The organism is Thiohalobacter sp. (assembly GCF_027000115.1).
Classification (GTDB): domain Bacteria; phylum Pseudomonadota; class Gammaproteobacteria; order Thiohalobacterales; family Thiohalobacteraceae; genus JALTON01.
Map to the genome: position 1 here is coordinate 1 of NZ_JALTON010000038.1, position 48,553 is coordinate 48,553.

Consider the following 48,553-nt stretch of genomic DNA (forward strand, 5'->3'; position numbering starts at 1 on the left):
GCCGCAAGCACCAGCATGGTCGCCCCCGCCCCTGGCGGCTGGCGACCATGCTGGTGCTTGCGGCGGTGCTGGCCGGTGGCCTGGGCTGGGTCCTGGGCCGGCACCAGGCACAGCCGGCGCCGGCACTGGCCCACCTGGTGGCCCCGGCGGCCTTCGCCCACCGGGTCTACGCCACCGATCCCAGGCATCCGGTGGAATTCGACGCCAGCCGCGCGGCGCAGCTCGCGGCCTGGGTGTCCGAACGCATGCACAGCGCCCTGTCGCCGCCGGACCTCACCGCAGCCGGCTTCCGGCTGGTGGGCGGCCGCCTGCTCCCCTCCACCAATCGCATGGCCGCCCAGTTTCTCTACGAGGACAATGCGGGGCGGCGGGTCAGCCTCTATGTGCGCCGTGCCGACTGGCAGGCCGCGAGCGACGCATTCCACTATCGCGAGCTGGACGGGCTGGGGGTGTTCTACTGGACCCGCGGGGAGATGGCCCATGCCCTGGCCGGGCGTCTGCCGCGCGCAAAGCTGATCGAGCTGGCCGCGCGGGTACAGGCGGCCGATGCAGGCTGAGGCGGCGGTTCTGTGATTCGGGTCACGGTTCCGAGGCCCCGAAAGGCGTCAGATAGGACCCCCGCGGCCGGACAACGGGACGCGGCGAACATTCCAGATCAACTGTTACGGAGGACAGACTCATGGCGACCCTTCGCATTCTGTTTGCATCCCTCGCGCTGGCCCTGGCCGGTACCGCTCACGCCGGCCCGCAAGGCCCGATGATGGATTTCAACACCCTGGACGCCGATCAGGACGGCCATATCTCGCGCACCGAGGCCGAAGGCCATCGCAGCCTCACCGAGCAGTGGCAAAAGCTCGACGTCGACGGCAACGACCGGATCGAGCCGGCGGAATTCAGCGCCTTCGAACCCATGCCCATGCACGACGGCAGCGGCATGGGCATGAAGCAGGGCACGCCCGAAAAATAGCGCCGGCGTCAGGAACCGGGTCGTCCGGGTGTGCCTTCCGGTGCGCCCGCGGCGACCCGCTCGCCGCCGCAGTGGCTGAGCACCAGCTCCGGCGGCTCGAAGGAAAAGATGAAGGGGCCGGCCGCGCGCAGGGCGTTGAGCCCGAGGATCTGCCGGGTGCGTCCCGGAAACACCGCCGCCTCCAGTTCACCGATCCGGCACCGCTCGCCGATGGCCAACCCCGAAAGGCGGTACACCGGCACGCTGAGGATGTCGCCGTTGGCCAGCCGGCCCCGCAGTTCACGCACGAAGGTCGCCGCATTGCGGGCGTGCAGCGCCTCGAGGGTGACCTCGTTGATGGTGGTCAGGCCGGCGCCGGTGTCGACCAGGAAGGGGGCGGGATCGAGCCCGCCCACCGCCGCCGGGACATAGTAGGTGGCCGGTCCCTGCCGGCTCATGGCGATGCGGGTGTCAAACTCCTGTCCCATGGCCATCCCCGACAGCCCCAGGGCCAGGATGGCCGAGATTCGCACCCCATCCTTTCCGTTCAATCGCTTGTCCCGCGTGCGCATGCCCGTCCCGCCGCTGCTCCGGTCTCTGCAGCAAGGGGGCTGCAAGGAGCGCGCCAGCCTCGATCCGCGCTGGCGGGTCAGTCGGTGCCGGTGGCCTCGGCGACGGCCGCCGGATCGTAGCCCAGGTTGGGTGCCAGCCAGCGTTCGGCCTCGGCCAGGGACATGCCCTTGCGGCGGGCGTAGTCCACGACCTGATCCCGGTTGATCCTGCCGACGCCGAAATAGCGTGCCTCGGGGTGGGCGAAATACCAGCCGGAGACGGAGGCGGCCGGGATCATGGCGAAGCTGTCGGTCAGCGCGATGCCGGCGTGGCCGACCGGGTCGATCATGCGCCACAGCAGGGCCTTCTCGGTGTGGTCGGGGCAGGCGGGATAGCCGGGCGCCGGGCGGATGCCGCGATAGCGCTCGCGGATCAGGTCCTCGTTGTCCAGTCGTTCGTCGGGCGCATAGCCCCAGATCTCGCGCCGCACCCGGGCATGGAGCTGCTCGGCGAAGGCCTCGGCGAGGCGGTCGGCCAGTGCCTTGAGCATGATGGCATGATAGTCGTCGTGCTCCGCCTCGAAGCGGGCGACGTGGGCGTCGATGCCCAGCCCCGCGGTAACCGCAAAGGCACCGATCCAGTCCGCCAGCCCGGTATCGCGCGGGGCGATGAAATCCGCCAGGCACTGGTTGGGGCGACCGGGCGGCTTGCGGTTCTGCTGCCGCAGGTGGTGCAGCGTCACCCAGACGCCATCGCGATCGCTGTCGGTATAGACCTCGATGTCGTCGTCGCCCACCTGGTTGGCGGGGAACAGGCCGACCACGCCGCGCGCCTGCAGCCAGTTCTCCTCGATGATACGATCCAGCATGGCCTCGGCATCGGCCAGCAGCTGGCGCGCCTGCTCGCCGACCACCGCGTCCTGAAGGATCTTCGGATGGCTGCCAGCCAGTTCCCAGGTCTTGAAGAAGGGCGTCCAGTCGATGTAGTCGCGGAGTGCGGCCAGCGGCATGTCGTCGATGACAGTGATGCCCGGGTTTGCGGGGGTGGGCGGTTCGTACCCCGACCAGTCGATGGGCGTGCGGTTGGCGCGCGCCTCGGCCAGCGTCAGCCAGTCGGTCTTGCGCTGCTTGCCGGCGTGCATCTCGCGCACCTGCGCGTACTCCGCCTTGATCTCGCGCACATAGTCTTCCTTGAGCTCGTCGCTGAGCAGGCTCTGGGCCACGCCGACGGCGCGCGAGGCGTCCTTCACGTACACCGTGGTGCCGTGGTAGTTGGGCTCGATCTTCACCGCCGTGTGCACGCGCGAGGTGGTGGCCCCGCCAATGAGCAGCGGGATCTCGAAGCCCTCGCGTTCCATTTCCTTGGCGATGTGCGCCATTTCCTCCAGCGAAGGCGTGATCAGGCCCGACAGGCCGATGATGTCGACCTGTTCCTCGCGCGCCTTGTCCAGGATCTGGCGCGCCGGCACCATCACACCCAGGTCGATCACCTCGAAGTTGTTGCACTGCAGGACCACGCCCACGATGTTCTTGCCGATGTCGTGCACATCGCCCTTCACCGTCGCCATCAGGATGCGGCCCTTGGTCTTGTCCTCGGCGGACTTCTCGGCCTCGATGTAGGGAATCAGGTAGGCGACCGCCTTCTTCATCACCCGCGCCGACTTGACCACCTGGGGCAGGAACATCTTGCCGGCGCCGAACAGGTCGCCGACCGTGTTCATGCCGTCCATCAGCGGACCCTCGATCACCTGGATGGGGCGCTCGAACTGCTGTCGTGCCTCTTCGGTGTCTTCCTCGACGAAGCTGTCGATGCCCTTGACCAGCGCGTGCTCCAGCCGCCTGGCGACCGGCCATTCCCGCCAGGCCAGGTCTTCCTTGCGCTCGGCACCGCTGCCGTCGCCCTTGTAGCGGTCGGCGATCTCCAGCAGCCGCTCGGTGGCATCGGGCCGGCGGTTGAGCACCACGTCCTCGACCCGTTCGCGCAGTTCCTCCGGGATCTCCTCGTAGATGGCGAGCTGGCCGGCATTGACGATGCCCATGTCCATGCCGGCCTGGATGGCGTGATAGAGAAACACGGCATGGATGGCCTCGCGCACCGGGTTGTTGCCGCGGAAGGAGAAGGACACGTTCGATACGCCGCCCGAGACCCGGGCATGGGGCAGGTGATGCTTGACCCAGCGCGTGGCCTCGATGAAGTCCACGGCATAGTTGTCGTGTTCCTCGATGCCGGTGGCGATGGCGAAGATGTTGGGGTCGAAGATGATGTCCTCGGCCGGAAAACCTGCCTGCTCCACCAGCAGGCGATAGGCGCGTTCGCAGATCTCGATCTTGCGCTCGAAGGTATCGGCCTGGCCCTGTTCGTCGAAGGCCATGACCACGGCAGCGGCGCCGTAGCGCCGGCACAGCCGGGCCTGCTCGAGAAACTTCTCCTCGCCTTCCTTGAGCGAAATGGAATTGACGATGCCCTTGCCCTGGATGCACTTGAGGCCGGCCTCGATGATCTCCCACTTGGAGGAATCGATCATGATGGGCACGCGGGCGATGTCCGGCTCCGAGGCGATCAGGTTGAGAAAGGTGGTCATGGCCTCGACGCCGTCGAGCATGGCCTCGTCCATGTTGATGTCGATGATCTGGGCGCCGTTCTCCACCTGCTGCCGGGCCACTTCCAGCGCCTCGTCGTACTGGCCTTCGAGGATCAGGCGCTTGAAGCGCGCGCTCCCGGTGACGTTGGTGCGCTCGCCGACGTTCACGAACAGCGAGTCCTCGCCGATATTGCAGGGTTCCAGTCCGGACAGGCGCAGGGTGTAGTCATGGTCGGGGATGCGGCGCGGCGCGCAGTCGGCCACGGCCTCGGCGATGGCGCGGATGTGCTGCGGCGTGGTCCCGCAGCAGCCGCCGATGACATTGAGGAAACCGGATGCGGCCCATTCCCCGATTTCGGCGGCCATGGCCTCGGGCGATTCGTCGTATTCGCCGAACTCGTTGGGCAGGCCGGCGTTGGGGTGGGCGTTGACGCCGCAGTCGGCGATACCGGCCAGTTCCTCGATGTGCTGGCGCAGCTCGCGCGCGCCCAGTGCGCAGTTGAAGCCGATGGACACCGGCTCGACATGGCGCAGCGAGTTGTAGAAGGCCTCCGCGGTCTGGCCGGAGAGGGTGCGTCCCGAGGCATCGGTGATGGTGCCGGAGATCATGACCGGCCAGCGCTGGCCGAGATCCTCGAATGCCTGCATCACCGCGAAGGCCGCGGCCTTGGCATTGAGGGTATCGAAGATGGTCTCGATCAGGATCAGGTCGGCGCCGCCTTCGAGCAGGGCGCGGGTGGCGTCGTAATAGGTCGCGCGCAGCGCCTCGAAACTGACATTGCGAAAACCCGGATTGTTCACGTCCGGCGAGATCGAGGCGGTGCGGTTGGTCGGTCCCAGCACGCCGGCGACGAAGCGCGGGCGATCGGGCGTGGCCACGGCATCGCAAGCCTCGCGGGCGAGGCGGGCCGCGGCCAGGTTCAGTTCATGGACCAGGTCCTCCTGCCGGTAGTCGGCGAGCGATATGGCGGTCGAGTTGAAGGTGTTGGTCTCGACGATGTCCGCGCCCGCCTCGAGATAGGCGCGGTGGATGTCGCGGATGATATCGGGCCGGGTCAGCGACAGCAGGTCATTGTTGCCCTTGAGATCGACCGGCCAGTCGCGAAAGCGCTCGCCGCGGTAGTCCGCTTCCTCCAGGCCGTAGCTCTGGATCATGGTGCCCATGGCACCATCGAGGACAAGAATGCGCTCGCGCAGCAGCCGGCTGAAGTCGTTCATGGGGAAATCCGTGCCAGGAGAGGAAACCTGAGGAATCTCGGAGTTTAGCACGGTTCCCGGCGGGCTTGCCGCCGGCGCCGGACCTCAGCGGTCTGGACCGGCCGGGGACGCATCGGTGACGGGCACCACCCGCAACAGGGTGCCATCCACGCCCACCACGCGCACCCGCGCTCCCGCCGCGCAGTCCGGTCCCTCCGCGCGCCAGGTACTGTCGTCGACACGGATCTTGCCGACACCGTTGACAATGGGCTGTTCCAGGGTGAATACCCGGCCCACATACTGTTCGCCACGCCGGTTGAGGGTCGGCTGGTCCGTTTCCAGGGGGTGGCGCCGGCGCCACAGCCTCCACAATGCGATGCTGGCGACCGACACCACGGCAAAGATCAGCAGCTGGTATTCCCACCCCAGGCCGGGCAGGACGAGCACCACCACGCCGACCACGCCGGCGGCCACCCCCATCCACAGCAGGAAGGCACCGGGCGCGAAGATCTCCAGGGTCACCAGCACCGCGCCCAGGATCCACCAGTGCCAGTAGGTGACGGTTGCCAGTTCGTTCATGACGTGCGCCCTGCCTTGGCGAATGCCTCGCGGGCCAGTTCACTGATGCCGCCCAGCGAGCCAATCACGCTGGATGCCTCCAGCGGCATGAACACCAGCTTCTCGTTGGGCGAGGTGGCGATGGCCTGCAGCGACTCGACATACTTGGTGGCGACGAAATAGTTGATGGCGTTGATGTCGCCCTCGGCGATGGCGCGCGACACCATTTCCGTGGCCCTGGCCTCGGCTTCCGCCAGGCGTTCACGGGCCTCGGCCTCGAGAAAGGCCGCCTGGCGCTTTCCTTCGGCCTCGAGGATGGCGGCCTGCTTCTCGCCGTCCGCCTGCAGGATCTCCGACTGCTTGATGCCTTCGGCCTCGAGGATACGGGCGCGCTTGTCGCGTTCCGCCTTCATTTGCCGGGCCATGGCGTCGACCAGGTCACGTGGCGGCGTGATGTCCTTTATCTCGATGCGGGTGACCTTCACGCCCCAGGGCGTGGTCGCCTCGTCCACCACGGCCAGCAACTGGGCATTGATGGTGTCGCGCTGGGACAGCAGCTCGTCCAGGTCCATCGAGCCCATCACGGTGCGGATGTTGGTCATGGTGAGATTGAGTATGGCCAGCTCCAGCCGGTTTACCTCGTACGCGGCCTTGGCGGCATCCAGCACCTGGAAGAAGACCACGCCGTCGACCGCCACCATGGCGTTGTCGCGGGTGATGACTTCCTGGGTGGGTACGTCCAGCACACGTTCCATCATGTTGATCTTGCGGCCGACGCGATCCACGATCGGAACGATCAGGTTGAGTCCGGGCCGCAGCGTGCGGGTGTAGCGGCCAAAGCGCTCGACCGTGTATTCCATGCCCTGCGGAACGGACTTGACGCCGGCGAACACCAACGCCACGGCCAGCACTGCCAGCAGAATGACGAATTCCTGAAAGCCGAACATGGTTTCCCTCCAGTCGCGTTTCCCCAGCCATTAGGCGGGAAAAGGCAGGGCCACGCAAGTCTGCATATCGCCTGCTTGCCGAACGAAACGCGGTTGCCGGCGCGGTTCAACCGGTCTGGCGGGTTTCCAGTTCCGACCAGCGCCGGAAGCAGTGCTCCAGTTCGCGTTCGATGGCCGCCAGGCGCTCGCGCAGTTCCGCGACCCTCTCGGCCTGCTCGCGATAGAGCGCAGGATCGGCCAGCCGCGCATGCAGCTCGCCCTGTTCGGTTTCCAGCGCCTCGATGCGTTCCGGCAGTTCGGCGAGTTCACGCTGTTCGCGGTAGGAGAGCTTGCGATCGGGCCGGCGGCGAGGTGCGGGCGTGGTGTCGGCTGTGGGTCGCGCCTTTGCTGGCTCGGACTGCGGCGGCGCGGGGCGCTGGCGCAGCCAGTCGCTGTAGCCGCCGACGTATTCACGGACCTCGCCATTGCCCTCGAATGCCAGCGTGCTGGTCACCACCCGGTCGAGGAATTCGCGGTCGTGGCTGACCAGCAGCAGGGTGCCATCGAATTCGAGCAGGCGTTCCTCCAGCAGCTCCAGGGTCTCCATGTCCAGATCGTTGGTCGGTTCGTCGAGGACCAGCAGGTTGCAGGGGCGTGCGAACAGGCGCGCCAGCAGCAGCCGGTTGCGCTCGCCGCCCGACAGGGCTCGCACCGGCTGGCGGGCGCGCTCGGGCTCGAACAGGAAGTCGCGGAGCCAGGACATGACATGGCGGGTGCCGCCCTGGATTTCGATGCGGTCCCGACCTTCGGCGACATTGTCGAGCACGCTGGCATCGGGATCGAGGGTCTCGCGCTGCTGATCGAAGTAGGCCACCTCCAGTCCGGTCCCGCGCCGCAGCCGGCCCGAGTCGGGCGCCAGTTCGCCCAGCAGCAGGCGGATCAGGCTGGACTTGCCCACACCGTTGGGGCCGATGATGCCGACCCGGTCGCCGCGCAGGATGCGGGTGCTCAGCCCATGGATCAGGGTGCGGTTGCCCAGGGTCAGCGACACCGCCTCGGCCTCGAACACCAGGCGTCCGCTGCGCTCGGCCTCCTGCAGCCGGATGCGGGCCTGGCCCGGGCAGCTGCGGCGCGCACGGCGTGCCTCGCGCAGGCGTTCCAGCGCACGCACCCGACCCTCGTTGCGGGTCCGCCGGGCCTTGATGCCCTGGCGGATCCAGGCCTCCTCCTCGGCCAGGCGGCGATCCTGGCGCGCGTTCTCGGCGGCCTCGGCGGCCAGTGCTTCCTCGCGGCGTTCCAGGAAACGGTCATAGTCCCCGGGCCAGCTCCGCAGCCGGCCGCGGTCCAGCTCGACGATGCGCGTGGCGAGCCGGCGCAGGAAGGCGCGGTCGTGGGTAATGAACAGGAGTGCCCCGCGGAACTCGACCAGAAAGTCCTCAAGCCAGCGGATGGCCTCGATGTCGAGATGGTTGGTGGGCTCGTCCAGCAGCAGCAGGTCGGGCTCGGTGACCAGCGCGCGTGCCAGCAGCACACGGCGTTTCAGGCCGCCGGAGAGCTGCGCGACCTCGGCATCGGGATCGAGCCGCAGGCGAGACAGCACCGCCTCGATGCGGTGGGCGTGGTTCCAGCCTCCGCCCGCCTCGAGCCGGTGCTGGATGCGCGCCAGGTGCGCCAGCGCGTCATCCGAACCGCTCTCGGCAACCCGCCGGCTGGTGGCATGCCAGTCGCGCAGGTCCGCGGCCAGCTCGCCCAGGGCATCCGCGACCCGGTCGTACACCCGGCCCGTGAGGTCTTCGGGCACCGCCTGCGCCAGGCGGGCGATGCGCACGCCGTCCCCGACCCGGCGTTCGCCGCTGTCGGGCGCCAGTTCACCGGCGATGATGCGCAGCAGCGTGCTCTTGCCGGCACCGTTGCGACCGACCAGGCACACCCGCTCGCCCTTTTCCAGATTCAGGTCCGCGCCGTCCAGCAGCGGCGGGCCGCCGAGGGCGAGCGAAACATTGCGAAGGGTGAGCAGGCTCATGAGCGGTTCGGGCGCCGTTGAGGGATGCGGGACATGATACGCCGGCTGCCGGAAAGGCAGGTGTCGGTTGGCGGCATTTTCTGCTCCAGTTCCTCAGGGATATCGTTTAACCCCTTGCTGTTACGGGGTAATCCGGGGTTGTCCACAAAAACTGTGGATAACCTTGTGCATGAATTCCGGATGACGCCGCTTCCAGGCCATGAATATGGCGCTTTCGTTAAACTGGTCAATTTTTGACCACTGGATAGAGATGGCGAAAAATCAGATGGTTGAGTGTGCCCGCCGGGCCGCATTCGGTGACTGGTGCGCGACCGGACCGGGTGACGGTTTTTTGTCGCCAGGCTGTGTATAACCGTTTTCTGCAGGCCGGGCACGCGCCTCGGCGTCGGTGTGGTGGGCCCGCCAGGACTCGAACCTGGGACCAAGGGATTATGAGTCCCCTGCTCTAACCAACTGAGCTACAGGCCCGCGATGGGCGAAGGGGATGATACGTCCTGAAGTCCCCGGCGGGAATACCCGCTTTGGCGGGCGTGCATGAAAAGGGCCCCGGAGGGCCCTTTCCGGCTGACCGCGCGGGTCAGCTGTTCTCGATCTCTAGGAAGGAGCGCAGTTGCTCGGAGCGGCTGGGGTGACGCAGCTTGCGCAGGGCCTTGGCCTCGATCTGGCGGATGCGCTCGCGGGTGACGTCGAACTGCTTGCCGACCTCCTCGAGGGTGTGGTCGGTGTTCATGTCGATGCCGAAGCGCATGCGCAGCACCTTGGCCTCCCGCGGGGTGAGGCCGGAGAGCACGTCCTGGGTGGCCTCGCGCAGACCCTCCATGGCGGCGGCGTCCACCGGGGACAGGATGCTGGTGTCCTCGATGAAGTCGCCCAGGTGCGAATCCTCGTCGTCGCCGATGGGCGTCTCCATGGAGATCGGCTCCTTGGCGATCTTGAGCACCTTGCGCACCTTGTCCTCGGGCATGGCCATGCGCTCGGCCAGCTCCTCGGGGGTGGGTTCCCGGCCCATCTCCTGCAGCATCTGCCGCGAGATGCGGTTGAGCTTGTTGATGGTCTCGATCATGTGTACCGGGATGCGGATGGTGCGGGCCTGGTCCGCGATGGAGCGGGTGATGGCCTGCCGGATCCACCAGGTGGCATAGGTCGAGAACTTGTAGCCGCGACGGTATTCGAACTTGTCGACCGCCTTCATCAGGCCGATGTTGCCCTCCTGGATCAGGTCCAGGAACTGCAGGCCGCGGTTGGTGTACTTCTTGGCGATGGAGATCACCAGGCGCAGGTTGGCCTCGACCATCTCCTTCTTGGCGCGCCGGGCCTTGGCCTCGCCGATGGACATGCGGCGGTTGATGTCCTTGATCTCGCTGATGCTCAGGCCGGCTTCCTTCTCGATGGCCAGCAGCTTGGTCTGGGCGCGGCGTATTTCATCACGGTGCGCCTCCAGCCCCTTGGCGAACTTCTGGCCGCTCTTGATCTGCTCGTCGACCCAGTCGAGATTGGTTTCGTTGTCCGGGAAGCTGGCGATGAAGGTCTTGCGCGGCATCTGGGCGCGGTTGACGCAAATGTCCAGGATGGCGCGCTCGTGGCCACGGATGCGGTCGACCACATCGCGCAGCTGTCCCGTGAGCGCGTCCACCACTCGCGGCACCAGCTTGAGTTCCATGAAACGTTCGGACAGGTCCTTGCGCAGTCTGGCAATGGACTTCTCCGACTTCGCTGCCAGCAGCTTCTTGTGCAGCTTGCGCAGTTCCTCGAAGCGGGCCTTTGCCTCCTCGGGATCGGGGCCGGTGTCGACCACGGTCTCGCTGTCGTCGTCATCCTCGTCGTCGCTGGCGGCCTGGGCCGGCTGCGGCGGCGTGGGAATGCTGTCGTCATCGAGTTCGCTGGGATCGATGAAGCCGACAATGAGGTCGGACAGGCGCATGTCGCCGGCCTCGACCTTGGCATATTCTTCGAGCAGGGTGGCAATGGAGCCGGGGTAGACGGAGATCGCCGACAGCACCTGGCGCAGGCCGTCCTCGATGCGCTTGGCGATCTCGATCTCGCCCTCGCGGGTAAGCAGCTCCACGGTGCCCATCTCGCGCATGTACATGCGCACCGGATCGGTGGTGCGGCCGAACTCGCTGTCGACGCTGGCCAACGCGGCGGCGGCCTCCTCGGCGGCATCCTCGTCGGGGACACCGGAACCGCTCAGCAGCAGCGTGTCCGCGTCGGGCGTCTCCTCGTGCACGGAGATACCCATGTCGTTGATCATGTTGATGATATCTTCGATCTGTTCGGGATCGACGATGTCATCGGGCAGGTGATCGTTGACCTCGGCATAGGTCAGGAAACCCTGTTCCTTGCCCTTGGCGATCAGGAGTTTGAGCTGTGACTGCTGGTCCTGGTTCATAGATGTCGGTTCTGTCGGCGCTTCGCGCAAATGGGTTCGTCCGAAATGGAACGGGCCGAGGCACTGGGCCTCGGCCGGGTCAGCAAAATCAAACGTTCAGTGTAGCTGAACCCGGTTCCGTTTTCCAGCCTGGTCAGGGTTGCGGCGGGGCGCCCGACTGGTGGGGGCGCCTGCCCATGAGTTCTTTCCATTCAACAAGTTCGTCGTCGGTCAGGCGGCCATCCCGGGCCAGTTTGTCCTGGAGCAGGTGCCAGCGCGCATCCTGCCACGCCGTCACCATGAGACGGAGCAGGCCGCGCAGTTCTTCCCTGAGATCAACCCCGGCCGGCGTCTCCGGCGGGCGGCTGGCAAGCTTCCACAGGGCCGCTTCGGCCGGGTGTCCGCGGAAGTGCTCCATCAGGCTGCCGACGTTCCTTAGATGCGGCTCGCGGCGCAGAAGTTCAAGCAGTTCCCGCAGCAGCGGCACCCCCGGCAGTTCGATCGCGGACAGTTCCGGCGGCGGCTCGATCCCGCCGGCCAGCTCCGGGTGGTGCAGCAGCAGGTGGATGGCACTGCGCACCGGGCGCCGCGAGCCTTCGGCGGGGCGTCGCGGTCGCCGCGATGCCGGTGCGGTATTGTCCGCGGCTGGCTCGCGCTGCAGCAGTCGCGTCAGGTGTCCGACCTCCATGTCCACCTGCTCGGCCAGGCGCTGCACCATCAGGTCGTGGAATACGCCCTCGGGCAGCCGGGCGAGCAGGGGCCGCGCGCGCTCCACCAGCCGCGCCTGACCCTCGCTGGTACGGATATCGGCCTCTTCCCGCAAATGTTCATAGAAATATTCGGAAAAGGGGGTCGCCGCCTCGGTGCGGGCGAGAAAGGCGTCACTTCCCTCGCGGCGCACCAGGCTGTCCGGGTCCTCGCCCTCGGGCAGAAACAGGAAGCGGGCCTGGCGGCCGTCGCGCATGACCGGCAGGGCGTTCTCCAGCGCGCGCCAGGCGGCGGCGCGGCCGGCGCGGTCGCCGTCGAAGCAGAAGATGACGTCCGGCACCACCCGGAACAGTTGTTCCAGATGTTCGCGGGTCGCGGCGGTGCCCAGCGTCGCCACGGCATGGCTGATGCCGAACTGGGCCAGCGCCACCACGTCCATGTAGCCCTCGACCACCAGCAGCGATTCCAGCTTGCGGGTGCGGCGGCGCGCCTCGAACAGGCCGTACAGCTCGCGGCCCTTGTGGAACACGGGGGATTCGGGCGAGTTGAGGTATTTCGGCTTCTCGTCACCCAGCACCCGGCCGCCGAAGCCGATCACGCGGCCGCGGCGGTCGTGGATGGGAAACAGGATGCGGTCGCGGAAGCGGTCGTAGAGGCTGCCGTCGTCGCGGCGGATGGCCAGGCCGCTGTCGGCCAGCAGTCGGCGCGCGGCCTCCGTGGTGCCCAGCGCCGCGACCAGGTTCTCCCAGCCCGGCGGCGCATAGCCCAGCCCGAAGTCGCGGGCGATCTCGCCGGACAGGCCGCGCCGGCGCAGGTAGTCCACCGCACGTTCCCGTTGCGGGTGCTCGCGGAGCTGGCGCTGGAACCAGCGCGCGGCCTCGGCCTGGATCTCGTACAGGCCGCCATGGGCCTCGGGCGCCGCCGCCAGTGCCTCGCGCGGGACCTCGACCCCGGCCAGCCGTGCCAGTTCCTCCACCGCCTCGACGAAGGCGAGGTGGTCGTATTCCATCAGGAAACCGATGGCGTTGCCATGCGCGCCGCAGCCGAAGCAGTGATAGAACTGCTTGGTCGGGCTGACGGTGAAGGAGGGGGTCTTTTCGTTGTGAAAGGGGCAGCAGGCGCTGAATTCGCGGCCGCTTTTCTTCAGCGGCACCCGCGCCTCGATGACCTCGACGATGTCGACGCGCCCGAGAAGGTCGTCGATGAACTGCTGCGGAATACGGCCGGCCATGGGGTGCAGTCTAGCCTAAACGAATGGCCACGGAATCCACTGAATCCACGGCAACGCCAATCGCTGCGCACGCGTCCTGCGCGACACCAGGGAGGGCCGCCATTGCAGTGGGTTCAGTGGATTCCGTGGCTATTCCGAGAGTCGGGCCTTGACCTGGCCGCTGACCTTGCCCATGTCGGCGCGGCCGGCGAGCTTCGGCTTGAGCTGGCCCATGACCTTGCCCATGTCCTTGATGCTGGAGGCGCCCGTTGCCGCAATGGCTTCGTCGATCAGGGCGTTGATTTCGGACTCGCTGAGCGGTTCCGGGAGATAGGTCCGGATGACCTCGATCTCGGCCTGTTCCTTTTCCGCCAGTTCTTCGCGCCCGGCCTTGCGGTACTGGTCGATGGACTCGCGGCGCTGCTTGACCATCCTGTCCAGGGTGGCCACCACTTGCGCGTCGTCGAGCTCGATGCGCTCGTCGACCTCGCGTTGCTTGATGGCGGCGATGATCAGCCGGATGGTGCCCAGGCGCACCTTGTCGCCGGCGCGCATGGCGGCCTTCATATCCTCCTGGATACGGGCCTTGAGTGTCATGAGGAGAGCAGGTTCAGTAGGGGCGCTGACGACGGGCAGCCTCGCGCGACACCTTCTTCATGTGACGCTTGATGGCCGCGGCGCGCTTGCGCTTGCGTTCCTGGGTGGGCTTTTCGTAGTACTCGCGGCGGCGGACCTCGGAGAGGATGCCGGCCTTTTCGCAGGAGCGCTTGAAGCGGCGCAGGGCGACTTCGAAGGGCTCGTTTTCCTTGACGCGTACGCTGGGCATGAACTCTTTCACCTCACGGCAATGACAGAAGCCGGACCGGCCGTGGCGGGCCCGAAAGGGCGCACATTCTAAACATTCGCCGCCGGGAACGCAAAACGGCCGCTTGCGGCCCGGTGCCGGGGCCCGGACAATGGCGCGCCATGCGGGTCCTCGGCATCGAAAGCTCCTGTGACGAAACCGGGCTGGCGCTCTACGACAGCGAGCGCGGCCTGCTGGCGCACGCCCTGCACAGCCAGATCGCGGTTCACGCCGAGTTCGGCGGCGTGGTGCCCGAGCTGGCGTCGCGTGACCATGTCCGAAAACTGCTTCCACTGATGCGGCAGGTCATTGATGAAGCAGGGGTTTCCGTCCGGGAGCTGGACGGCGTCGGCTATACCGCCGGGCCGGGCCTGATCGGTGCGCTGCTGGTCGGGGCCGCGGTGGGGCGCTCGCTGGCCTGGAGTCTGGGCGTGCCCGCGGTCGGCGTGCACCATATGGAAGGCCACCTGCTGGCGCCGATGCTGGAGGCCGATCCGCCGGCCTTCCCCTTCGTGGCGCTGCTGGTCTCGGGCGGGCACACGCTGCTGGTCGAGGTCGCGGGCGTCGGGCGCTACCGGGTGCTGGGGGAGTCGCTGGACGACGCCGTGGGCGAGGCCTTCGACAAGACCGCCAAGCTGCTGGGCCTGCCCTATCCCGGCGGACCGGCCCTGGCCCGGCTGGCCGAGGCCGGCGATCCCGGACGTTTTCGTTTCCCGCGCCCCATGACCGACCGCCCCGGACTGGATTTCAGCTTCTCCGGTCTCAAGACCTTTGCCCTCAATACCTGGCAGGGCTGCGCGCAGACCGACGCCGACCGTGCCGACATCGCCCGCGCCTTCGAGGAGGCCGTGGTCGACACCCTGGCCATCAAGTGCCGCCGCGCCCTGGAGCAGACCGGCCTGTCGGCGCTGGTGGTCGCCGGCGGCGTCGGTGCCAACCGACGGCTGCGCGAGCGGCTGGCACGGCTCGCTGCGGAGCGGGGCGCGCGGCTGCACTTTCCGCGGCCCGAGTTCTGCACCGACAACGGCGCCATGATCGCCTTTGCCGCCAGCTGCCGGCTGGCCGCGGGCGAGACGGCGCCGCTGGCCGTCGAGGCACAGGCGCGCTGGTCGCTGGAATCGCTGGCGGCGGTTCCTTGACCTGCCGTTGGCCAGCCTTTCCAATACGCCCATGTCGCAACTGATCCCCTGGCTCGTCGTCGTCGCCGGTTATCTGCTCGGCTCCATCGCCACCGCCATCCTGGTCGGCCGCCTGCTGGGTGTGGGCGATCCGCGCGCCCGCGGGTCCGGCAACCCCGGCGCCACCAACATGCTGCGTCTCGGCGGCCGCAAGGCCGGGGCGTTGACCCTGATCGGCGATATGCTCAAGGGCCTGCTCGCGGTGCTGCTGGCGCGCCTGCTGGAGCAGCCCGTCCCGGTGCAGGCGGCGGCCGGTTTCGCCGCCTTCATCGGCCACCTGTATCCGGTCTATTTCGGCTTCAGGGGCGGCAAGGGCGTGGCCACCGCGCTGGGGGTGCTGCTGGGACTGAACTGGCTGGTCGGCCTGGCCACCATCGGCACCTGGCTGGCGGTGGCCTTCGTCAGCCGCATCTCCTCGCTCTCGGCCCTGGTGGCCAGTGCGCTGGCGCCCTTCTATCTGTGGTGGCTGGCGCCGGAGCCGGTGGCGGTGAGCCTGGTCGCCGTCATGACGGTGCTGCTGTACTGGCGGCATCGTTCCAACATCCGCAATCTCGTCAACGGTACGGAAGGAAAGATCGGCGCGCGGAACTGAGTACCCGGCGCCAGCACAGCCATGGATACCATTTTCATACGTGACCTGCGCGTCGACACCGTGATCGGCATCTTCGACTGGGAACGCCGCATCCGCCAGACCATCAGCTTGGATCTGGAAATGGCCACCGACATCCGCAAGGCGGCGGCCAGCGACCGCATCGAGGACACGCTCAACTACAAGGCCGTGGCCAAGCGTCTGATCGCCTTCGTCGAGGCCAGCGAGTTCCAGCTGGTGGAAACGCTGGCCGAGCGCTGCGCCGAGATCGTGCGCGAGGAGTTCGGCGTGCCCTGGCTGCGGCTCACCGTGAACAAGACCGGCGCGGTGCGCGGTGCGCGCGACGTGGGCGTCATCATCGAGCGCGGCAGCCGCGAGGGAGGTTGAGTGGCGCGGGTGCATGTCAGCATCGGCAGCAACATCGACCGCGAGCGTTCGGTGCGCCAGGGCGTGGCCGGACTGCGCGAGGCCTTCGGTCCCCTGACCCTGTCGCCAGTCTATGAAACGGCCGCGGTCGGTTTCGAGGGCGACGACTTCTACAACCTGGTGGCCGGCTTCGACACCGATCTCTCCCCGCAGCAGGTCGCACAGCGGCTGCGCGCCATCGAGGACGCCGCCGGGCGCGACCGCAGCCAGCCGCGCTTCTCGCCGCGCACCCTGGACCTCGACCTGCTGCTCTACGATGACGCCGTGCTGCAGGCGGATGGCGTGCACATCCCGCGCGACGAGATCCTCAAGTACGCCTTCGTGCTCAAGCCGCTGGCCGACATCGCCGGCAGCCTCCGTCATCCCGAGTGCGGCGAAACCTACGCGGCGCTGTGGGCGCGCTTCCAGGGCGACCGTGATCTTCGGCCCGTCGCGCTCGAACTCGGCGACTGAGGCGTGGGCCGCCCCTGGGACATCCCGCCGGACTGGCCGCCGCCTCCGCCGGAGGCCCTGGCCGTCAGCGAGCGGCTGGTGGACGCCTTGCGCGCCGAGATGGCCGAGGCGGGCGGCGACATCCCCTTTTCGCGTTTCATGGAGCGTGCCCTGTATGCGCCGGGGCTCGGTTACTACAGCGCCGGCAGTCGCAAGTTCGGCGCCGAGGGCGACTTCGTTACCGCTCCCGAGGTGTCCGACCTGTTCTCCCTGTGTCTTGCCCGCACGGTGGCCGACCTGCTCGATGCGCTCGATGGCGGCGATGTCATCGAACTGGGCGCCGGCAGCGGGCGCATGGCCGCCGTGCTGCTGCGCGCACTGGAACGCGCCGGCCGCCTGCCGGCCCGCTATCGCATCCTCGAACCCAGCGCCGCGCTGTGCGAGCGCCAGCGCCAGGCACTGGCGCTGGAGGTGCCCGATCTGCTGGCGCGGGTGGAATGGATGGCGGGCCCGCCCGACGAGCCCTGCGAGGCCGCGGTCGTCGGCAACGAGGTACTGGATGCCTTGCCGGTGGAGTGCCTGCGCTGGCGTGACGGAGGGATCGAGCAGGCAGGTGTGGGCTGGGACGGCGAAGGCTTTGCACTGTCCTGGCGGCCGGCACAGGGTGACTGGGTGGCGACGGTGGCCGCCATTGCCCGCGAGCAGGGCTGGCCGGAGGGCTACCGGACCGAATGGTGCGCCATGCTGCCGGCCTGGCTGCGGACCATCGCCGCACCGGTCGCGCGCGGTGCCTTCCTCTTCATCGATTACGGCCATCCGCGCCGCGAGTATTTCCATCCCCAGCGCAGCGGCGGCACGCTCATGTGTCACTACCGCCATCGCGCTCATCCCGATCCGCTGCTGCTGCCGGGGCTGCAGGACATCACGGCCCATGTCGACTTCACTGCCCTGGCCGAGGCCGGGGAGGCCGCTGGCCTGGCACCCGCCGCCTGCGTGACCCAGGCGCAGTTGCTCATGGATGCCGGCATCGATACCTGTTTCGCCGAGGCGCAGACGGGTGATCCGGTGCAGGATCTGGCACTCGCCCAGCAGGTCAAGACCCTGATGCTGCCCGGCGAAATGGGCGAACGATTCCAGGCCATGCTGCTCCTGCGGGGCGAACTGCCGCTGCCGCGCGGCTTTCGCAGTGGCGATCTGCGTTGGCGGTTGTGAGGGCATGAGGAGTGAGGTGTGAGAAAAGGGTTGCGGGGACGCGGGCGGTTGCGGACACTGCTCGCCTGACGCCTGACGCCTGACGCCTGACGCCTGACGCCCATGGACCTCCTGCACATCATCGTCCTCGCCCTGTTGCAGGGCCTGACCGAATTTCTGCCCATCTCCAGCTCGGCGCACCTGATCCTGGTGCCGCAGCTGCTGGGCTGGCCGGATCAGGGTCTGGCCTTCGACGTGGCGGTGCATGTGGGCACGCTGGCAGCGGTGGTCTTCTACTTCCGTGCCGAGCTGCGACGGATGCTCGGCGACTGGCTGGCCTCGCTGGCCGGACGCGGGCTGACGGCGGAGGCGCGCCTGGCCTGGGCGGTGGGCTTCGGTACCATCCCGGTCGGGCTCGCAGGGCTGCTGTTCAAGGACTTCATCGAGACCGCGCTGCGTTCGCCGCTGGTCATCGCGGCCACCACCATCGGCTTTGGCCTGCTGCTGGGCTGGTCGGACCGCATCGGCCGGCGCGCGCGTGACGAACACGCCATCGGCTGGCGCGACGTGCTGGTGATCGGCGTCGCCCAGGCGCTGGCCCTGATCCCGGGGACCTCGCGTTCCGGCGCCACCATGACCGCCGGCCTGCTGATGGGCCTGACCCGCGAGGCGGCGGCACGCTTTTCCTTCCTGCTGTCGATTCCGGTGATCCTGCTCGCCGGCCTGCTGGAGGCGCGCGAGCTGGTCGGCAGCGCTGCACCCGTCGACTGGCGGGCGCTGATCATCGGCGCCGGCGTGTCGGCCGTCAGTGCCTATCTCTGCATTCACTTCTTCCTGAAACTGCTGGCACGCATCGGCTTCATGCCCTTTGTGATCTATCGCCTGCTGCTGGGCGCGGTGCTGCTGGTGATCTTTCTCTGAGCGGGTCGGGCGTCAGATTCCTCGACAGCCCGTTTCTCGCAACCTGTTGATTTTTTGTGATCTGGTGTCGAACTTCCTGACGCCGCCGGTAGGGCACGGCTGCGGCGCGCGATTCAACCTGTTGATATTTATGACACTCCAGGCCTGTTGGCACGGAAGCTGTATATAAGTAACGTCTAATTTTCTGATAAAGATCGGGTCGACGCCATGATGAAGAACAGTTGCCGCTGCATTGGCCTTGCCCTGGGCCTGCTGGTGTCTGTCGGTGTCCCTGCAGCGAGCCTCTGGCTGCCCGGGATCGAGGGCATGCTGCCCACCGTGCCCAACCCCGGGCTGCTGGTCGAGGCCGAAGCGGCGGCCGAGGCACTGCCGGTTCCCATTCCGGTGCTGCTGATGTCCGGCCTGCTGCTGGGGCTGGTCGCGGTACTGCGCGCGCGGCGCTGACCGGGGACAGGCCGGCAAGGCCCGTCGACCACCCCGGGTAGCGCGCTCCGCCTCACCGCTCGCGCCTCACGCCTCAACTCCGCTCGCGCAGCAACTGCCGGATCTCGCCGGCATGGCGGCGACTGACCTCGAGCCGGACCCCGGTGCCGGCCACGGGCACGCAAAGCTGGCCCTCGGCATTCTTTTCCAGCGCCTGCAGGCAGCCGCGCGCAACCAGGGCGTTGCGGTGCACCCGCACGAAGCGTTCGCGGAACTCCTCCTCCAGGGATTTGAGCGACGCCTCGATCAGGGTCTCGCCGGCACTGGTACCGACCGCGACATACTTGTGGTCGGCACGGAAATAGCGGATGTCGGCCACGGGGATCAGCCGCAGGTTGCCGCGCTCGCGCACCAGGATGTGGGTGCGGCTGCGGGGCGCCTCGCCCTCGAGCTGTCCGGCCTGGGCGCGGGTCAGGCGGCGTGCGTTGGCCAGCGCGGTGGCCAGCCGGTCGGCCCGCACCGGCTTGAGCAGATAGCCGAGCGCGCAGGCCTCGAAGGCCTCCAGCGCATGCTCGCCGTAGGCGGTGGTGAAGATCACGGCCGGCGGCGCCGGCAGCGCGGCCAGGTGGCGGGCCGCCTCCAGCCCGTCCATCTCGGGCATGCGGATGTCCAGCAGCACCAGATCCGGTTCCAGTGCCTGCACCTGCTCCAGCGCCTCGCGGCCGGTGGCGGCCTCGCCGACCACCTCCGTCTCCGGTAGCTCGGCGAGCAGGCGGCGCAGGCGGTCGCGGGCCAGCGCCTCGTCGTCGACGATCAGGATCTTCACGAACCCTCCTCCAGCGGAAACAGCAGCCGCACCCGGTATTCGCCGTCACGGACCTCGGTCTGCAGCCGCGCCCCCGGGCCGAACGCCAGCGTCAGCCGCTCGCGGATGTTGGCCAGCGCCATGCGGTTGCCGTCGGCATGCGGCGTGACCCCGCCCGGCGGCAGCGGATTGCGCACCTCGAGGCGCAGCACGCCGCGGTTGCAGGTGGCGATGATGCCCAGCCGGCCGCCGCTGGCGGAGGCCTCGATGCCGTGATAGACGGCGTTTTCCAGCAGCGGCTGCAGAATCAGCGGGGGCACCGGCTGCTCCAGCGGCAGATTCTTGGTGGTCCACTCGGTCTGCAGGCGCTCCCCCAGGCGCTGGGCCTCGATGTTGAGGTAACGGCGGGCGATCTCCAGCTCCTCGCCGAGGGTGATGCGCGCCTCGACGTCGCGCATGGTGACCCGGAACAGGTCGGCCAGGTCCTGCACCAGCTCCTCGGCCAGCGCCGGGTCGCTGCGGGTGAGGGAGGCGATGGTGTTGAGGCTGTTGAACAGGAAGTGGGGACGAATGCGGGCGGCCAGCGCCTCCACCCGCGCCCTTGCCTCCGCCTGCACCTGCTGTTCCCATTGATGCCGCACGTAGAAGTAGCGCAGCACCATGCCCACCACCAGCGCCCCCACCAGCAGGTTGCGCAGCGTGAACAGGGCATGGTCGGGCGTCGCCGCCGCCAGCCCCAGGGGACCGGTCAGGCGGTAGGCGACCTCCGAGAACAGCGCAATCAGCAGCAGCAGCAACAGGTAGCTGATCAGCGCCGCGGACCGGGGAGACAGCCGCTCCAGATGACCGCGCAGGAGGCACAACAGGCCGGCGCAGGAAAGCGCCGTCCACTGCACGAACAGCGAGGTGACGCCCAGGTCACTCCAGGTGCGCTCGCTGAAGTCGGCATCCGCCAGCACCAGCAGGAAGGCCAGCAGCTCGGCCACCACCACCACCGCGAACACCCGCCGCACCTGGCAGAAGTCGGGCAGGAAGAAGCCGTCCGCCGCCGTTCCCTGGATCTTTCCGGTCTCCCCCATGACGGGAGTTTCGGTGTTCGCGGCCCCGCTGGCAAGCGCCCGCGGGCGCCGGCTCCGGTATACTGGGCGCCCCTGCCATCCGCGAGAGTCCTAAAGCAAGCCATGACCGACAAGGACAGCACCGACAAGCCCTGGGGCGGCCGCTTCAGCGAATCCACCGACGCCTTCGTGGAAGCCTTCACCGCCTCGGTGGGCTTCGACCACCGGCTCTATGCCTGCGACATCCAGGGCTCCATCGCCCATGCCCGCATGCTGGCCCGGGTCGGCGTGCTGGACGAGGCCGAGTGCCAGCGCATCGTCGAGGGGCTGGAGGCCATCCGCGGCGAGATCGAGCGCGGCGAGTTCGAATGGTCGGTCGGGCTCGAGGACGTGCACATGAACATCGAGGCACGGCTCACCCAGCGCATCGGCGATGCCGGCAAGAAGCTGCACACCGGCCGCTCGCGCAACGACCAGGTAGCGACCGACCTGCGCCTCTACCTGCGCGAGCAGATCGACGCCTGCCGCGCCGAACTGCGTCGCCTGCAACAGGGGCTGGTCGATCTCGCCGAGCGCGAGGCCGACACCATCATGCCAGGCTTCACCCACCTGCAGGTGGCCATGCCCGTGACCTTCGGCCATCACCTGCTGGCCTGGTTCGAGATGCTGGAACGCGACCGGGCGCGGCTGGCCGACTGCCGTCGCCGGGTCAATGTGATGCCTTTGGGCGCGGCGGCGCTTGCCGGCACCACCTATCCGATCGACCGCGCCTACACCGCCGAGCTGCTGGGCTTCGATGCGCCGTCGGAAAATTCGCTGGACGCGGTCAGCGACCGCGACTTCGTGATCGAGTTCACCGCGGCCGCGGCGCTGATCATGACCCACCTGTCGCGCATGTCCGAGGAGCTGATCCTCTGGACCTCGGCCCAGTTCGGCTTCATCGACCTGCCCGACCGCTTCTGCACCGGCTCCAGCATCATGCCGCAGAAAAAGAACCCGGACGTGCCGGAACTGGTACGCGGCAAGACCGGCCGGGTCAATGGCCACCTGATCGGCCTGCTGACGCTGATGAAGGGCCAGCCGCTGGCCTACAACAAGGACAACCAGGAAGACAAGGAACCCCTGTTCGACACCCTCGACACCCTGCTTGGCTCGCTGCGCGTGTTCGCCGACATGATCCCGGCCATCGAGCCGAACCGCGAGCGCATGCGCGAGGCGGCGCGGGCGGGTTTTTCCACCGCCACCGATCTCGCCGACTATCTGGTGCGCAAGGGCGTGCCCTTCCGCGATGCCCACGAGATCGTCGGCAAGGCGGTGCGCCACGGCATCGACACCGGCCGCGACCTGGCCGAGCTGCCGCTCGAGGACCTGCAGCGCTTTTCGTCCGTCATCGGGGCAGACGTGTTCGAGGTGCTGACCCTGGAAGGCTCGGTGGCGGCCCGCAACCACCTCGGCGGCACGGCGCCGGAGCAGGTGCGGGCGGCGGCGCGGCGGGCCCGGGAGCGGCTGGCGCGGGATTGAACCGCCCCTGCGGGCTGTCCTTTCAAGGGTTGCCTGGCCTGCCGCCTGCCTCAGCCGGCCGCGACCTGCGGCCCGGAGAGATTCGGGATCCTGAGCTTGTCGCGCTCGATGTGCGGCTGCGGCCGACCGACGAAATACCCCTGCACATAGTCCACGCCGATGCGGCGCAGCAGCGCGAAGGCCTCGGCCGACTCCACATATTCGGCAATGGTGCGGATGCCCAGTCCGCGCGCCACGTCGACCAGCGCCTTCACGAACAGCCGATCCTCGCGGTTGCGGGTGATGTCGCGAATGAAGCTGCCGTCGATCTTGAGGATGTCGACCTTCAGGTTCTTCAGATAGGAGAAGGAGGAGAAGCCGACCCCGAAGTCGTCCAGCGAGATCCGGCAGCCGAGCTGTCGCACCCGGGCGATGAACTCGACGGCTCGGCTCATGTTCTCGCAGGCCGCGGTCTCGGTTACCTCAAAGGTGATACGCGAGGGATCCACGCCGCTGTCGCCCAGTGTCTCGCGGATGAAATCGAGCATGGCCTCGTCACCCACCGAAAGGCCGGACAGGTTGATGGAAATTCCCACGGACGCCATGTCCGCGGGCAACCCGGCCAGATAGGCAACCGCCTTCCGCATGATGATGCGATCCACCTGTCCGATCAGCCCGAACTGCTCGGCCGCCGGGATGAAGTTGCCCGGCATCAGGCTGTTGCCGTCAGTGTCGCGGATGCGCACCAGGGTCTCGAAATGGTGCACCTGGCCGTCGACCACGCCAGCGATGGGCTGGAACACCAGCTCGAAGAGTTCGTGGTCGATGGCCTCCAGCACCTTGTTCTTCCACGCCAGCTGCGAGCCCATGCGCTCGCGGGCGGTGTCTGCCTCGCTGTAGACCTGAATGCGGTTGCGGCCTCCGTCCTTGGCGGCATACATGGCGGTATCGGCCATGGCCATGAGTTCCACCGCCTGGCCGCCCTGGTCCGGGAAGAACACCAGGCCGACAGAAGCGGTGACATTGATGGTCTGGCCGCCATGAATGGGGCGGCATTCGTTCACGGCATCGAGCACCTGGCGCGCCTTGAGCAGCGCCTGCTCGCGATCCATCTCGGGAAAGGCCATGGCGAACTCGTCACCGCTGACGCGGGCCACCAGGTCCTCCTTGCGCGACAAGCGGTTCAGCACCCCGGCCACCTGGACGATGATCTCGTCACCCACGGCATGGCCGGCGGCATCGTTGATCAGCTTCAGGTGGTCGAGGTCGATCAGCAGCAGCGCACCGCGGGTACCGCGCGACTGGCTGCGACGGATCTCGTGGGCGAGATCGATGAGGAAGCGGCGACGATTGGCCAGGCCGGTCATCTGGTCCTGGTTGGCCAGCACGGTCAGCCGTTCCTCGTCCTGCTTGGCCTTGGAAATATCGCTGGCGGTGCCGCGGTAGCCGCGGAAGTGCCCGCCTTCCAGCACCGGCATGCCGTTCAGGCGCAGGTGGCGCCGGCTGCCGTCGATCAGGGTCAGGGTCAGCTCCAGATCGCGGAAGGGATAGTAGCGCTCGCGGTCGGGGCACAGCCGTGCCATGACGTCGCTCATGTCGTCGCGCACGAAGATCTCGTCCAGCCGCCGGCCGATGAACTCGTCGGGACGCATACCCATGGTGGTGGTGATGCTCGACGACACATAGACGAAGCGGCACTCGGCGTCGGTTTCCCACAACCAGTCCGAGGAACTCTCGGCGAAGTCGTGGAAACGCTGGCGGTTGCGTTCCAGTTCCGCCTGCGAGGCACCCAGGTTGTCGAGCATGAGGTTGAAGGCCTGGGCGAGCTGGCCCAGCTCGTCGCGGCGATGGATGTTGACCTTGTGATTGAGGTCGCCCGAGGCGATCTGGCGCGTGGCCTTCACCAGCGCCAGCACCGGGCGGGTGAGCGTGGCACCGCTGACCGCCACGCCGAACACGCCCGCGACCACCAGAATGACGGCCGAGAACAGCAGTGCGCGCTTGCCCAGCGCCTCGTAGGGGGCCCAGTAGTGGGCAGCGGGGTGTGCCAGCAGCAGATGGGCCGCGGTGGTTTCGCCGTCACCCGCCAGCACCCTGAACACATGACCGATGTAGCGCTCGCCGCCGGCGAGGAACGCCAGCGGCCGGCGGTCGTTGCCGCCATAGCTGAGCTCGGCAAACGGGGTCTCGGGTGTCGGCAGGGTGCTGCCCAGCACCGCCTGGCCATGGAACAGGGCCACATCGGCGGATACCAGTTCCTTGAGCCGGGCCACCGCCGGCTGGCCGACCTCCTCGCCCAGCAACAGCACGCCGATGGGCGTGCCGTCGGGCGCCTGGATGGGCGTGGCGGCCAGACGCAGGAAGGTATCGAAGATGAGCGCATTGCCGAAGGCAGCATCGGCACCGCCCAGCACCCGCTGCACCAGCTCGTCCAGTGGCCGCGAGGCCAGCACCTGGGGCGAGGTGAAGTGGGGCTTGCGACCTTCTGCGACGACATTGCCACCACCGGCATCCAGGTAGATGGCGAGCAGGTCGATGCCGGGGCGCGGAAACAGGTCTTCCAGCATGCTGCGCACGGTAGCGGCATCGCCGGTGATGGCCGCAGCCATCAGCGCCGGCTCGCGGCCGATGCCGCGGGCGGTGCTGACCATGCGGTCGAAGGCGGTCTTCTGCGCCTCCACGAACACGCCGTGGGCACGCTGTATGTCCTGATCGATCATCTGCCCGACATGGCGCTGGATGAGCAGGTACCCGGACACGGCCACGCCGATCATCACCGCCAGCAGCAGCAGGACGACGAAGAGGGTGTTTTTCTGGCCGAGCTTCATGTGTGCCGTGATGTCCCTGTCAGTAACCGGGCCGTGCCGGGTAGAGCTGTTCCACGGCGACCACCGGCAAGCCCGCCGGTCCCCGCCGTTGCAACATGCGCCGCTGCAGGACGATGGCCAGGGGCGGCGGCGCCGTCATCGCCAGGGCGTCGATCTCGCGGGTCTCGGCGCCGGGCGCGGCGATGCGCAGCTTCCACTGTCCGGGCCGCAACCCCCTGAACTCGAACCGCCCACCGGGCTCCAGCAGCCGGGTTTCGCCGCTCTCGAGCACGTCGATGCGGGCATGGTTGCGGCTGTGTATGCGGCAAAACAGGTGATAGATGCCGGGATGCGCCAGCGGTCGGCTGAGCTCTGCCGCCAGGCCGTCCCGCTGGGGAGGTGCCAGCCGGATCTCGGTGTCCTCGGGCTCCCAGAACAGCAGGTGATGCACCGGATCCTCGTTGCGGAAACGGATGCGGTCACCGCGCTGGACGACCAGATAGGCGGGCTGGAAGCGGCCGTCCACGACCCGCAACAGATGCTCGCGCGACGCCGCCGACGTCACGGGTCCGTCGGGTCCGGCGAGCAGGGTGACGCCGATGCGCGGGTCGGCCAGACGCGGCGCGACGCCCTCGTGGCTGGCCCAGTCCACGCGACCGCGGATCTCGGCCGCCTGGATGGCACTCCATGCAAACAACAGCCCCAGCGCCCATGCCCGGTGTGGCATCCCGCTCCTCGCTTTCCCTGATATCATCAGAACGGTTAACGGCCGCCCCATGACCTTTCTTGATGCGGGCGCCGGATCAAGGGACCCCCATCGGACCGGCCAGAAGAGTCTTCCATGAAACCCGGCGACGCACCTGTTCGCGACTCGCTCGAAGGCCTGCGCCAGCGACTGCGCGCCTTCGCCGACGCCCGTGACTGGGAACAGTTCCACTCACCGAAGAACCTGAGTATGGCGCTGATCGCCGAGGCGGCCGAGCTTGTCGAGCATTTTCAGTGGCTTGACCAGGAAGCCAGCCGCAAGCTGCCGGCGGAAAAACTGGCCGAGGTGCGCCTGGAACTGGCCGACATACTTATTTATTTGGTGCGCACCGCCGACCAGCTCGGCGTGGACCTGATTGCCGCGGCCGAAGACAAGATCGCGCTCAACGAGCAACGCTATCCGGTGGATCTCGTACGCGGCCGGGCCGGCCGGGCCGAGGACTTCTGAAACGGCTGCATATCCGCCATCATCCACAGCCCCGGGCGCAACATGCGGGCTAAAGGCCCACCCCAGGCCCGTCGCTATCCTCCCTGTAAACCCGTTTCCGCCGTCGGTCGCCCCGCGTCCGGCGCGTCCACCCGTGCAAGGAGCCTCATGCCATGAAGGATGCACTGACCCCCGAACAGTGGCAGGCACTGTTCGAAACCCTGCCCGACCCGGTACTGGTCACGGGCGAGGACCTGGAGATCCTGGCCGCCAATCCGGCCGCGCGATCGCTGCTGTCCGACTCGGCGCACCAGCTCACCCCCGGCCACCCCATGCTGCAGGCTGCGCAATCCGGCAGCACCTGGGAATGGCGCGATGCCGGCGGCGAACTGCGGCCGTTCGAGGTCACGACCCGGCCCCTGCCCGGCGGCCTGCGCGCCCTGCTGTTGCGCGACACCAGTGATCAGGCCCGTCTGCGGGAGGAACTGGCCGCGCAGACCCTCAAGGACCCGCTCACCGGCCTGCTCAGTCTGCGTGGCCTGATCGTTGCCCTGGAACCCCAGGTTTCGCGCAGCCGCCGCTACGACAGTCCGCTGTCCGCCGTCGCCCTGCGACTGGACGGAATCGCCGAGGAACCGGCCCTGCTGGCCATCAGCCGCCTGTTGCGGGACAAGCTGCGCTGGGCCGACCTGGTGGCGCGCATCGAGGAAGACACCTTCATCGCGGTCCTGCCGGAGACCCGCCTGGGCGATGCCCGCCGGCTGATCGAGAAACTCCACGCCGAACTCGGCGTCTGCTGCAGCGAGCTGGCACTGCGGGTACAGTTCGGCGTGGTCGAGTGGTCGCGCGCCGACAGCGCCCAGACCCTGGTGCGCCGCGCCACCGACGCCGCGAGTCCCCAGGCCGCGGCCTCCTGAGCCGGAGCCCCGTGGCCACCCTGCTCAAGCACCCGCGTCCGGCCGTCGAACTCGACGGCGTGCAACTGCGCACCGTCAAGCGCCGCTTCATGGCGATCAACGCCGATCGCCTGAAGCGGGTGCAGCTGAGCCTGCGTGACCGCCAGAAGCTGTTCCTGGAACTGTTGCCGCTGCTGTTCCACGTCAACCATCCCATGCTGCCCGGCTACCTGAGCAGCAAGGCACCCTGCGGGGTGGCGGAATACAAGCCGTCCAAGCGCACACTGAGCGCCGCCAAGCGCCTGGCCAAGAGCCTCAGCTACACCCATCGTCCCGGGCAGGCATGCGACATCCTTGCCCTATACCTGATGGGTTCGAGCGGCACCATCGCCTACTCCAGCCGCAGCGACTTCGATATCTGGGTCTGCATCCGGCCCGACCTGCCGGCCGAGGCGCAGACCCAGCTTGCGCGCAAGGCCGAGGGCATCGAATCCTGGGCCGCCAGCCTGGGACTGGAAGTGCACTTCTTCCTGATGAACGACGAGGCCTTCCGCGCCGGCGAGGTGGCCTCGCTGTCCACCGAGAGCAGCGGCAGTGCCCAGCACCATCTGCTGCTCGACGAGTTCTATCGCACGGCACTGCTGCTGGCGGGACGCTATCCGCTCTGGTGGCTGGTGCCACCGGAATACGAGGGGGACTACGACCGCTATGCCGAGGAACTACGCCGACGCCGCTTCGTCAGCCCCAGGGAGACCGTGGACTTCGGCGGCATCGGCCACATGCCCGAAGGCGAATTCTTCGGCGCCGCCCTGTGGCAGCTCTACAAGGGCGTGTCCTCGCCCTACAAATCGGTACTCAAGATCCTGCTCATGGAAGCCTACGCGGACGAGTACCCGCACATCCGCATGCTCAGTACCCGCTACAAGGCGTCGGTGTACGAGGGCAAGGTGCACCTCGACGACCTGGACCCCTACATCCAGATGGTATCGCGGGTGGAAGAATACCTTCTGGAGAACGGCGAACTGGAACGCCTGGAACTCGCGCGACGCTGCTTTTATTTCAAGATATACGAGAAGATGAGCCTGCCGGATCGGCGCGGCAACATCAGCTGGCGACGCGAGCTGATGCGTGAACTGGTCACTGAATGGGGCTGGACCCAGCCACACCTGGTCATGCTGGACTCGCGCTCGGAATGGAAGATCGAGCGGGTCACGGAGGAGCGCCAGGCCCTGGTCGACGCCCTGGGCCGCAGCTATCGCGCCCTGTCCGACTTCGCCCGCAGCCACGCCGACCGCCAGGCCATCGATCCACGTGACCTGAATCTGCTCGGCCGTCGCCTCTATGCTGCCTTCGAGCGCAAGGCCGGCAAGGTGGACATCATCAATCCGGGCATCTCCGGCAATCTGCTGGAAGAGCGCCTGTCACTGCACCAGATCCGTGGCGAACAGGCCGGCTGGGCACTCTATCGCGGTACCCTGCGCTTTGGCGAGACCCTCGGCGAGCGCCCCATCAAGCGCAGCCACAGCCTGGTCGAGCTGCTGGCCTGGTGTCACTTCAACCAGATCAGCCGGCCCTACGGTTCCATGATCACCCTGCACCCCGAGGACTGCGATGTCAGCACCTGGGAACTGCGCTCGGTGATGGAATGTCTGCAGGACCTGTTTCCGGACGGACACCTCGACGAACCGGGCATGGAAGACCTGGCCCAGCCGGCCCGGGTCCGCCGCAATGCCCTGTTCATCAACCTCGGCATCGACCCCATGTCCAAGCTCACCCGCGAGGGCATGCAGCTGGTCAGCAGCCGCACCGATGCGCTGAGCTACGGCGGTCGCTGGGAAAACCTCGCCGTGGCCTTCGAGTTCATCATGGTCTCGAGCTGGCAGGAGGTGCTGACCTATCGCTACAGCGGCGCCGATGGCCTGCTGGACTGCCTGTGCGATTATCTGGCCTGGGCCCCGCTGTCATCCGGACAACGGCCGATCCCGGTCAACGGGTTCAGCTTCTCCTCCACCCGCGGCGGCCCCATCGCGCGCCGGGTCGAGGACGTGTTCCGCAATGTGATCGACTGGTACTACGGCAACGAGTGGGCGCAGACCGCACGCTACATCCTGCAGGTGGGCCACAGCTACTACGTTCTGCAACCCGAGAACGACGTGCCGCGCTATACGCGGCTCAAGAACCAGCGCGCGCTGCTCAACCACCTGGGCCAGCCGCAGGAGGGCTTCAGCCCGGTGCGGGTGGACGACGCCACCCTGCAGGACACGCCGCTGGCGCTGATCTATTCGGCCAACGAGCCGTGCAAGGTCCAGCTGTTCTACAAGGTCGAGGGTGACAAGGCACAGGTCTACGTGCTGGACGAGCACGGTTCGCTGTTCCACCAGAAGGTTGCCTATCACGATGCGCTGACCCTGCTGACCCAGTTTCAGCGCTTTCTGGATCACGTCGAACAGCGCCGCGCCGACCTCACCCGCGAATTCGGCATGGGTGACACCCATTACGAGGCAGAGTACTTCCAGATCGTGCAGCGACCGGGCAGCCCGATGCGGCTGGAACGGCAGAATCTCAGCCCCTTCAAGCAGTCGCGCAGCTACTTCGGCGTGCAGGTGATCGGCGACGTGCGCGAGCACAACCGCACGGTATTCACCATGTACTGCAACGATCGGGAGTTCTCGTCACTCGAATATGGCGAGGCGCTGTTCGAGGAAGTGGCGCGCCACGTGCTCAGCCACCGCGCCGGCGGCCAGACCTACCCCATCTATATCACCGACATCGACCTCGCCCGCAACCTGATCGGCGCCGAGGCCATTCGCGGCCTGCAGACGGTGCACTTCCTGAACTACAAGAAACGCATCGAGCAGCGACTCAACGAGGCGCTGGCCCGGCTGTAACTTTCGTGAACGGCGACCGACGGGTTTTGGCCACGGCAGGTGGATATTGTGTAGCCCGGATGCAGGCCCGCAGGGCCGGAATCCGGGTCAGCACCGCTCCCGGATTCCGCTCACGCTCCATCCGGGCTACCTGTCTGTAACCTTGATCAGACCTGGTAGGATGGGCAAAGGAGCGCAGCGACGTGCCCATCAGCATCCCCTGACCATCATGATGGGCACGGCCCTTCGGGCCTTTGCCCATCCTACAATTTCACAGGACTTCCATGTTCAGACAATTGTGAGACGACCAATATTTGGTTGCCGGGTTAATAATCAGTGGCTTCCACAAGGGAACGCAGAGAGCGCAGAGACACGGAGGACACCGAAGGGCCATTCGCAAACCCGATGCACTCCCTGCCCTCTGCGTCTCTGCGGACTCGGCGTCAACAACTGCCGTGAACGAAAAGAGCAAACTCACTCCAGCTCGCGCAAGCGATCGAAGATGGCCTCGAAATCACGCGCCCACTGTTCGAACACGGGTACCAGGTCCTCGGCCGGATAGAAGCGCTCGAACTCGCGCGGATCGGCCGCGACCAGCAGGGTCTCGTCGGCCTCGGCGAAGATGGCGACCTTGAGCGGCAGATAGGGGATCAGCTCCGGGTGCCCGGCCGACAGCCGGCGCAACTGTTCCGGCTTGCCGAAGAACACCACCCGATACTTGTCGGTCTGGTAGCCGAAGGTTGTCAGGCCGACGTCGACCCGCTGCACCCGCGACAACTGATAGCCCCGTTCCCTGATCGCCTCCTGCAGGGCCAGCATGGTCTCCGCGAAAGGCTGCGGCGAACGCGTCATCATCAGCTCGCTGGCAGCGAGCGCACCCGCGGCCAGCATCAGGATGCCGGCGAGGATCAGGCGCAACAGATTCACAGTGTCGCCTCCTCCAGGATGTCGACATACACCTGGTGCATCTGCTCGCAGGCCTCGTCGAGGTTGTGGTTGTTGAACAGCCGGCTCAGGCGCTTGGGATTGATGGACATCACCTTCACCACGCCCTTGTCCTCCACCACCGTCACCCGGCAGGGCAGGAACAGCCCCACCCGGGGGTCCAGCTTCATGGCATCGTAGAGGAAATTGAAGTTGCAGAAGTAGACGATGACCTGCTTCGGGTTCTGCTCGCCCTCCGGGAACAGCCCATGCTCGAGCAACTGGGTGCGGATGATGCGGAAGTTCTTGCCGATCACCGCCCGCTTCACCGCCTCCACCGTCTCCTCGACGCTGTAGGGCGATTCGTAGACCATGACCGCCGGTTCCTCCCGAGCCGGCCCGGCCGCACGGGGTGCCTGCTCGAAGCTGCGCACGAAGGCGACCAGATCGTCGATGTCCCGCTCGCTCAGGCCCCGATCCAGGAAGGACGCCATGGGCGTGCCCTCGCGGCCCTTCATCAAGGTGGCCTTGATCATGGCGTCGCTGGCAGCCTTGAGGAAGCCGGGATTGTTCAGCGCCGGAGCGATGATGGGCAGGTCGCGGGGCCGGGAGAAGGTGACCCCGGTGCCCTTGCCGCCCTCGCCGTTGGCCCCGTGGCAGGCCGCGCAGTGCTGCGCGAACAGCGCACGGCCGTGCTCGACGTCGCCGCGGATGCGCTGCTGCGAGAACCGGGGGCGCTCGACCTTCGCAAAGCCGCGGACATGTTCCACGATGGCGCGCACTTCCTCGTCGCTCAGCCGGGTGAAGGCCGGCATCACCCGGCCGGGTCGGCCGTGGCGGATGGTCTGTTCGAGATAGTGATCGGAAACGCTCTCCTGAAAGGCGGGCAGGGCCAGCGGCACGCCGACGCCGCCGTTGCCGGCACGACCATGGCAGACGGCGCAGTTGCGGGCATAGAGCTGCGCACCGTTCGGGGCCGCGACGACCCCGCCGGTCAGCACCATGAGCAACGCAAACAGAAATAGTCTGGGCATGTCGCCTTCCTCGTCCTGGGCTCCAAGTATGGTAGCCCGGCGCCGGTGTGACGTTGACGTGCGTCAATCTGCGGCCAGATGGCGTGCGATCCAGCCGCGGATGTCGGCGATTTCGTCCGGACAGACCGCGTGCGCCATGCGGTAGCGGTGGAACTCGACAGCGACGCCGAGCGCGCGCAGCCTGGCGACGCCCTGTTCGGCCAGCGCCGGCGGAACGATGGTGTCCTCGCTGCCATGGGCCTGGAATACCGGCGTGGCGGTCTGCACCCGCCCGGGCTCCAGGCGCTGCGGCAGGGGAAGATAGGTGGACAGCGCCAGCACCCCGCCCAGCGGCTCGGCGCGTTCCAGTGCCAGTTGCAGGGCGATGGCCCCGCCCTGGGAAAAGCCTGCCAGCAGGATGCGCGCGGCCGGGATGCCTGCCGCCTGCTCGGCGGCGACCAGCGCCTCGACCCGGGCCATCGAATCGAGGATGCCGGCCTCGTCGACGGCGCGGGTCAGGTCGGGCAGGCGGATGTCGTACCAGCCACGCATCCGCATGCCGCCGTTGATGGTCACCGGCCGCACCGGGGCATGAGGCAGGATTACACGCACCCCGCCCTCGACAATGCCCAGTTCCGGGATCAGGGGCTCGAAGTCGTGCCCGTCCGCCCCCAGCCCATGCAGCCAGACGAGACTGGCCTGCGCGGGGCCTTCGGGTTCGATGACGATGCGTTCCAGGGGTTCGCCGTTCATGCCCGCCAGTATGCCGCAAGTGGCGCGGGATGCGTTGTGTCCGGCGGCGATTTTGCGCTATGGTCGGCGTCCGTTTCCGCTACCGCCGTCGAGGCCCGCCATGGCATCTGCCCCGCTGCGCCTGTTGCTCGTGCTGCTCACGCTGCTCGCCCTCTCGGGCTGCGGCCAGAAGGGCGACCTGTACCTGCCGGATCGCGACGCCCCCGCCGGATCCTGAGCCGTGGACCACTTCGACTACCGAGACGGGCGGCTGCACGCCGAGTCGGTGCCGCTGGAGGCGATCGCCGAGCGTTTCGGCACGCCCTGCTACGTCTATTCCCGGGCGACGCTGGAGGCCCACTGGCAGGCCTTCGACCGCGCGCTGGGCGCGCATCCCCATCTCATCTGCTACGCGGTCAAGGCCAACTCCAACCTCGCGGTGCTAAGCTTGCTGGCACGGCTGGGCTCGGGCTTCGACATCGTCTCGGTGGGCGAGCTGGAACGGGTGCTGGCCGCCGGCGGCGAGCCCTCGCGGGTGGTCTTCTCCGGGGTCGGCAAGCGCGCCGACGAGATGCGTCGCGCGCTGGAGGCCGGGATCCACTGTTTCAATGTGGAATCGACGCCGGAACTGGAGCGGCTGGAAGCGGTCGCGGCCGAGTGCGGCCGGGTAGCACCGGTGTCGCTGCGGGTGAACCCCGACGTCGACGCCGGGACCCATCCCTACATCTCCACCGGGCTCAAGGAGAACAAGTTCGGCATCGACATCGAGCAGGCAGCCGAGGTCTACCGCCGGGCCGCGGCCAGCCCGCACCTGGCGGTGCGCGGCATCGACTGCCACATCGGCTCACAGCTCACCCGGGTGGAACCCTTCGTCGATGCGCTGGATCGGGTGCTGGTGCTGGTCGATCGCCTCGCCGACGAGGGCATCGCCATCGAACACCTGGACATCGGTGGCGGCCTCGGCATCCGCTATCGCGACGAGACGCCCCCGCTGCCGGCGGACTATGTCCGGCCGTTGCTGGAACGGCTGGGCGACCGCCGCCTGACCCTGCTGCTGGAACCGGGCCGCGCCATCGCCGGCAACGCCGGCGTGCTGCTCACCCGGGTCGAGTACCTGAAGGAAACGCCGCACCGCAATTTTGCCATTGTCGATGCGGCCATGAACGACCTGCTGCGCCCGGCGCTGTACGGCGCCTGGCAGGAGATCGTGCCGGTGGCACCGCGCGAGGCCGAGCCCCGCATCTGGGACATCGTCGGCCCGGTGTGCGAGACCGGCGACTTCCTCGGCAAGGATCGCAGCCTGGCCCTGGCGGCGGGCGACCTGCTCGCGGTGCGCTCCGCCGGCGCCTACGGCTTCACCATGAGCTCCAACTACAACTCCCGGCCGCGCGCCGCCGAGATCATGGTCGACGGCGACCAGGCCCACTGCGTCCGCGCCCGCGAGACCCTCGAGGACCTCTGGCGCGGCGAGGCGCTGCTGCCCGGCTGATCCTCCGGAACCGCACCGGCGGTATGCGGGCCAATGGCCACGGGATCCACTGAACCCACGGAAGGTTGATCGGGCCCGTTCGGATCAGGGCCACCGGCACATGGCGCGCGTACAGTGGGTACCGTGGATCCCGTGGCCATGCCCGGCCCTGTCCGCAGCCCCCGCGCACCGCCGCGACCAGCCAGCCCCTTTGCATCCCGGCCGCGAGCGCTGCATCCTTCCCGCCATGAGACTCGAGTTCACCAAGATGCACGGCCTCGGCAACGACTTCGTGGTCATCGACGGCATCCACCAGACGGTGCCGACCGATGCCGCGACGCTGGCCCGGCTGGCCGATCGTCGCCGCGGCATCGGCTGCGACCAGATCCTGATCGTGGAGCCCCCGCGGGCGCCGGGCGCCGAATTCCGCTACCGCATCTTCAATGCCGACGGCGGCGAGGTGGAACAGTGCGGCAACGGCGCGCGCTGCTTCGCCCGCTTCGTGCGCGAGAAGGGGCTGACCGACCGCGATCGCTTCCCGGTGGAGACCCTGGCCGGGGTCATCGAACTGCGGGTGCGCGACGACGAACAGGTGGAAGTGGACATGGGCGTGCCGCGGCTGGAACCGGCCGAGATCCCGTTCGAGGCACCAGCGCGCGCGCCGCGCTATGCGCTGGAAGTGGCGGGCGAGACGCTGGAGGTCGGTGCGGTGTCCATGGGCAACCCCCATGCGGTGCTGGAAGTGGACGACGTCGACAGCGCGCCGGTGGCGCGGCTGGGACCGGCCATCGAGCATCACCCCCGCTTCCCCAGGCGCACCAATGTCGGTTTCATGCAGGTGGTCGCGCCCGACCACATCCGCCTGCGGGTGCACGAGCGCGGCGCCGGCGAGACCGAGGCCTGCGGCACGGGGGCCTGCGCCGCCATGGTGATTGGCCGGCTGTGGGGGCGGCTGGATCCCGAGGTCACCGTCAGCCTGCCCGGCGGCGATCTTGTGATAAGCTGGGCGGGCGAGGGCACGCCCGTCATCATGACCGGGCCCGCGGAGACGGTCTTCGAAGGCAGCATCGAGCTATGAGCACCCCCAGCGAACTCGACAACAAGGCAGCGGCCGGCGCCGAAGGTGCCGACGCCCCCGAGGCCGGCCAGGTCGCCGAGTATCTGCGCGCCCACCCCGACTTCTTCGACCGGCAGCCCGGCCTGCTCGCCGAGCTGCGCATCCCGCATGCCAGCGGCAAGGCGGTTTCGCTGATCGAACGCCAGGTGCAGGTGCTGCGCGACCAGAACCGCCAGTACAAGCGCAAGCTGATCGAGCTGGTGGAAATCGGCCGCGAAAACGACCAGCTCCACGCCAGCCTGTACCGCCTGACCATGGCGCTGATGCGCGCGTCCGGCCCCGAGGCGCACCTGCAGGCCCTGCACACCCACCTTGCTGACGATTTCCGCGCCGAGGCCATCGCCCTGCGGCTGGTGAATCCCCCGGCCGGGGCAGGCGACTGGATCGGCCCCTTCGGCCCGGAGGATCGCGAACGCGACTGCCTGGCCGGCCTGTTCAAGACCGGGCGGCCGCTGGTGGGGCGACTCAAGCCCGAACTGCTCGAATACCTGTTCGGCGAGCGGGCCGGCGCGCTGGGCTCGGCGGCACTGATCCCGCTGGGCGAGGATGCCCGCCAGGGCCTGCTCGCCATCGGCAAGACCGACCCGGACGGTTATCACCCCGGCATGGACGTGCAGTTCCTGACCCATCTCGGCGAACTGGTGGCCTGCGCGCTGGCGCCGGACTGCGGAGACGGCACCGGCGCCGCCTGAGGCCGCCACCATGGACTGGCCCGCCGCCATCGACGACTATCTCCGCTACCTGCGCGACGCCCGCCGTCTTTCCCCCCACACCCTGAAGGCCTATGGCCGCGACCTCGACGCCTTTCGTGTTCACTGCAGTGGCCGGGGCTTCGAGGATCCGTTGCGCGTCACCACGCCCGAGGTGCGACTGTTCGCGGCGGCCCTGCACCACCGCAACCTGGCGCCGAAGAGCATCCAGCGCCACCTGTCCGCGGTCCGCGGCCTCTATGACCATCTCGCCCGCGAGGGCCACCTGGCCAGCAATCCGGCCCGGGGCGTGCGTGCGCCGAAGGCCGAACGCCGGCTGCCGCAGACCCTGGACGTGGACCAGATGGCGCGGCTGCTGGACCGGCCGGCCGACGATCCCCTCGCGCTGCGCGACCTGGCCATGCTGGAACTGCTGTACGGCTGCGGCCTGCGCCTGGCCGAACTGGTGGGGCTGGACGTCGACGACATCAACAACGACCTGGTGCGGGTCACCGGCAAGGGCCGCAAGACCCGCGAGGTGCCGCTGGGCAGCAAGGCGCGGGCGGCGCTGGCGCGCTGGCGGCCGGAACGCGACCGGCTGGCCGGGGACGGCGAGCCGGCCCTGTTCGTCAGCCGGAAGGGGCGCCGGTTGAGCCCGCGCAGCGTGCAGGAGCGCCTGCGGCGCCAGGCGCTGGCCGCCGGCGTGCCGGGCCGCCCCCACCCGCACATGCTGCGCCACGCCTTTGCCAGTCACCTGCTGGAATCCTCCGGTGACCTGCGCGCGGTGCAGGAACTGCTCGGGCATGCGGACATCGGCACCACCCAGATCTATACCCACCTCGACTTCCAGCATCTGGCCGAGGTCTACGACCGGGCCCACCCGCGCGCCCGCCGCAAGGATTCCGAACCCGAAAAGGGGCAGTGACAGCGCGCCGCGGACGGCACGGAAGACACGGGCAGCCGCCCATTCGCCGCAGCGGCAACGGCCAACCCGATAGCGGGGAGGGGAAACGGGTCGGCCACGCCCCGGTCCCTCACTCCGCCCGCCCTTGGTGTACAATCGGTGCCCCCTTGAGCACGGATTTCCCCGCAGTGGATCAGTATCGCGGCACCACCATCGTTTCGGTCCGGCGCAACGGCCGCGTCGTCATCGGCGGCGACGGCCAGGTCAGCCTGGGCAACACGGTCATGAAGGGCAACGCGCGCAAGGTCCGGCGCCTGCACCAGGACCAGGTCCTGGCCGGGTTCGCCGGCGGCACCGCCGATGCCTTCACCCTGTTCGAGCGCTTCGAGGCCAAGCTCGACAAGCACCGCGGCAACCTGACCCGGGCCGCAGTGGAACTGGCCAAGGACTGGCGCACCGACCGCATGCTGCGCCGGCTGGAGGCCCTGCTGGCGGTCGCCGACCGCTCGGCCTCGCTGATCATCACCGGCAACGGCGACGTGGTGGAGCCGGAGGCGGGGCTGATCGCCATCGGCTCCGGCGGGCCCTATGCCCAGGCCGCGGCCCGCGCCCTGCTCGAGAACACCGAACTGGAAGCAGACACGATCGTGGAAAAAGCCCTCCATATCGCCGCAGATATCTGCATTTATACCAACCACAACCTGACCGTCGAGGTCCTGGACGAGGGTGCGGACTGATGTCGGAGATGACCCCGCGCGAGATCGTCCAGGAACTGGACAAGCACATCATCGGCCAGGCCGAGGCCAAGCGGGCGGTGGCCATCGCCCTGCGCAACCGCTGGCGGCGGATGCAGCTCGACGCCGAGCTGCAGAACGAGATCACGCCCAAGAACATCCTGATGATCGGCCCCACCGGCGTCGGCAAGACCGAGATCGCGCGCCGGCTGGCGCGGCTGGCGAACGCGCCCTTCATCAAGGTCGAGGCCACCAAGTTCACCGAAGTGGGCTATGTCGGCCGCGATGTGGAGTCGATCATCCGCGATCTTGTCGATGTGTCGCTCAAGATGATGCGCGAACAGGCGGTGGAAAAGGTCCGCCACCGGGCCGAGGAGGCCGCCGAGGAGCGCCTCCTCGATGCCCTGCTGCCGAAGCCGCGCAGCATCGGCTTCGGCGAGCCGGCGCCCTCGGCGCCCGAGGACTCCGAGACCCGCCAGAAGCTGCGCAAGCTGTTCCGCGAGGGCCGGTTGGACGACCGCGAGATCGAGATCGAGGTGTCCGGCAGCACGGTGGGGGTGGAGATCATGGCCCCGCCGGGCATGGAGGAAATGACCAGCCAGCTGCAGGGCCTGTTCCAGAATCTCGCCGGCAGCCGCACCAAACAGCGCAAGCTGCGGGTGCGCGAGGCCTTCCGCCTGCTGTGCGACGAGGAGGCGGCGAAGATGGTCAACGACGAGGAGCTCAAGACCCGCGCGGTGGAGGCCGTGGAGCAGAACGGCATCGTGTTCATCGACGAGATCGACAAGGTCACCCAGCGCTCGGAGACCAGCGGCGCCGACGTCTCCCGCGAGGGGGTGCAGCGCGACCTGCTGCCGCTGGTGGAGGGCAGTACCGTCACCACCAAGTACGGGATGGTGAAGACGGACCACATCCTGTTCATCGCCTCCGGTGCCTTCCACCTGTCCAAGCCCTCGGACCTGATCCCGGAACTGCAGGGGCGGCTGCCGATCCGGGTCGAGCTGGATGCACTGAGCGCGGAAGACTTCGTGCGCATCCTCACCGAACCGGATGCCTCGCTGACCCAGCAGTACGCCGCGCTGCTGGGGACCGAGGGCGTGCAGCTGGAGTTCACGCCCGACGGCATCGAGCGCATCGCCCAGTTCGCCTGGGAGGTAAACGAACGCACCGAGAACATCGGCGCACGGCGCCTGCACACGGTCATGGAACGACTGCTGGAAGATATCTCCTTCAGCGCCGCCGACCACGGCGGCGAAACCCTGACCATCGACGCCGCCTACGTGGACACCCATCTGCGCGACCTGGCCGGCGACGAGGACCTGAGCCGTTATATACTCTGACCGGCGCGGCAACGCCGGTCCCCGAACCCCAGGCACCCGAGTGCCAGCGAGGACAGACAGCATGAGCAAGGTACACCCCACCGAAATCAACATTCACACCCAGTCGCGAACGCTGGAAATCGCCTTCGACGACGGCGCCCGCTTCGTGCTGCCCGCCGAGTACCTGCGCGTGTACTCCCCTTCAGCGGAGGTGCAGGGCCACGGGCCGGGCCAGGGCGTGCTGCAGGTCGGCAAGGAAGACGTGAACATCGAGAACGCCGCGCCCGTGGGCAGCTACGGCATCCAGCTTTTCTTCGACGACAACCACAACACCGGCATCTACTCCTGGGAGACGCTCTACGACCTGGGCAAGAACTACGAAGCCTACTGGCAGGACTACCTGCGGCGGCTCGAAGAGGCCGGGCACAAGCGCCGCGATCCCAGCGAGATCATCTGACGCCACGGAGCCCCGGGCCATGAACGAGGACACCACCCACTTCGGCTTCCAGCAGGTCCCCCGGAGCGAGAAGCACAAGCGGGTGGCGGCGGTGTTCGAGTCGGTCGCCGACAAGTACGACGTCATGAACGACCTGATGTCGTTCGGCATCCACCGGCTGTGGAAGCGCTTCACCATCGAGATGAGCGGCGTGCGCCGCGGCCAGCGCGTGCTCGATCTGGCCGGCGGCACCGGCGACCTGGCGCGCCGCTTCGCGCAGCTGGTCGGCCGCGAAGGCGAGGTGGTACTGGCCGACATCAACGCCGCCATGCTCGCGCGCGGGCGGGAACGGCTGCTCGACGAAGGCATTGCCGGCAATGTCCACTACGTGCAGGCCAATGCCGAATGCCTGCCCTTCCCGGACAACCATTTCGACTGCATCACCATCGCCTTCGGCCTGCGCAACGTCACCGACAAGGACGCCGCCCTGCGCGCCATGTACCGGGTATTGCGACCGGGCGGGCGGCTGCTGGTGCTGGAATTCTCGCAGGTCACGCTGCCGGTGCTGCGCCCGCTGTACGACTTCTACTCCTTCAAGGCCCTGCCGCTGATGGGCCGGCTGGTGGCCAACGACGCCGACAGCTACCGCTACCTGGCCGAATCCATCCGCATGCACCCCGACCAGGAAACGCTCAAGGCGATGATGGCAGCGGCCGGTTTCGAGCGTTGCGAGTACTTCAATCTCAACGGCGGCATCGTCGCCCTGCATCGCGGGTACAAGCTGTGACCGGTCGCGCCGGGGACCGATGAAGGCGCCGACCCTGCTCACCGCGGCGGTGGAAACCGCCCTCGACCGGGCGCTCGCGCTGGACCCGGAAACCGCCGACCGGCTCGCCGGTCTCGAGGGGCGGGTGCTGGCGCTGGTGTTCGAGGGACCGGACCTGACCCTCTACCTGGTCCTCGGCCGGCGCATCCAGGTGCTGGGCGGTTACGAGGGCGAAGCCGATGCCACGATCCGCGGCACGCCGCTCTCGCTGGCGCGCCTGCCCTTCGAGCAGAAGGGACGCAGCCTGTTCGCGGGCGAGGTCCGACTGAGCGGCGACAGCGAGGTCGCGCATCGCTTCCAGGCCGCGCTCGAGGACCTGGACATCGACTGGGAGGCGCTGCTGGCCGGCGTGATCGGCGACCCCGCCGCGCACCAGATCGGGCGCGGCGCCCGCGGCCTCGGCCAGTGGCTGACGCAGGCGGCCGACACCCTGGCCGCCGACCTCGGCGAATACCTGCGCGAGGAATCCCGCCTGACCCCGGCGCGCATCGAGCTGGACAACCTGTTCACGGACATCGATCGGGTACGCAGCGACGCCGACCGCCTGGAGGCACGCATCCGCCGCCTCGAGACGCGGCTGCAGGCAGGGGGGGCGGCCGACTGATGCTGCGACCGGGCCAGCTGTGGCGTGTGCTGAATATCAACCGGGTGCTGGTCGCCAACGGCCTGGACGAGATCGTCTTCGCCACCCACCTGTTCCGCCCCATCCGTTTCCTGCTCTACCTGGCGCCCTGGAACTGGCTGCCGCGCAAATACCCGCCGCGCGGCGTGCGCATCCGCCGCGCGCTGGAGCAGCTCGGCCCCATCTTCGTCAAGTTCGGCCAGATCCTGTCCACCCGCCGCGACCTGCTGCCCGACGACATTGCCGATGAACTGGCCCAGCTCCAGGACCGGGTGCCGCCCTTCCCCGGCGATCAGGCCCGGCGGCTGATCGAGAAGTCGCTGGGGCGCCCGGTGCAGGCGGTGTTCGCGGCCTTCGACGAGACGCCGCTGGCCTCGGCCTCCATCGCCCAGGTGCATGCCGCGCGCCTGCACGACGGCCGCGAGGTGGTGGTCAAGGTGGTGCGGCCCAACATCAAGCCGGTCATCCGCCGCGACGTGTCGCTGCTGTACTATGTCGCGCAGCTGGCGGAACGCTATTCGGCGGAGGCACGGCGCCTGCACCCGGTCGACATCGTCGCCGAATTCGAGACCACCATCCTCGACGAACTGGACCTGTTGCGCGAGGCGGCCAATGCCTCCCAGCTCCGCCGCAACTTCGCCGATTCCGATCTGCTGTACGTGCCCGAGGTGCACTGGCCGCTGTGCCGCCGCAATGTCATGGTGGCCGAACGCATCCACGGCATCCCGGTCAGCGACATCGATGCGCTGCGCGCCGCCGGCATCGACCTGGAACAGCTCGCGGCGCGTGGCGTGGAGATCTTCTTCACCCAGGTCTTCCGCCACAACTTCTTCCACGCCGACATGCACCCCGGGAACATCTTTGTGTCGCCGCAGGGCCAGTACATGGCGGTGGACTTCGGCATCATGGGCACCCTCAGCCCCGAGGACCAGCGCTACCTGGCGGAGAACTTCCTGGCCTTCTTCCGCCGCGACTATCGCCGGGTCGCGGAACTGCACGTGGCATCCGGCTGGGTGCCGGCCGGCACCCGGGTGGACGAGTTCGAGTCCGCCATCCGCACCGTGTGCGAGCCCATCTTCGAACGCCCGCTGAAGGACATCTCCTTCGGCCAGCTGCTGCTGCGGCTGTTCCAGACCGCGCGCCGCTTCCACATGGAGGTGCAGCCGCAGCTGGTGCTGCTGCAGAAGACGCTGCTGGCCATCGAGGGGCTGGGCCGCCAGCTCTACCCCGACCTCGACCTCTGGCGCACCGCCAAGCCCTTCCTCGAACGGTGGATGAGCGAGCAGCTGGGCGCGCGCGCCTTCGCCGGCCGCATCCGCCGCGCCCTGCCGGAATGGGGCGAGACCCTGCCCGAGGTGCCGCAGCTGGTGCACGAGGCCCTGACCCGGATCAACGAGGGCCGGCTGACGCTGAACTGGCAGTCACGGGAACTGACCGAACTGCGCCGCGACCTGCGGCGCACCAACCGTCGCACCGTCGGCGCCATCGTCGGCAGCGCGCTGGTCGTCTCCGGCGCGCTGGTCTACGGCCTGGACGGCTACCAGCCGCTGGTCATCGCCGGCGCGCCGCTGCTCACCTGGCTGCTGGGACTGTTCGGCGCCGGCCTCCTGCTGCGGGTGTGGTTCGACGAGCCCTGAGGTTCCACTTGGCGGGGCAACGCCGAGGGCGCGGAGGAGACACGGCGTACACCGAGCTGTCATGGAAAGGCAACGCCGGCGCTGAGGCCGGCGTTTGCGTGCTGGCGAAACCTGTCGTTCAGTGGGTCGTTCAGCGGCGGCGGGCGAGGCCCGCGAGGCCCAGCAGGCCGCTGCCGAACAGCCACAGGGCCGCGGGCAGGGGGACGGGCGTCACCGACAGGCTGGCGATCTTGAAGCGATCGTTGTCATAGAGGTTTCCGTAGTCGAGCCGCCCCCCGAACAGCAGCGCGTTGCCCGCGCCTCCGCCCAGGTTGATGGTGACCGGGCCGTAGCCGGGCGTGTTCGAGACATTGGTCGGGCTGCCGAACACCGAGGTGCCCGCCAGCAGGTCGGCCGGGCTCAGACCAACGAGGTCGGTACTGGTGATATCCGCCACCCAGAAGGTCACATCCCGATCCCAGTAGCCATAGGGATCGATGACGATGCTGTCGAACCGGACCGGACCGTCGAAGGCAAAGAGCACCAGATCGTCATCGCCCACGTTGTCGATCTGATGCTGGGGATTGCCGCAGTCGGTGCCTTCGCTCTTGTTGCAGGCGCCGAGGCCGGTGGTATAGCGGATGATCTGGCCCTCGTCGATCAGACTGTTGGCATTCTGCGGCACGCCGGTGGTACCCCAGGCCGTGACGGTCAGATCACCGTAGTCGAGGGCATTGCCGAAGCCGCTGCCGATCGCGGTCGGCGTCGGGCCGTTGCTGGTGAAGTCATAGGTGGTTGTTGCGGTTGCAGCGCTGGCCGCGACGGTCAGCGCCGGCGCAACAAGAAGACGGGCGCACCAGCGCACCCCTCGGGACACTGCGTGCCTTGTTGGTGTCATCGTTCCCTCTCCCTGATCCCGTCCAGGGGATCCCGGCGACCGGGGCCATGGCCACCCGTTACCGGAAACCGTCCGGCTCCATGCGGTCGGGTTTCTCCCGAGGCCCCTGATTTGAGTGGTGCGCCGGGACGAACCCGGCGCGCCTTTGTTGTACTCCTCCGCCCTCCAATGAAGCAACATCCGGGCCAGATACGCTTTTCCCTGGTAAAACAGGACCCTGGATTCAGCCAACCCTGGCCATGGCAACGGCACTGTCAGATCCGCCGACACCGCCCGGTTCGTGCGGTTCACTGCAGCACCTTGAAGTGACTGGGAAAACGCCAGGTCTGCTGCGGCAGGCCCACCTGTAAGGCGAGCCGACAACCCTCAGGCGGCGACCCGTCCGTAGAGCACCACCAGTACCAGCAGCAGGCCGAACAGCACCAGCCAGAGGAGGGTATAGACGCGGGTGGACTGGCGGGCGGCGGCGCGCTCGTACCAGGTGCGTGGCCGCACGCCCTTGGCCAGGAACACCAGCTTGGCAGCAAGGATGACACAGACGATATTGACCGCGAGCAGCAGACCGGCACCCATGGCCGGCCGCCACTGGCCGCTGCCCGCGAGCATGCCCATGGTGGCGGTGGGCGGGAGCAGGGCGACGGCGACCATCACGCCCACCAGGGCCGAGGACAGGCCCGTGGTCAGCGACAGCACCGCGGCCGCGCCCGAGGCCAGTGCCAGCGCCACGCCGGCGAGATCGACACCGGTGCGGGAGGCGAGTTCACGGGACGCGAGATCGACCGGCCACAGCAGGCCGATCAGCAGCGACACCGCCAGTGCCAGGCCGAGCCCCGCGACGCCGGTGAGGAAGGCCTGGCCGAGCAGCTTGCGGTCACCGAGCGAGGTGGCGAAGGCCAGCGCGATGTTGGGGCCGAGCAGCGGCGCGATGACCATGGCGCCCACCACGACGGCGACATTGTCCTCGGCCAGGCCGATGGCTGCGACCAGGGTGGAGAGCAGGACCAGCAGCAGGTAATTGCTGTCCAGCCGTGCCCCGCGCTCGATCTGGGCATAGAGTTCCTCCCGGGTGGCCCGGGTGGCCTTGCGGCGCTCGTCCTCGGGTTCGGGGGCCGGCGGGCGTGGCAGCACCGCGTCCACCGGCAGCAGCAGGATGCGGGTCCCGGCGCTGGAACCGAGCAGGGCCTGGAGCCGGTCGAGCACCGCCTGGCGATGAGCGTCATCGACCAGCAGATGGAAGGTCTGGCGTCCGGCCTCGTCCTCGGCCCCGCACCAGACGTCGACCACGCCCTGCTCGGGCCCCAGGCTGGTGAGGGTGTCGGCGTGACCGGCCTCGGCGACCACCTCGAACAGGCGCATGGGCCGGATTCAGACCGGGCGCTGAAGGGGCGCCTCGACCTCGCGGCGCCGGTCCGGCCCGGCCAGGGCCTCGATCAGCGCCAGCGCGAAGTCCATGGCCGTGCCCGGTCCGCGCGAGGTGATCACCCGGCCGTCCTGGACCACGGCCCGCGTTTCGTAGCTGAGACCCGGCACACCGGCGTTGTCCAGCACACCGGGAAAGCTGGTGGCGTGGCGGTTGTCCAGCAGGCCGGCGCTGGCCAGCACCTTGGGCGCGGCGCAGATGGCAGCGACGTAGCGGCCGCCTTCCGCAGTGCGCCGCAGCAGCTCGTGGATGCGCGGATCGGCATTGAGATGGTCGGCGCCGGGCAGGCCGCCGGGCAGCACCATCATGTCGAAGTCGCGATCCATGACCGCGTCCAGCGGGATGTCGGTGAGGATGACGGTGCCGCGCGAGCCGCGCACCGGGCCCTCGTGCAGGCCGGCAACGACGACCTCGATGCCGGCGCGGCGCAGCAGATCGATGACGGTGACGGCCTCGAGTTCCTCGAAGCCCTCGGCTAGCGGGACAAGGACAGTCGCCATGCGGAATCCCTCGCGTACTGCTGTTCGACCAGACGGGTGATGGGCACCAATTCTACGCCTTCCCGGCGCAGCCGGGGCAAGCGGGATTCCAGCACCTGGAGCGTGGCCGGGTAGGGGTGGCCGATGGCGACGGCCGCGCCCTGCCGCCGCGCGAGCGCGAGCAGGTGATCGAACTGGGCATTGATGGCCTCGACATCCGGGGTGTTGTCCAGGAACACGTCGCGCGACAGGCTGGGGATGCCCTGCTCGAAGGCGAGCTGGCGGGCCACGGTATGCAGGGTGGTGCGGCTGTCGATGAAGAACAGGCCCCCACGCTCGCGCAGGGCCTCCATCAGCCACAGCATGTGGCCGGGGTGCCGGGTGAGCAGGCTGCCCATGTGATTGTTGACCCCCTGGACATGCGGCACCCGGGCCAGGTCCTCGGCCAGCGTGGCCTCGAACTGGCGCCGGGTCATGTGCAGGGTGAGGCCGCCGGCATCGAGCCTGCGCTGTTCCATGGACTGCATGGGCAGGTGCAGCATCACCACCTGACCGCGGCGGTGGGCCAGTCGCGCGAGCGCCGGGGAATGCGGCGCGCGCGGCAGGAAGGCGCAGGCCACCGGTCCCGGCAGGCTCGCGGCGCGCCGCCCCTGGGCCTCGCTGCGGCCGAGATCGTCGATGATGATGGCGATCCGCGGCACGCCATCGGCCTGCGGCCGCTGGCCGCGGTGGGGCAGTCCGGAGCCGGCCAGGGCCAGCGACAGGGGCAAGGTCAGCAGCAGCCAGGCCCAGCGGGCGAGGCGCGGTGCCTTCACCGCATGCGCTCCGCCTGGATGGCCAGACCCTTGAGCAGGTTCAGGGCCTCGTAGAGCTGGTAGTCGCTCTGCGCCAGCCGGGCCTGGGCGGGCTCGTCACCCTCCCTGGTCTTTTGCTTGCGCTTGCCCTTGTCCTTGCCGTTGCCGTTTTCGAGATGGCGTGACAGGTCGGCTTCCTTGATGGGCTCGAAGCCGGTTTCGACCTTCGCCACGCGCACGTTCTCCAGCTCGATGTCGGGCACGATGCCCTCGGCCTGGATGGAACGCCCGGAGGGCGTGTAGTAGCGCGCCGTGGTGAGCTTGACCGCGGCGCCATTGGACAGCGGCACGATGGTCTGCACCGAGCCCTTGCCGAAGGTCCGGTTGCCGACGATGATCGCGCGGTGATGATCCTGCAGCGCGCCGGCCACGATCTCGGAGGCCGAGGCCGAGCCCTGGTTGACCAGCACCACCAGCGGCGCGCCGTCGAGCACATCATCGGGCGTGGCATTGAAGCGCAGCCGCGAATCGGCCACACGGCCCTCCGTGTAGACGATCAGGCCCTTGTCGAGGAAGGCGTCGGAAACCGAGACGGCACCGTTGAGCACCCCACCCGGGTTGTTGCGCAAATCGAGCACCAGGCCCTTGAGCTCGCCCTTCTGCTTGAGCCGGTCCACGGCCTCGACCAAGCTGTCGGCCGTGTTGGCCTGGAACTGCGAGATGCGGACATAGCCGAAACCGTCCTCGAGCATGCGCGACTTGACGCTTTTCACCTTGATGATGGCGCGGGTGATGGTGATCTTGAGCGGCTTCTCCTCGCCCTCGCGGACGAGGGTCAGGGTGATGTCGGTGCCCGGCTTGCCGCGCATGATCTTGACCGCCTCGGACAGGCTCATGCCCTTCACCGGCGTGTCGTCGAGGCGGATGATGAGGTCACCGGCCTGCACGCCGGCGCGCTGTGCGGGCGTGTCGTCGATGGGGGCAATGACCTTGACGAAGCCGTCCTCCATGCCGACCTCGATGCCCAGACCGCCGAACTCGCCGGTGGTGCCGACCTGCAGTTCGCGGAACTGCTCGGGGTCGAGATAGGCGGAATGCGGGTCGAGTCCCGAGAGCATGCCGCGAATGGCATTCTCGAGCAGCGTCCTGTCGTCCACCGGCTCGACATAGTCGCTCTTGATGCGCGCGAACACGTCGGTGAAGCCGCGCAGCTCTTCCAGCGGCAGGGTCGCCGTGGCCGTGCCGCGATCCGCGAACACCCCCTGACCGATACTGATGGCGAGCCCCAGTACAGCGCCGGTAAACAGCAGAATCGTCTTTTCCGTGCGTGGTTTCATTCTCGTCCAGCCATGGCCGTTCCGCGGCCTTGTCGTGTGATGATGGTCAGGCGGGCATAACGGCCTGTTGTGCCGGCCCTTTTGCCCCCGTCAGGCATGCGCCAGACCTTAGCACAGCAGGCCGGGTGCAGGAAGTTTCAGCGCGCGGCCTGCAAGGCCACCGGCCTCCCCGCACACCACTTGAGCGGGTTGACCGGCTTGCCGTTGCGGCGCAGCTCGAAGTACACGCCGGGTTGCTCCGCGCCGCCGGTATCCCCGGCGCCGGCGATGACCTCGCCCGCTGCCACCCAGTCTCCCGGCGCGCGGTACAGGGCCTGGTTGTGACCGTACAGGCTCATGTACCCGTCACCGTGGTCGAGGATGAGCAGCAGGCCGAAGCCGCGCAGCCAGTCGGCGAAGGCCACACGCCCCGGCGCCACGGCGCGCACCTCGGTGCCCTCCGGTGCCGCGATCAGCACCCCGCGCCAGGTGAGGCCGCCGACGCCCCGCGATTGTCCGAAACGGGCCGCGATCCGCCCGGGAGACGGCCAGGGGAGCCGGCCGCGCAGGCTGGCGAAATCCAGACCACCGGCGGCCGCCTCGGCCTCGTCGAGGGCGCGCCGCAGATCTTTCAGCAGACGCTGCAGCCGCTGCTCGTCCCGGGTCAGCCGGTCCAGGCGCCGGCCCTGGTCGCGCAAGGCATCGCGCACCCGCATCAGCAGCGCGGCGCGCTCGGCGCGGCGCGCTTCCAGCTCGTTCAGGGTGACGGCGCGCGCCTTGCGGTTGTCCTCCAGCCGGGCAAGCGTTGCCGAAATGTCGGCCTCGAGCGTGTGCAGACGCTGCAGCAGCGCGTCGACCTCGCGGATGCGCTCGGCACGGACCCGGTTCAGGTAATCGAAGTAGACCAGGGTTCGACCGAGGCGCTGCGGATCCTCCTGACTGAGCAGCAGCTTGATCCGGGCCTGGCGGCCGAGAACGTAGGCGCTCCGCACCTGCTCGCGCAGGGCCACGGTCTGACGGTCCAGTTGTGCCCGGGCCTCGGCCCGGG

General features: G+C 68.1%; 46 protein-coding genes and 1 tRNA gene. 24 read left to right on the top strand and 23 right to left on the bottom strand.

From position 1 onward, the window contains the following. A partial coding sequence (locus MVF76_RS06165) for an anti-sigma factor family protein (RefSeq protein WP_297527924.1) occupies positions 1-557 on the top strand: 557 nt, incomplete at its 5' end. Positions 558-679: 122 nt separating this feature from the next. Further along, positions 680-967 (top strand): EF-hand domain-containing protein, encoded by a 288-nt coding sequence (locus MVF76_RS06170; RefSeq protein ID WP_297527925.1) that lies wholly within the window; start codon positions 680-682, stop codon positions 965-967. Positions 968-975: 8 nt separating this feature from the next. Here the strand turns inward: MVF76_RS06170 and MVF76_RS06175 are convergent, their stop codons facing one another. The 10 genes from MVF76_RS06175 to rpsU form a co-directional block, all read right to left on the bottom strand. Further along, positions 976-1,497: an aspartyl protease family protein gene (locus tag MVF76_RS06175; RefSeq protein WP_297527926.1), complete on the bottom strand. Its 522-nt coding sequence runs from the start codon at positions 1,495-1,497 to the stop codon at positions 976-978. Positions 1,498-1,595: 98 nt separating this feature from the next. Beyond that, positions 1,596-5,297, bottom strand: a complete 3,702-nt coding sequence (metH, locus tag MVF76_RS06180) for a methionine synthase (RefSeq protein WP_297527927.1) — start codon at positions 5,295-5,297, stop codon at positions 1,596-1,598. An 84-nt stretch (positions 5,298-5,381) separates the two neighbouring features. Beyond that, positions 5,382-5,855, bottom strand: a complete 474-nt coding sequence (locus MVF76_RS06185; RefSeq protein ID WP_297527928.1) for an NfeD family protein — start codon at positions 5,853-5,855, stop codon at positions 5,382-5,384. Beyond that, a complete protein-coding gene (locus MVF76_RS06190) occupies positions 5,852-6,781 on the bottom strand; it encodes an SPFH domain-containing protein (protein WP_297527929.1) in 930 nt (309 codons plus the stop codon). Before MVF76_RS06190 ends, MVF76_RS06185 begins: the two co-directional genes overlap by 4 nt. Before the next feature lie 106 nt (positions 6,782-6,887). Next, positions 6,888-8,783: an ATP-binding cassette domain-containing protein gene (locus MVF76_RS06195; protein WP_297527930.1), complete on the bottom strand. Its 1,896-nt coding sequence runs from the start codon at positions 8,781-8,783 to the stop codon at positions 6,888-6,890. 391 nt (positions 8,784-9,174) lie between these two features. Beyond that, positions 9,175-9,251 (bottom strand) — tRNA-Ile (locus tag MVF76_RS06200). A gap of 109 nt (positions 9,252-9,360) precedes the next feature. Further along, positions 9,361-11,172 carry an RNA polymerase sigma factor RpoD gene (gene rpoD / locus MVF76_RS06205; protein ID WP_411293548.1) on the bottom strand — a complete coding sequence of 604 codons (1,812 nt, stop codon included), beginning with the start codon at positions 11,170-11,172 and terminating at the stop codon, positions 9,361-9,363. A 133-nt stretch (positions 11,173-11,305) separates the two neighbouring features. Then, the gene (gene dnaG / locus MVF76_RS06210; protein WP_297527932.1) at positions 11,306-13,090 is read right to left on the bottom strand and encodes a DNA primase; all 1,785 of its coding nucleotides are present in this window, start codon (positions 13,088-13,090) and stop codon (positions 11,306-11,308) included. 129 nt (positions 13,091-13,219) lie between these two features. Then, the gene (locus tag MVF76_RS06215; protein WP_297527933.1) at positions 13,220-13,666 is read right to left on the bottom strand and encodes a GatB/YqeY domain-containing protein; all 447 of its coding nucleotides are present in this window, start codon (positions 13,664-13,666) and stop codon (positions 13,220-13,222) included. A 13-nt stretch (positions 13,667-13,679) separates the two neighbouring features. Beyond that, a complete protein-coding gene (rpsU, locus tag MVF76_RS06220; protein WP_297527934.1) occupies positions 13,680-13,895 on the bottom strand; it encodes a 30S ribosomal protein S21 in 216 nt (71 codons plus the stop codon). 140 nt (positions 13,896-14,035) lie between these two features. On the opposite strand from rpsU, the gene tsaD reads away from it, so the two are divergent. The 7 genes from tsaD (at position 14,036) to MVF76_RS06255 (ending at position 19,094) form a co-directional block, all read left to right on the top strand. Beyond that, positions 14,036-15,052, top strand: coding sequence for a tRNA (adenosine(37)-N6)-threonylcarbamoyltransferase complex transferase subunit TsaD (gene tsaD, locus MVF76_RS06225; protein WP_297527935.1), 1,017 nt, complete (start codon positions 14,036-14,038; stop codon positions 15,050-15,052). Positions 15,053-15,083: 31 nt separating this feature from the next. Further along, positions 15,084-15,683, top strand: a complete 600-nt coding sequence (gene plsY / locus MVF76_RS06230) for a glycerol-3-phosphate 1-O-acyltransferase PlsY (RefSeq protein WP_297527936.1) — start codon at positions 15,084-15,086, stop codon at positions 15,681-15,683. A 21-nt stretch (positions 15,684-15,704) separates the two neighbouring features. Further along, complete coding sequence (gene folB / locus MVF76_RS06235) at positions 15,705-16,067, top strand: dihydroneopterin aldolase (RefSeq protein WP_297527937.1); 363 nt, start codon at positions 15,705-15,707, stop codon at positions 16,065-16,067. Further along, positions 16,068-16,559: a 2-amino-4-hydroxy-6-hydroxymethyldihydropteridine diphosphokinase gene (folK, locus tag MVF76_RS06240; protein WP_297527938.1), complete on the top strand. Its 492-nt coding sequence runs from the start codon at positions 16,068-16,070 to the stop codon at positions 16,557-16,559. It abuts the gene before it with no gap. A 3-nt stretch (positions 16,560-16,562) separates the two neighbouring features. Continuing rightward, entirely contained in the window at positions 16,563-17,750 is a 1,188-nt protein-coding gene (locus MVF76_RS06245) for a class I SAM-dependent methyltransferase (RefSeq protein WP_297527939.1), read from the top strand. Positions 17,751-17,852: 102 nt separating this feature from the next. Beyond that, positions 17,853-18,650 carry an undecaprenyl-diphosphate phosphatase gene (locus MVF76_RS06250; RefSeq protein ID WP_297527940.1) on the top strand — a complete coding sequence of 266 codons (798 nt, stop codon included), beginning with the start codon at positions 17,853-17,855 and terminating at the stop codon, positions 18,648-18,650. A gap of 207 nt (positions 18,651-18,857) precedes the next feature. Next, the gene (locus MVF76_RS06255) at positions 18,858-19,094 is read left to right on the top strand and encodes a hypothetical protein (RefSeq protein ID WP_297527941.1); all 237 of its coding nucleotides are present in this window, start codon (positions 18,858-18,860) and stop codon (positions 19,092-19,094) included. Between the two features lie 73 nt (positions 19,095-19,167). Here the strand turns inward: MVF76_RS06255 and MVF76_RS06260 are convergent, their stop codons facing one another. Continuing rightward, a complete protein-coding gene (locus MVF76_RS06260; RefSeq protein ID WP_297527942.1) occupies positions 19,168-19,899 on the bottom strand; it encodes a LytR/AlgR family response regulator transcription factor in 732 nt (243 codons plus the stop codon). Further along, entirely contained in the window at positions 19,896-20,957 is a 1,062-nt protein-coding gene (locus MVF76_RS06265; RefSeq protein ID WP_297527943.1) for a sensor histidine kinase, read from the bottom strand. The genes MVF76_RS06260 and MVF76_RS06265 overlap by 4 nt, the downstream gene beginning before the upstream one ends. Before the next feature lie 102 nt (positions 20,958-21,059). Between MVF76_RS06265 and argH the strand changes: the two genes are divergently transcribed. Beyond that, a complete protein-coding gene (argH, locus tag MVF76_RS06270) occupies positions 21,060-22,457 on the top strand; it encodes an argininosuccinate lyase (RefSeq protein ID WP_297527944.1) in 1,398 nt (465 codons plus the stop codon). Between the two features lie 50 nt (positions 22,458-22,507). Here argH and MVF76_RS06275 read toward each other — a convergent pair whose 3' ends face one another. Further along, positions 22,508-25,264: a putative bifunctional diguanylate cyclase/phosphodiesterase gene (locus MVF76_RS06275; RefSeq protein WP_297527945.1), complete on the bottom strand. Its 2,757-nt coding sequence runs from the start codon at positions 25,262-25,264 to the stop codon at positions 22,508-22,510. Between the two features lie 19 nt (positions 25,265-25,283). Continuing rightward, on the bottom strand, positions 25,284-25,970 hold the full coding sequence (locus MVF76_RS06280; protein WP_297527946.1) for a carboxypeptidase regulatory-like domain-containing protein: 687 nt from the start codon (positions 25,968-25,970) through the stop codon (positions 25,284-25,286). A gap of 114 nt (positions 25,971-26,084) precedes the next feature. On the opposite strand from MVF76_RS06280, the gene MVF76_RS06285 reads away from it, so the two are divergent. The 3 genes from MVF76_RS06285 to MVF76_RS06295 all read left to right on the top strand — a co-directional run bounded on the left by MVF76_RS06285 (position 26,085) and on the right by MVF76_RS06295 (position 30,219). Next, positions 26,085-26,456 carry a nucleotide pyrophosphohydrolase gene (locus tag MVF76_RS06285; RefSeq protein WP_297527947.1) on the top strand — a complete coding sequence of 124 codons (372 nt, stop codon included), beginning with the start codon at positions 26,085-26,087 and terminating at the stop codon, positions 26,454-26,456. Between the two features lie 152 nt (positions 26,457-26,608). Then, positions 26,609-27,352 (top strand): GGDEF domain-containing protein, encoded by a 744-nt coding sequence (locus tag MVF76_RS06290; RefSeq protein WP_297527948.1) that lies wholly within the window; start codon positions 26,609-26,611, stop codon positions 27,350-27,352. Between the two features lie 11 nt (positions 27,353-27,363). Beyond that, a complete protein-coding gene (locus MVF76_RS06295) occupies positions 27,364-30,219 on the top strand; it encodes a class I adenylate cyclase (protein ID WP_297527949.1) in 2,856 nt (951 codons plus the stop codon). 453 nt (positions 30,220-30,672) lie between these two features. Here the strand turns inward: MVF76_RS06295 and MVF76_RS06300 are convergent, their stop codons facing one another. The 3 genes from MVF76_RS06300 to MVF76_RS06310 all read right to left on the bottom strand — a co-directional run bounded on the left by MVF76_RS06300 (position 30,673) and on the right by MVF76_RS06310 (position 32,888). Next, positions 30,673-31,125, bottom strand: coding sequence for a DUF302 domain-containing protein (locus tag MVF76_RS06300; protein ID WP_297527950.1), 453 nt, complete (start codon positions 31,123-31,125; stop codon positions 30,673-30,675). Then, the gene (locus MVF76_RS06305; protein WP_297527951.1) at positions 31,122-32,156 is read right to left on the bottom strand and encodes a c-type cytochrome; all 1,035 of its coding nucleotides are present in this window, start codon (positions 32,154-32,156) and stop codon (positions 31,122-31,124) included. Before MVF76_RS06305 ends, MVF76_RS06300 begins: the two co-directional genes overlap by 4 nt. Before the next feature lie 63 nt (positions 32,157-32,219). Continuing rightward, positions 32,220-32,888, bottom strand: coding sequence for an alpha/beta hydrolase (locus MVF76_RS06310; protein ID WP_297527952.1), 669 nt, complete (start codon positions 32,886-32,888; stop codon positions 32,220-32,222). 100 nt (positions 32,889-32,988) lie between these two features. Here MVF76_RS06310 and lptM point away from each other — a divergent pair, with 100 nt between their 5' ends. The 11 genes from lptM to ubiB all read left to right on the top strand — a co-directional run bounded on the left by lptM (position 32,989) and on the right by ubiB (position 42,619). Next, entirely contained in the window at positions 32,989-33,105 is a 117-nt protein-coding gene (gene lptM, locus MVF76_RS06315; RefSeq protein ID WP_297527953.1) for an LPS translocon maturation chaperone LptM, read from the top strand. A gap of 3 nt (positions 33,106-33,108) precedes the next feature. Beyond that, positions 33,109-34,356, top strand: a complete 1,248-nt coding sequence (lysA, locus tag MVF76_RS06320) for a diaminopimelate decarboxylase (protein ID WP_297527954.1) — start codon at positions 33,109-33,111, stop codon at positions 34,354-34,356. 226 nt (positions 34,357-34,582) lie between these two features. Further along, positions 34,583-35,413 (top strand): diaminopimelate epimerase, encoded by an 831-nt coding sequence (dapF, locus tag MVF76_RS06325; protein WP_297527955.1) that lies wholly within the window; start codon positions 34,583-34,585, stop codon positions 35,411-35,413. Continuing rightward, on the top strand, positions 35,410-36,144 hold the full coding sequence (locus MVF76_RS06330; RefSeq protein ID WP_297527956.1) for a DUF484 family protein: 735 nt from the start codon (positions 35,410-35,412) through the stop codon (positions 36,142-36,144). Before dapF ends, MVF76_RS06330 begins: the two co-directional genes overlap by 4 nt. A gap of 10 nt (positions 36,145-36,154) precedes the next feature. Continuing rightward, positions 36,155-37,066, top strand: coding sequence for a tyrosine recombinase XerC (xerC, locus tag MVF76_RS06335; RefSeq protein WP_297527957.1), 912 nt, complete (start codon positions 36,155-36,157; stop codon positions 37,064-37,066). Positions 37,067-37,233: 167 nt separating this feature from the next. Beyond that, complete coding sequence (gene hslV, locus MVF76_RS06340) at positions 37,234-37,782, top strand: ATP-dependent protease subunit HslV (protein ID WP_297527969.1); 549 nt, start codon at positions 37,234-37,236, stop codon at positions 37,780-37,782. Then, entirely contained in the window at positions 37,782-39,119 is a 1,338-nt protein-coding gene (hslU, locus tag MVF76_RS06345; protein WP_297527958.1) for an ATP-dependent protease ATPase subunit HslU, read from the top strand. Before hslV ends, hslU begins: the two co-directional genes overlap by 1 nt. 61 nt (positions 39,120-39,180) lie before the next feature. Further along, complete coding sequence (locus MVF76_RS06350) at positions 39,181-39,555, top strand: DUF971 domain-containing protein (protein ID WP_297527959.1); 375 nt, start codon at positions 39,181-39,183, stop codon at positions 39,553-39,555. Between the two features lie 19 nt (positions 39,556-39,574). Then, positions 39,575-40,321: a bifunctional demethylmenaquinone methyltransferase/2-methoxy-6-polyprenyl-1,4-benzoquinol methylase UbiE gene (gene ubiE / locus MVF76_RS06355; RefSeq protein ID WP_297527960.1), complete on the top strand. Its 747-nt coding sequence runs from the start codon at positions 39,575-39,577 to the stop codon at positions 40,319-40,321. Between the two features lie 19 nt (positions 40,322-40,340). Then, on the top strand, positions 40,341-40,964 hold the full coding sequence (locus tag MVF76_RS06360) for a ubiquinone biosynthesis accessory factor UbiJ (protein WP_297527961.1): 624 nt from the start codon (positions 40,341-40,343) through the stop codon (positions 40,962-40,964). After that, positions 40,964-42,619, top strand: coding sequence for a ubiquinone biosynthesis regulatory protein kinase UbiB (gene ubiB / locus MVF76_RS06365; RefSeq protein WP_297527962.1), 1,656 nt, complete (start codon positions 40,964-40,966; stop codon positions 42,617-42,619). The genes MVF76_RS06360 and ubiB overlap by 1 nt, the downstream gene beginning before the upstream one ends. A 130-nt stretch (positions 42,620-42,749) precedes the next feature. Here ubiB and MVF76_RS06370 read toward each other — a convergent pair whose 3' ends face one another. The 6 genes from MVF76_RS06370 to MVF76_RS06395 form a co-directional block, all read right to left on the bottom strand. After that, positions 42,750-43,496, bottom strand: coding sequence for a hypothetical protein (locus MVF76_RS06370; RefSeq protein WP_297527963.1), 747 nt, complete (start codon positions 43,494-43,496; stop codon positions 42,750-42,752). Between the two features lie 366 nt (positions 43,497-43,862). Beyond that, a complete protein-coding gene (locus tag MVF76_RS06375; protein WP_297527964.1) occupies positions 43,863-44,852 on the bottom strand; it encodes a TIGR00341 family protein in 990 nt (329 codons plus the stop codon). 9 nt (positions 44,853-44,861) lie between these two features. Continuing rightward, positions 44,862-45,416: a DJ-1 family glyoxalase III gene (locus tag MVF76_RS06380; RefSeq protein WP_297527965.1), complete on the bottom strand. Its 555-nt coding sequence runs from the start codon at positions 45,414-45,416 to the stop codon at positions 44,862-44,864. Next, positions 45,392-46,210, bottom strand: coding sequence for a divergent polysaccharide deacetylase family protein (locus MVF76_RS06385; protein WP_297527966.1), 819 nt, complete (start codon positions 46,208-46,210; stop codon positions 45,392-45,394). Before MVF76_RS06385 ends, MVF76_RS06380 begins: the two co-directional genes overlap by 25 nt. Beyond that, positions 46,207-47,526 (bottom strand): S41 family peptidase, encoded by a 1,320-nt coding sequence (locus tag MVF76_RS06390; protein WP_297527967.1) that lies wholly within the window; start codon positions 47,524-47,526, stop codon positions 46,207-46,209. The genes MVF76_RS06385 and MVF76_RS06390 overlap by 4 nt, the downstream gene beginning before the upstream one ends. Positions 47,527-47,663: 137 nt before the next feature. After that, on the bottom strand, positions 47,664-48,553 hold an 890-nt coding region (locus tag MVF76_RS06395; RefSeq protein WP_297527968.1), incomplete at its 5' end, for a murein hydrolase activator EnvC family protein.

Bases quoted from the DNA above. Each gene is read 5' to 3' on its own strand.
- MVF76_RS06170 (WP_297527925.1), top strand. From the start codon at position 680: ATGGCGACCCTTCGCATTCTGTTTGCATCCCTCGCGCTGGCCCTGGCC.
- metH (WP_297527927.1), bottom strand. From the start codon at position 5,297: ATGAACGACTTCAGCCGGCTGCTGCGCGAGCGCATTCTTGTCCTCGAT.
- MVF76_RS06185 (WP_297527928.1), bottom strand. From the start codon at position 5,855: ATGAACGAACTGGCAACCGTCACCTACTGGCACTGGTGGATCCTGGGC.
- MVF76_RS06190 (WP_297527929.1), bottom strand. From the start codon at position 6,781: ATGTTCGGCTTTCAGGAATTCGTCATTCTGCTGGCAGTGCTGGCCGTG.
- MVF76_RS06195 (WP_297527930.1), bottom strand. From the start codon at position 8,783: ATGAGCCTGCTCACCCTTCGCAATGTTTCGCTCGCCCTCGGCGGCCCG.
- rpoD (WP_411293548.1), bottom strand. From the start codon at position 11,172: ATGAACCAGGACCAGCAGTCACAGCTCAAACTCCTGATCGCCAAGGGC.
- dnaG (WP_297527932.1), bottom strand. From the start codon at position 13,090: ATGGCCGGCCGTATTCCGCAGCAGTTCATCGACGACCTTCTCGGGCGC.
- MVF76_RS06215 (WP_297527933.1), bottom strand. From the start codon at position 13,666: ATGACACTCAAGGCCCGTATCCAGGAGGATATGAAGGCCGCCATGCGC.
- rpsU (WP_297527934.1), bottom strand. From the start codon at position 13,895: ATGCCCAGCGTACGCGTCAAGGAAAACGAGCCCTTCGAAGTCGCCCTG.
- tsaD (WP_297527935.1), top strand. From the start codon at position 14,036: ATGCGGGTCCTCGGCATCGAAAGCTCCTGTGACGAAACCGGGCTGGCG.
- plsY (WP_297527936.1), top strand. From the start codon at position 15,084: ATGTCGCAACTGATCCCCTGGCTCGTCGTCGTCGCCGGTTATCTGCTC.
- folB (WP_297527937.1), top strand. From the start codon at position 15,705: ATGGATACCATTTTCATACGTGACCTGCGCGTCGACACCGTGATCGGC.
- MVF76_RS06250 (WP_297527940.1), top strand. From the start codon at position 17,853: ATGGACCTCCTGCACATCATCGTCCTCGCCCTGTTGCAGGGCCTGACC.
- MVF76_RS06255 (WP_297527941.1), top strand. From the start codon at position 18,858: ATGATGAAGAACAGTTGCCGCTGCATTGGCCTTGCCCTGGGCCTGCTG.
- MVF76_RS06265 (WP_297527943.1), bottom strand. From the start codon at position 20,957: ATGGGGGAGACCGGAAAGATCCAGGGAACGGCGGCGGACGGCTTCTTC.
- argH (WP_297527944.1), top strand. From the start codon at position 21,060: ATGACCGACAAGGACAGCACCGACAAGCCCTGGGGCGGCCGCTTCAGC.
- MVF76_RS06275 (WP_297527945.1), bottom strand. From the start codon at position 25,264: ATGAAGCTCGGCCAGAAAAACACCCTCTTCGTCGTCCTGCTGCTGCTG.
- MVF76_RS06280 (WP_297527946.1), bottom strand. From the start codon at position 25,970: ATGCCACACCGGGCATGGGCGCTGGGGCTGTTGTTTGCATGGAGTGCC.
- MVF76_RS06285 (WP_297527947.1), top strand. From the start codon at position 26,085: ATGAAACCCGGCGACGCACCTGTTCGCGACTCGCTCGAAGGCCTGCGC.
- MVF76_RS06290 (WP_297527948.1), top strand. From the start codon at position 26,609: ATGAAGGATGCACTGACCCCCGAACAGTGGCAGGCACTGTTCGAAACC.
- MVF76_RS06305 (WP_297527951.1), bottom strand. From the start codon at position 32,156: ATGCCCAGACTATTTCTGTTTGCGTTGCTCATGGTGCTGACCGGCGGG.
- MVF76_RS06310 (WP_297527952.1), bottom strand. From the start codon at position 32,888: ATGAACGGCGAACCCCTGGAACGCATCGTCATCGAACCCGAAGGCCCC.
- lptM (WP_297527953.1), top strand. From the start codon at position 32,989: ATGGCATCTGCCCCGCTGCGCCTGTTGCTCGTGCTGCTCACGCTGCTC.
- dapF (WP_297527955.1), top strand. From the start codon at position 34,583: ATGAGACTCGAGTTCACCAAGATGCACGGCCTCGGCAACGACTTCGTG.
- MVF76_RS06330 (WP_297527956.1), top strand. From the start codon at position 35,410: ATGAGCACCCCCAGCGAACTCGACAACAAGGCAGCGGCCGGCGCCGAA.
- xerC (WP_297527957.1), top strand. From the start codon at position 36,155: ATGGACTGGCCCGCCGCCATCGACGACTATCTCCGCTACCTGCGCGAC.
- hslU (WP_297527958.1), top strand. From the start codon at position 37,782: ATGTCGGAGATGACCCCGCGCGAGATCGTCCAGGAACTGGACAAGCAC.
- MVF76_RS06350 (WP_297527959.1), top strand. From the start codon at position 39,181: ATGAGCAAGGTACACCCCACCGAAATCAACATTCACACCCAGTCGCGA.
- ubiE (WP_297527960.1), top strand. From the start codon at position 39,575: ATGAACGAGGACACCACCCACTTCGGCTTCCAGCAGGTCCCCCGGAGC.
- MVF76_RS06360 (WP_297527961.1), top strand. From the start codon at position 40,341: ATGAAGGCGCCGACCCTGCTCACCGCGGCGGTGGAAACCGCCCTCGAC.
- ubiB (WP_297527962.1), top strand. From the start codon at position 40,964: ATGCTGCGACCGGGCCAGCTGTGGCGTGTGCTGAATATCAACCGGGTG.
- MVF76_RS06370 (WP_297527963.1), bottom strand. From the start codon at position 43,496: ATGACACCAACAAGGCACGCAGTGTCCCGAGGGGTGCGCTGGTGCGCC.
- MVF76_RS06375 (WP_297527964.1), bottom strand. From the start codon at position 44,852: ATGCGCCTGTTCGAGGTGGTCGCCGAGGCCGGTCACGCCGACACCCTC.
- MVF76_RS06380 (WP_297527965.1), bottom strand. From the start codon at position 45,416: ATGGCGACTGTCCTTGTCCCGCTAGCCGAGGGCTTCGAGGAACTCGAG.
- MVF76_RS06390 (WP_297527967.1), bottom strand. From the start codon at position 47,526: ATGAAACCACGCACGGAAAAGACGATTCTGCTGTTTACCGGCGCTGTA.